The organism is Bartonella sp. HY761 (assembly GCF_026743145.1).
Lineage (GTDB): Bacteria > Pseudomonadota > Alphaproteobacteria > Rhizobiales > Rhizobiaceae > HY038.
This window is the reverse complement of record NZ_CP104887.1, coordinates 346,029-403,699: the sequence shown is the minus strand read 5'-3', so window position 1 is coordinate 403,699 and position 57,671 is coordinate 346,029. Positions and strand designations below refer to the sequence as shown.

At 41.2% G+C, this 57,671-nt stretch carries 46 protein-coding genes and 1 pseudogene (2 of these 47 cut by a window edge); 20 read left to right on the top strand and 27 right to left on the bottom strand.

Features of this window, described 5'->3' with window-relative positions; genetic code table 11:
* The 7 genes from cyoB to cysK form a co-directional block, all read right to left on the bottom strand.
* Nucleotides 1–1,300, bottom strand: the 5' portion of a protein-coding gene (gene cyoB / locus N6A79_RS01615; protein WP_268546719.1) for a cytochrome o ubiquinol oxidase subunit I. The gene continues 731 nt to the left of window position 1, outside the view; the window shows 1,300 of its 2,031 coding nt (coding positions 1–1,300); its start codon is at nucleotides 1,298–1,300; its stop codon lies off the left edge, out of view.
* Between the two features lie 73 nt (nucleotides 1,301–1,373).
* Nucleotides 1,374–2,378 (bottom strand): ubiquinol oxidase subunit II, encoded by a 1,005-nt coding sequence (gene cyoA / locus N6A79_RS01610; RefSeq protein ID WP_268546718.1) that lies wholly within the window; start codon nucleotides 2,376–2,378, stop codon nucleotides 1,374–1,376.
* 551 nt (nucleotides 2,379–2,929) lie between these two features.
* Nucleotides 2,930–3,379: a type II 3-dehydroquinate dehydratase gene (aroQ, locus tag N6A79_RS01605; RefSeq protein WP_268546716.1), complete on the bottom strand. Its 450-nt coding sequence runs from the start codon at nucleotides 3,377–3,379 to the stop codon at nucleotides 2,930–2,932.
* A 266-nt stretch (nucleotides 3,380–3,645) separates the two neighbouring features.
* Nucleotides 3,646–4,089 carry a hypothetical protein gene (locus N6A79_RS01600; protein ID WP_268546715.1) on the bottom strand — a complete coding sequence of 148 codons (444 nt, stop codon included), beginning with the start codon at nucleotides 4,087–4,089 and terminating at the stop codon, nucleotides 3,646–3,648.
* 228 nt (nucleotides 4,090–4,317) lie between these two features.
* Nucleotides 4,318–5,460: a DNA replication/repair protein RecF gene (gene recF, locus N6A79_RS01595; RefSeq protein WP_262080537.1), complete on the bottom strand. Its 1,143-nt coding sequence runs from the start codon at nucleotides 5,458–5,460 to the stop codon at nucleotides 4,318–4,320.
* Nucleotides 5,461–5,584: 124 nt separating this feature from the next.
* On the bottom strand, nucleotides 5,585–6,706 hold the full coding sequence (dnaN, locus tag N6A79_RS01590) for a DNA polymerase III subunit beta (RefSeq protein ID WP_182418600.1): 1,122 nt from the start codon (nucleotides 6,704–6,706) through the stop codon (nucleotides 5,585–5,587).
* Between the two features lie 404 nt (nucleotides 6,707–7,110).
* Complete coding sequence (cysK, locus tag N6A79_RS01585; protein WP_262079619.1) at nucleotides 7,111–8,097, bottom strand: cysteine synthase A; 987 nt, start codon at nucleotides 8,095–8,097, stop codon at nucleotides 7,111–7,113.
* A gap of 572 nt (nucleotides 8,098–8,669) precedes the next feature.
* Between cysK and ybgF the strand changes: the two genes are divergently transcribed.
* The 4 genes from ybgF to N6A79_RS01565 all read left to right on the top strand — a co-directional run bounded on the left by ybgF (nucleotide 8,670) and on the right by N6A79_RS01565 (nucleotide 13,755).
* Nucleotides 8,670–9,641, top strand: a complete 972-nt coding sequence (ybgF, locus tag N6A79_RS01580; RefSeq protein WP_262079617.1) for a tol-pal system protein YbgF — start codon at nucleotides 8,670–8,672, stop codon at nucleotides 9,639–9,641.
* Complete coding sequence (gene tilS, locus N6A79_RS01575; protein ID WP_268546713.1) at nucleotides 9,638–11,032, top strand: tRNA lysidine(34) synthetase TilS; 1,395 nt, start codon at nucleotides 9,638–9,640, stop codon at nucleotides 11,030–11,032. The genes ybgF and tilS overlap by 4 nt, the downstream gene beginning before the upstream one ends.
* Before the next feature lie 198 nt (nucleotides 11,033–11,230).
* Complete coding sequence (ftsH, locus tag N6A79_RS01570) at nucleotides 11,231–13,192, top strand: ATP-dependent zinc metalloprotease FtsH (protein ID WP_268546712.1); 1,962 nt, start codon at nucleotides 11,231–11,233, stop codon at nucleotides 13,190–13,192.
* Between the two features lie 173 nt (nucleotides 13,193–13,365).
* Nucleotides 13,366–13,755, top strand: coding sequence for a hypothetical protein (locus N6A79_RS01565; protein ID WP_268546711.1), 390 nt, complete (start codon nucleotides 13,366–13,368; stop codon nucleotides 13,753–13,755).
* Between the two features lie 187 nt (nucleotides 13,756–13,942).
* Here the strand turns inward: N6A79_RS01565 and N6A79_RS01560 are convergent, their stop codons facing one another.
* Entirely contained in the window at nucleotides 13,943–17,572 is a 3,630-nt protein-coding gene (locus N6A79_RS01560) for an acyl-[ACP]--phospholipid O-acyltransferase (protein WP_268546710.1), read from the bottom strand.
* Between the two features lie 127 nt (nucleotides 17,573–17,699).
* Nucleotides 17,700–18,584: an arginase family protein gene (locus N6A79_RS01555; protein WP_268546709.1), complete on the bottom strand. Its 885-nt coding sequence runs from the start codon at nucleotides 18,582–18,584 to the stop codon at nucleotides 17,700–17,702.
* A 198-nt stretch (nucleotides 18,585–18,782) separates the two neighbouring features.
* Here N6A79_RS01555 and N6A79_RS01550 point away from each other — a divergent pair, with 198 nt between their 5' ends.
* From N6A79_RS01550 to N6A79_RS01540, 3 genes are all read left to right on the top strand, one after another.
* A complete protein-coding gene (locus N6A79_RS01550; RefSeq protein WP_268546708.1) occupies nucleotides 18,783–19,592 on the top strand; it encodes a L,D-transpeptidase family protein in 810 nt (269 codons plus the stop codon).
* Between the two features lie 282 nt (nucleotides 19,593–19,874).
* Complete coding sequence (locus N6A79_RS01545; protein ID WP_326848745.1) at nucleotides 19,875–21,068, top strand: hypothetical protein; 1,194 nt, start codon at nucleotides 19,875–19,877, stop codon at nucleotides 21,066–21,068.
* Nucleotides 21,044–21,277 carry a sulfurtransferase TusA family protein gene (locus N6A79_RS01540; RefSeq protein WP_268546707.1) on the top strand — a complete coding sequence of 78 codons (234 nt, stop codon included), beginning with the start codon at nucleotides 21,044–21,046 and terminating at the stop codon, nucleotides 21,275–21,277. The genes N6A79_RS01545 and N6A79_RS01540 overlap by 25 nt, the downstream gene beginning before the upstream one ends.
* Before the next feature lie 169 nt (nucleotides 21,278–21,446).
* On the opposite strand, the gene N6A79_RS01535 is transcribed toward N6A79_RS01540, so the two are convergent.
* The gene (locus N6A79_RS01535) at nucleotides 21,447–22,946 is read right to left on the bottom strand and encodes a tryptophan 7-halogenase (RefSeq protein WP_268546705.1); all 1,500 of its coding nucleotides are present in this window, start codon (nucleotides 22,944–22,946) and stop codon (nucleotides 21,447–21,449) included.
* Nucleotides 22,947–23,013: 67 nt separating this feature from the next.
* Nucleotides 23,014–24,492: a tryptophan 7-halogenase gene (locus N6A79_RS01530; RefSeq protein WP_268546704.1), complete on the bottom strand. Its 1,479-nt coding sequence runs from the start codon at nucleotides 24,490–24,492 to the stop codon at nucleotides 23,014–23,016.
* A 762-nt stretch (nucleotides 24,493–25,254) separates the two neighbouring features.
* Here N6A79_RS01530 and tolQ point away from each other — a divergent pair.
* The 4 genes and pseudogenes from tolQ to N6A79_RS01510 all read left to right on the top strand — a co-directional run.
* Nucleotides 25,255–25,950, top strand: a pseudogene (gene tolQ / locus N6A79_RS01525) (protein TolQ); the annotation flags it as partial.
* Between the two features lie 194 nt (nucleotides 25,951–26,144).
* On the top strand, nucleotides 26,145–26,612 hold the full coding sequence (locus N6A79_RS01520; RefSeq protein ID WP_262079606.1) for an ExbD/TolR family protein: 468 nt from the start codon (nucleotides 26,145–26,147) through the stop codon (nucleotides 26,610–26,612).
* A 62-nt stretch (nucleotides 26,613–26,674) separates the two neighbouring features.
* Nucleotides 26,675–27,940 (top strand): hypothetical protein, encoded by a 1,266-nt coding sequence (locus tag N6A79_RS01515; protein WP_268546703.1) that lies wholly within the window; start codon nucleotides 26,675–26,677, stop codon nucleotides 27,938–27,940.
* Nucleotides 27,941–28,027: 87 nt separating this feature from the next.
* Nucleotides 28,028–28,561, top strand: a complete 534-nt coding sequence (locus N6A79_RS01510) for a hypothetical protein (protein WP_268546702.1) — start codon at nucleotides 28,028–28,030, stop codon at nucleotides 28,559–28,561.
* Between the two features lie 17 nt (nucleotides 28,562–28,578).
* On the opposite strand, the gene N6A79_RS01505 is transcribed toward N6A79_RS01510, so the two are convergent.
* The 3 genes from N6A79_RS01505 to N6A79_RS01495 form a co-directional block, all read right to left on the bottom strand.
* Nucleotides 28,579–28,824 (bottom strand): hypothetical protein, encoded by a 246-nt coding sequence (locus tag N6A79_RS01505; RefSeq protein WP_182418585.1) that lies wholly within the window; start codon nucleotides 28,822–28,824, stop codon nucleotides 28,579–28,581.
* Nucleotides 28,814–29,011, bottom strand: coding sequence for a hypothetical protein (locus N6A79_RS01500; RefSeq protein ID WP_268546701.1), 198 nt, complete (start codon nucleotides 29,009–29,011; stop codon nucleotides 28,814–28,816). Before N6A79_RS01500 ends, N6A79_RS01505 begins: the two co-directional genes overlap by 11 nt.
* Before the next feature lie 161 nt (nucleotides 29,012–29,172).
* Nucleotides 29,173–29,739: an HdeD family acid-resistance protein gene (locus N6A79_RS01495; protein WP_262079598.1), complete on the bottom strand. Its 567-nt coding sequence runs from the start codon at nucleotides 29,737–29,739 to the stop codon at nucleotides 29,173–29,175.
* An 827-nt stretch (nucleotides 29,740–30,566) separates the two neighbouring features.
* Here N6A79_RS01495 and N6A79_RS01490 point away from each other — a divergent pair.
* Both N6A79_RS01490 and N6A79_RS01485 read left to right on the top strand, forming a co-directional pair.
* Nucleotides 30,567–31,997, top strand: coding sequence for a Ppx/GppA phosphatase family protein (locus N6A79_RS01490; RefSeq protein WP_442784265.1), 1,431 nt, complete (start codon nucleotides 30,567–30,569; stop codon nucleotides 31,995–31,997).
* On the top strand, nucleotides 31,994–32,704 hold the full coding sequence (locus tag N6A79_RS01485) for an RlmE family RNA methyltransferase (RefSeq protein WP_182418583.1): 711 nt from the start codon (nucleotides 31,994–31,996) through the stop codon (nucleotides 32,702–32,704). The genes N6A79_RS01490 and N6A79_RS01485 overlap by 4 nt, the downstream gene beginning before the upstream one ends.
* 66 nt (nucleotides 32,705–32,770) lie before the next feature.
* On the opposite strand, the gene N6A79_RS01480 is transcribed toward N6A79_RS01485, so the two are convergent.
* Both N6A79_RS01480 and carB read right to left on the bottom strand, forming a co-directional pair.
* On the bottom strand, nucleotides 32,771–33,304 hold the full coding sequence (locus tag N6A79_RS01480; protein ID WP_268546699.1) for an O-acetyl-ADP-ribose deacetylase: 534 nt from the start codon (nucleotides 33,302–33,304) through the stop codon (nucleotides 32,771–32,773).
* Between the two features lie 245 nt (nucleotides 33,305–33,549).
* Entirely contained in the window at nucleotides 33,550–37,038 is a 3,489-nt protein-coding gene (carB, locus tag N6A79_RS01475) for a carbamoyl-phosphate synthase large subunit (protein WP_268546698.1), read from the bottom strand.
* A 724-nt stretch (nucleotides 37,039–37,762) separates the two neighbouring features.
* Here carB and N6A79_RS01470 point away from each other — a divergent pair.
* Nucleotides 37,763–38,821 (top strand): 2,3-butanediol dehydrogenase, encoded by a 1,059-nt coding sequence (locus N6A79_RS01470; RefSeq protein WP_268546697.1) that lies wholly within the window; start codon nucleotides 37,763–37,765, stop codon nucleotides 38,819–38,821.
* A 67-nt stretch (nucleotides 38,822–38,888) separates the two neighbouring features.
* Here the strand turns inward: N6A79_RS01470 and N6A79_RS01465 are convergent, their stop codons facing one another.
* A complete protein-coding gene (locus N6A79_RS01465; RefSeq protein ID WP_268546696.1) occupies nucleotides 38,889–39,914 on the bottom strand; it encodes a threonine aldolase family protein in 1,026 nt (341 codons plus the stop codon).
* 164 nt (nucleotides 39,915–40,078) lie between these two features.
* On the opposite strand from N6A79_RS01465, the gene N6A79_RS01460 reads away from it, so the two are divergent.
* Complete coding sequence (locus tag N6A79_RS01460) at nucleotides 40,079–40,636, top strand: hypothetical protein (protein ID WP_268546695.1); 558 nt, start codon at nucleotides 40,079–40,081, stop codon at nucleotides 40,634–40,636.
* 476 nt (nucleotides 40,637–41,112) lie between these two features.
* Here the strand turns inward: N6A79_RS01460 and N6A79_RS01455 are convergent, their stop codons facing one another.
* On the bottom strand, nucleotides 41,113–42,498 hold the full coding sequence (locus tag N6A79_RS01455) for a sensor histidine kinase (protein WP_268546694.1): 1,386 nt from the start codon (nucleotides 42,496–42,498) through the stop codon (nucleotides 41,113–41,115).
* Nucleotides 42,476–43,150: a response regulator transcription factor gene (locus N6A79_RS01450; RefSeq protein ID WP_262079582.1), complete on the bottom strand. Its 675-nt coding sequence runs from the start codon at nucleotides 43,148–43,150 to the stop codon at nucleotides 42,476–42,478. The genes N6A79_RS01455 and N6A79_RS01450 overlap by 23 nt, the downstream gene beginning before the upstream one ends.
* 107 nt (nucleotides 43,151–43,257) lie before the next feature.
* Between N6A79_RS01450 and N6A79_RS01445 the strand changes: the two genes are divergently transcribed.
* From N6A79_RS01445 to N6A79_RS01435, 3 genes are all read left to right on the top strand, one after another.
* Nucleotides 43,258–44,028, top strand: a complete 771-nt coding sequence (locus N6A79_RS01445; protein ID WP_182418575.1) for an ABC transporter ATP-binding protein — start codon at nucleotides 43,258–43,260, stop codon at nucleotides 44,026–44,028.
* A 442-nt stretch (nucleotides 44,029–44,470) separates the two neighbouring features.
* On the top strand, nucleotides 44,471–45,337 hold the full coding sequence (locus N6A79_RS01440; protein WP_268546693.1) for an ABC transporter permease: 867 nt from the start codon (nucleotides 44,471–44,473) through the stop codon (nucleotides 45,335–45,337).
* A 58-nt stretch (nucleotides 45,338–45,395) separates the two neighbouring features.
* Nucleotides 45,396–46,415, top strand: a complete 1,020-nt coding sequence (locus tag N6A79_RS01435; protein ID WP_262079579.1) for an ABC transporter substrate-binding protein — start codon at nucleotides 45,396–45,398, stop codon at nucleotides 46,413–46,415.
* Nucleotides 46,416–46,528: 113 nt separating this feature from the next.
* Here the strand turns inward: N6A79_RS01435 and glpK are convergent, their stop codons facing one another.
* The 3 genes from glpK to glpD form a co-directional block, all read right to left on the bottom strand.
* Nucleotides 46,529–48,046, bottom strand: coding sequence for a glycerol kinase GlpK (gene glpK, locus N6A79_RS01430; protein WP_182418572.1), 1,518 nt, complete (start codon nucleotides 48,044–48,046; stop codon nucleotides 46,529–46,531).
* 12 nt (nucleotides 48,047–48,058) lie between these two features.
* Nucleotides 48,059–48,826 (bottom strand): MIP/aquaporin family protein, encoded by a 768-nt coding sequence (locus N6A79_RS01425; protein WP_268546691.1) that lies wholly within the window; start codon nucleotides 48,824–48,826, stop codon nucleotides 48,059–48,061.
* A gap of 93 nt (nucleotides 48,827–48,919) precedes the next feature.
* Entirely contained in the window at nucleotides 48,920–50,422 is a 1,503-nt protein-coding gene (gene glpD, locus N6A79_RS01420) for a glycerol-3-phosphate dehydrogenase (RefSeq protein ID WP_262079574.1), read from the bottom strand.
* Nucleotides 50,423–50,960: 538 nt separating this feature from the next.
* On the opposite strand from glpD, the gene N6A79_RS01415 reads away from it, so the two are divergent.
* The gene (locus N6A79_RS01415) at nucleotides 50,961–51,986 is read left to right on the top strand and encodes a glycosyltransferase family 4 protein (RefSeq protein WP_268546689.1); all 1,026 of its coding nucleotides are present in this window, start codon (nucleotides 50,961–50,963) and stop codon (nucleotides 51,984–51,986) included.
* Nucleotides 51,987–52,366: 380 nt separating this feature from the next.
* Nucleotides 52,367–53,677, top strand: coding sequence for a UDP-glucose dehydrogenase family protein (locus N6A79_RS01410; protein ID WP_268546687.1), 1,311 nt, complete (start codon nucleotides 52,367–52,369; stop codon nucleotides 53,675–53,677).
* Between the two features lie 59 nt (nucleotides 53,678–53,736).
* On the opposite strand, the gene N6A79_RS01405 is transcribed toward N6A79_RS01410, so the two are convergent.
* The 5 genes from N6A79_RS01405 to fabI form a co-directional block, all read right to left on the bottom strand.
* Nucleotides 53,737–54,579, bottom strand: a complete 843-nt coding sequence (locus N6A79_RS01405; RefSeq protein ID WP_268546686.1) for a bifunctional allantoicase/(S)-ureidoglycine aminohydrolase — start codon at nucleotides 54,577–54,579, stop codon at nucleotides 53,737–53,739.
* Between the two features lie 306 nt (nucleotides 54,580–54,885).
* Complete coding sequence (gene lysA, locus N6A79_RS01400) at nucleotides 54,886–56,157, bottom strand: diaminopimelate decarboxylase (RefSeq protein ID WP_262079567.1); 1,272 nt, start codon at nucleotides 56,155–56,157, stop codon at nucleotides 54,886–54,888.
* Between the two features lie 13 nt (nucleotides 56,158–56,170).
* Nucleotides 56,171–56,353 carry an LPS translocon maturation chaperone LptM gene (gene lptM / locus N6A79_RS01395; RefSeq protein WP_268546685.1) on the bottom strand — a complete coding sequence of 61 codons (183 nt, stop codon included), beginning with the start codon at nucleotides 56,351–56,353 and terminating at the stop codon, nucleotides 56,171–56,173.
* 235 nt (nucleotides 56,354–56,588) lie between these two features.
* Nucleotides 56,589–57,170, bottom strand: a complete 582-nt coding sequence (locus tag N6A79_RS01390; RefSeq protein WP_268546684.1) for a histidine phosphatase family protein — start codon at nucleotides 57,168–57,170, stop codon at nucleotides 56,589–56,591.
* A gap of 79 nt (nucleotides 57,171–57,249) precedes the next feature.
* Nucleotides 57,250–57,671 carry the end of an enoyl-ACP reductase FabI gene (gene fabI, locus N6A79_RS01385; RefSeq protein ID WP_182418563.1) on the bottom strand. Its footprint extends 466 nt past the window's final position, so 422 of the gene's 888 nt are visible here — the last part of the coding sequence; the start codon falls outside the window, past its right edge; its stop codon occupies nucleotides 57,250–57,252.

Below are 57,671 nucleotides of genomic sequence, written 5' to 3'. Positions count from 1 at the left end.
TTGTGTGATGGAAGTGGGCAACAAGGAACAAGCTGTTATGGAACTGCCAATCAGCAGGAACCATTGCCAAGAGAACACCAGTCAAACCACCGCCAACAAAGGTAAACATCATGCCCATGCACCAAAGCATTGGTGGCTCGAAGCGAATGCGACCCTTATACATGGTGAACAGCCAGTTGAAGATTTTAACACCAGTTGGCACAGCAATAATCATGGTAGCAATACCAAAGAAGCTGTTAACGGCAACGCCGCCACCCATAGTGAAGAAGTGGTGAGCCCAAACGAGGAAGGAGAGAAGAAGGATAACCAACACTGCCCAAACCATAGAGGTATAACCAAAAAGGCGCTTACTTGAGAAAACCGGAACGATTTCTGAAAGTATACCAAAAGCAGGCACAACAAGCACGTAAACTTCAGGGTGACCGAAGATCCATACATAGTTGATCCAAACCATTGGATTGCCGCCACCATAATTGGTAAAGAATGGGAAACCCAAATAGCGTTCAAGCGCAAGAAGCACATAAGCAACAGTAAGCACTGGATAGATCAAAAGGATCAAGATATTAGATACAAGAGCGGTCCAGATAAAAACTGGCATCTTCATCATAGTCATGCCAGGAGCACGCATTTTGATGATAGTTGCAACAAAGTTTACCGCACCCGTGGTCGTCGCTATACCCGATAGCTGCAAGGACCATAGGTAATAGTCAACCCCAGTATCGGGACTTCCCTCAAGACCTGAAAGCGGTGGATAGGCAAGCCAACCAACGCGGCCAAAGTTACCAAGTGCAAGTGACACATTGATAAGAATGGCACCAGCAAAAGTGATCCAAAAACCAAGATTGTTAAGGAACGGAAACGCTACGTCGCGTGCACCAATTTGCAAAGGTATAACATAATTGAAAATACCAAAAAGCAAAGGGGTTGCCATGAAGAAAATCATGATAACGCCGTGCGCAGTAAAGATCTGGTCAAAGTGATCAGCTGGGAGATACCCACCTGACTGTCCAACTGCAAAAGCCTGATGCGTACGCATCATAACTGCATCGGCAAAGCCGCGCACAAGCATAACAATTGCAAGGACGATATACATAATTCCGATACGCTTATGATCAACTGTTGTTATCCAGTTGCGCCATAAGATACCCCACCAACCGAGTAATGTAATTGCTGCAAGCACGGCGGCACCGAGCACAACAATTGCAATAACAGTGTAAAGCACAATAGGTTCATGCGTTATCGCATGGAATGCTTCCGCTGAGGGGTCAGTCAGTCTTCCGAAAAGAAATGATGATGACATTTTTTAACCCAAATTCTAGATTTCAAAATGGATGGGCAGCAGCACTATGATCGCGCGCGTCCATCTATGGAGATTAATGTGCTGGAGCTTCAGCAGGTTCTTTTGACAAAGCATCACGCGCTTGTACGACAAGTTCAGGTTCAACAACAGAGCAGAGTTCACCCCAGAGCGATTGGGCTGCAGCCTTTGCCATCAATTGTTCGTTACAAGCTGAACCATCAACACAACGGTTTACGATGCGATAATAAAAATCCGTTGGTACTGATGAGAAATATTCAGGCTCATGGAAGTTACGGTTATTTTTATTTTTCTTAAGCTCTGCATAACGCTCAGCATTAAGAGCTTGGTTGCTTGCACGTGCCTTAGCGATCCAATCATCAAATTTTTGCTGAGAAACTGAATGCCACTCAAAACGCATATTGGCAAAACCATCGCCACTATAATTGGCTGACATACCTTTATAAACATTTTCATGTTCGGTATAAAGGTGAAGTTTAGCGTTCATCTGCGGCATTGCATAAAGAACAGTACCAAGTGATGGGACCCAAAATGCATTAACCGATTGTTCTGATGAAAGCTGTAAGAAAACTTGTTTCTTTACAGGCGCATAAATTTCGTTGATAGAAGCAACGCCATATTGCGGATAAATAAAGAGCCACTTCCAATCCATGGCAACCGCGTCAATCTGCAAAGCATCTTCAACCTTGCCTGCAACTTTTTCATCAAGCGGATGAGATGGCTCAAATTTATTGGTATAAGCAACCAACAAGATAGCAAGAAGTGCAACAACCACAATCGGAATGCCCCACATCCACATTTCAATTTTTGTTGAATGGCCCCAATCAGGAAGATATTCAGCCTTGGTATTGGTTGAGCGATATTTATACGCAAAAATGACCACAGCGGCCATAACTGGTATAACGATACAAAGCATAACACCTGTTGCAATCAAAATAACATCGCGCAGGTTTTGTGCCACATACCCTTCGGGATTTAATACCACAATATCGCAACCAGACAGCAATAACATCGATGCAAACACACCGACTATGCCCAGTATTTTTGTTAAGTTTTTCATTCTTACCTGCCTCTCCATATGCAGTGCATATTCTGTGCGAGGGTCCCAGTTAATGTTGTTTTCAAGGCCAATCAACGGATCAAAAGCCATCATTGGTTATTTCTATTCCCATTAATTTTATCATTTTGAATAAATTAAAAATCAATGCGAATCTGCCACAACTATAATTGTGGCGCATTCTAGGCAACTAATAGCGCGTGATAACAATTTAGAAAAGTTCTTTATGCGCCTTGCGGCAATATTGCGCACCTTATGGGCATATTCTACAGAAAATTTGTCTTTTTCATAAAATTCTTGGTCTAATCAAGGGGATAATGCACTTATTGCCTGTAGCACGGCAAGCATTTTAAACTTTTAATAGCGCAGAATTCTCAAAAGAAATGGAAAATCATAAGAGGGGGCGTTAAAAAATAAAATTGCTGCGTCAAATAGAAATGGGCTAACCTAACAATTGACGACTAAGTGAAGTTGATAGCCGAATTTTTGATAAATTTAAAGGCGCAAAAGCAGGGTAAAATAAGATCCTATAGCTGCAACTAATAACTTCAATATTATTTGGTTGTTTTTAATTTACCTACAACAAAGTCAATAGCAAAATGATAGCCAAGAGTGCCGCAGCCAGCAATAACACAATCAGCCCTTAATGACACAAAAGAATGATGACGGAAAGCTTCCCGTTGATGAACATTACTAATATGCACCTCAGCAACCAAACCATCAAAGCTTTTTAAGGCATCAAGAATGGCAACCGATGTATGGGTATAGGCAGCTGGATTAATAACAATGGCAGCGGCCTCTGCGCGCGCTTCTTGTATCCAATCAACCAATTGCCCTTCATGATTGCTTTGTAAAAAACGAATATCAAAACCAGCCAATTTTGCTGCTTTTTCACATAGTTTCTCAACATCTTTTATGGTTTCTGCACCATAAATTTCCGGTTCACGCTTGCCGAGCATATTAAGATTTGGACCATTAAGGATATAAATCAACTTTGCGGACATGACATGCCTTTCATTGGTGATTGCTAAAGCAACTGACCTTCAATAAATGTCAATAACTCCCGATGGCATTGACCATGTACGAAAATTAAATTCACTAAAAATCTACATTATTGGCTTCACAAGAAAACCGCAATTATTTTTTTAACAATTTAAATTATATCCTCATGCAACCCATAACAGCATTAGTAAGACAATTACCAACCAATGCTTAAGACAGCCTATCTATACCTATCTAAAGCTCTGCAACTTTGGTATTTCTTTGGTATTTAACGCTGAACAACAGAACCACTACGATTGACGGGACGATTATCATCCTTAGGCTTTAAATCCTGCTCCGCGTCGGCATTTTCTGTAACAGCCTCAGAATAATCCATTGGAATAGCCTCATCATGAAGTGAAGCATCTATGCTTTGCATAAATTCTTCAGTGAGATCATAACCGCCACTTGTATTTACACCTAAACATTGAAAACTATAAAGAATCCCCCAAGGAAAACCCCACCAACCCAAAAACAGGGTCAGTAATGTATAAGGCAAAGCTTTTTTAGCTGCCGATTCATCACTACGCACAAAGAAAATGTCAGTCGGATTTTTAAATGACATAATAATAATAGAAACACACCAAATATACTGAACAAAGCGACCGCCTTTGGCCACTTCTTCACGTATTTCTTCAACACTCATATTTTCAATGCCAACGATATTAGCCATCTTAAGCAGCCCCTTATAACTTAAAATAATTATTAAAATTCTTGGAATTCAAAATTTTTGATTAAGCATGCTCTTAATACATTTCATAAGATATTTAAATATAGCATCATAAAATATATTCATTTTTAACAATAAAATAAGCTCAATTTATAATTATTATTATTTTAAATTAGGACTTACATATTGCAAATGACATAAAAAGTTTCTTTTATTAATTAACAAGTAGAATTAGGCATTATGATAAGCTTCAACATGATTTTCTTTGACTGACAAGAATTGCGCCCTGCCCTCTAACCCCACAAACAGCGCGTGATCCGTTCCGGTCATAAAGGCTTGGGCTTGCAATTGATCGAGAATTTCAAAAAGTGCAATCCGCCGCAAAGGATCAAGATGGGCGGCAATCTCATCAAGAAGTAGAATTGGTGTCATGCCTGAAACCTCACCAATGAGACGTGCATGGGATAAAATAAGCCCCGTCAACAATGCCTTTTGCTCGCCGGTTGAACAAAGCGCCGCCGGCATGGATTTAATGAGATGGCTGACCTCTAAATCACTGCGATGAGGGCCTTCCAAAGTACGCCCTGCCCGTGCATCAAGCGGGCGATTTTGTTCTAAAAGCGCGCGGTAATCTTCCTCGACATCAACCGCGGCAGCTTCATCAAGCTTAGCCTCCAAAAGACCAGTCGCACTTAAAACCGACATGGGAAATAAGCTGTTTAACAGCATTTTTTCAATCATTGCCCCCATAAGGCGCACCATTTCCTTGCGCGCTGCAGCAATTGCCACCCCAAGTTCGGCCATTTGCGCTTCCAATGCACTCATCCAATAGGCATCATCAACATTGTCACTTAATAATTTATTGCGTGAGCGCATGGCTTTTTCAAAATTGATAACTCGCCGCCCATGCAGGGGATCAAGCCCCATAACTAGCCGATCAAGAAAACGCCGCCTGTCCGATAAAGTACCAGTAAAAAGCCCATCCATTGCTGGAATTAGCCAACTAATGCGGCTATATTCTAGCAAATTATCGGCCGAAGCATTTGCGCCATTGATGCGCACTTTACGTGTGCTTTCATTATCATTAATACCGGTACCAATTTGCGCTTCGCCATAAATATCACATTCAAGGCGAGCAAAAATTGTAAAACCGTTTTGTTTTGAGGCTAAATTTTTATCATAAGCGCCATGGATAAGCTCATTATAACCGGCACGGCGCAAACCCTTGCCTGGTGATAACAGCGATATGGCCTCCAATATATTGGTTTTGCCGGCGCCATTATGGCCAGTTAACACAACATGTTGGCCAGAAAAAGCCAAATTAAGGCTTTCATAATTGCGAAAGGCCGCGAGACTAAGCCCGCGAACCCGCATTTTTTCACCATAGGATTGAATATCAGACAAATCTATTATTTGACCTTATCTCAAAAATATCTAAATCTGCCCAATAGATCTAAACTCGCAGAATCTACATTCGCAAATTCTAAACTCTCAATTTCTAAACTCTCATGGGCATCAAGACATAAAGCGCATCAGCATCATTGCTGTCACGGATCAAAGTTGGCGAACCTGAATCAGCTAATAAGAATATTGCTTCATCGCCTGCCAATTGCCCGGTAATATCCATTAAATAACGAGAATTAAAGCCAATTTCCAAAGGATCAGCTTCATAATCTGCACTTAACTCATCTTCAGCACTACCAGAATCTGGATTATTAACCGTGAGCTTTAATTGTCCATCGCCAATTGTAAGTTTAACAGCGCGGCCGCGATCGCTTGAAATAGTTGATACGCGATCAACTGCTGCTGCAAAGGCGGCACGATCAATAATCAATTTTTTATCATTGCCTTGTGGAATAACCCGGCCATATTCAGGAAATGTACCATCAATGAGTTTTGATGTTAAAACTACAGAACCTGCCGAAAAACGAATTTTAGCGTCCGATAATTCGATTTTTACCAAAGCTTCATTGTCATCACCAACCAGCTTTTGCAATTCGGCAACGGTTTTACGCGGAATGATAACGCCGGGCATGCCTTCGGTGCCATGAGGTGCATTAAGCTCTGCTTGCGCCAAACGGTGACCATCAGTTGCAACGGCACGCAGCTTTAATACGCCATCACTTTCCACCACATGGAAATAGATACCATTCAAATAATAGCGAGTTTCTTCGGTTGAAATTGCAAATTGCGTTGAATTAACAAGGCGTTTTAAATCTTCAGCCTTGATTTCAAAAGAATGGCTAAATTGGCCAGTGCTCAATTCAGGAAAATCGGTTTTTGGCAAGCATTGCAAACGAAAGCTAGCACGACCTGCAGCAACGGCAACCGCATTGCCTTCACCATTCATCGACAAACTTACTTCGCCACCATCTGGAAGTTTGCGAACAATGTCATAAAGAAGATGGGCTGGAACGGTTGTAGCGCCCGCTTGCTCAATAGTTGATGTGGTTGTTTCGGTTATTTCAATATCAAGATCGGTTGCTTTAAGCAACATCTGACCATTATCAGCCTCAATCAATACGTTAGACAGGATAGGGATGGTATTGCGCCGCTCCACGACCCGATGAACACGACCCAATGATTTGAGAAGATTGGCACGATCAACTGTAATGCGCATATCTATAACTCACTTCCTAAACTGCGGATATTTAACCGCTAAACCAAACTTTATAGACAAATCACTTCGCATCAAAATCAGCGCAATGATTCTGTCGTTAATCTCTTATAAACCACATCGCTTAATTGACAAAATAGCATCTTGCAACTTGTGTGGATAAATTTGGCAAAAGCCATAAATCACAGCGTCATAAAATAGTGAAAAACGCTTGTAAATATTATTGTAAAGATTTTTATAAACCCTCATCGAGCTATCACCCACATATTATATGAGGTTTATTCAATAAAATAATTGGGGCGGATAATTATTATTTAAAGCAAAAAAGCACCCATTGAACCTTGTCAATTGGTGCTTTTTATATTCAAAATTCACAATTAGACTATGTCAATTATGAGACATAGATCCTATTCAAGCCCTTCAAAAAGCGCAGTCGATAAATAGCGCTCTGCAAAGGAAGGAATAATAACCACAATGTTCTTGCCATTATTTTCTGGACGCTTACCAACTTCAATTGCCGCTGTTAAAGCAGCACCAGCCGATATACCAACTGGAACACCTTCAATACGCGCAAGCGCGCGAGAATTTTCAAAGGCATCATCATTGGCAATGGTGATGATTTCATCATAAACCTTTGTATCTAATGTGTCTGGCACAAAGCCAGCGCCAATACCTTGCAACTTATGTGGGCCGGGATTGCCACCTGATAAAACGGGAGAATCTTTTGGTTCTACTGCGATAATCTTAACATCGGGATTACGCTCTTTTAATACTTGCCCCACACCAGTGATTGTACCACCAGTACCAATGCCGGAAATAAAGAAATCGACATGACCATCGGTATCATTCCAGATTTCTTCGGCGGTTGTTTCGCGGTGGATTTGAGGATTGGCTTGATTTTCAAATTGCTGGGGAATAATCGCATCGGGAATTTCTTGCGCTAATTCTTGTGCTTTCGCAATAGCGCCTTTCATACCCTTTGCGCCCTCTGTCAAAACCAGTTCAGCACCAAGATATTTAAGCAATTTACGTCGCTCAACCGACATGGTTTCCGGCATAGTTAAAATAATACGATAGCCTTTTGATGCCGCAACAAAGGCCAAAGCAATACCAGTATTACCCGAAGTTGGCTCAATAAATACCGTTTTACCAGGCACGGCTTTGCCCGCCCTTTCCAATGCATCAATCATTGCATAACCAATGCGATCCTTGACGCTTGCAAGAGGATTAAAAAATTCAAGCTTTAAAAGTAAATTCGCACCAACACCCTTAGCTTTGGCAAATTTATCAACCCGAACAAGCGGTGTATCGCCAATTGTTTCCAAAATGGAATTATAAACCTTGCCACGCCCCTTAGTGGATTTGGCTGTTGTGTTTTTTTCTATGCCACTCATTTAAAGCTCCATCATTTAAAGCTAAAAGGCAATAGCCGCCTATTTTAAAGCGATATGCCATTAAAAAAATTCTTAAATAAAGATAGTCCTTTTCAAACCAACAAAAGAGAACTGATGAATTAATTTTTCATAAAATAATGCATTTATTTTCTAAAATATCTTTTAATATTAGATAATTATTTCTAATTATCCAAAACGCCGAACATATATGCTTCAATCCGGATTTTACTGCCCTAAAATTTATTGAGCAAATATTGCAACTGAAATGCAAAAAAATATTTTGAACCATTATAAATTTTGACGCAAAAAATCACGAAACAATCACATTTCATCACCATCTTGAACAAAATTTCACCAAAGTCAAAAGGCAGATTAAAGCCAACACAGCAAACGAATTGAAAAGCTACTTGGACGACCTTATATAGTTTTGGCATTTATAGCCTAAATTCATTAAGGCAAATCAAAAGTGAAGCTGTCTGCCTAATAGATTAAAACTGGATATATCATTATAGCTGCTGCACAGCGGCAATAAACAAACGCTTAAAACAAAGTTATGGAAATTGAGGTAATTTATGGAACGCTCAACAAAAAGGTTTTTGTCAACGGCCCTATTTGTCCCCGTCCTTTCTTTGACTGCAATGCAAGTACCAATGGCACAGGCGCAACAAAACCCCAATTTTTTAGAACGGGTTCTTGGCGGCAATAAAAGCCAAAATGTTGCACAAGCCTCACCACAAATTGATACGCGCACCATTCAGCTAGAGCAAGCTTTGCGTGATTTGACCACTAAAGTTGAAAACTTGAATATACAGGTTTTAGAAATGCAAAACCGTATTGATATCCTAGAAGGCAAAAAGCCAAGCAATGCAGCAATTGCCGAACGTCAGCAGCGTCAAACATCACTTAGCTCTCAGCCTGCTATAGCTAATAATTCATCACGCGCAATAGCAAATACAAGCTCTAATAGTAGCGTGGAAAATAGCAAAAATGTTGGGTCAAGTACCCAAGCTAAACCAAATACCAATGGTGGCACAGAAAATTTAGGCTCCATTCATTTTGACCGCGACGGCAATATTATTGAAAGCACGAGCGATAAAAATTCGCAGGCAAGTGTTCCAACAGGTGGTAACCAGACTAGCTCTGTGCCACAAACTTCAAGCTCAAAAGAGCTTTATCAGGTTGGATACCAATCAATTCTTGCCGGCGATTATCGCGCCGCAGAACCGATATTTCGCGCCTTTCAAGAGCGCTACCCAAGCGACCCATTAATTGCCGATGCTTCCTTTTGGCTTGGAGAATCGCTTTATGGTCAAGGGCGCTATCGTGAAGCGGCCGCAGCCTATATGGATGTTGAGAGGAATTATAACTCGACACCGCGCGCGCCTGAAAATATGCTTAAACTTGGTATGACAATGGCAGAACTTAATGACGATGAAACTGCTTGTGCGGTCTTTGCAAAAGTGCCACAAGAATATAAACAAGCAGAACCTGCAGTGTTAAAGCGGGTAGTCGATGAACAAAAGCGCCTTAATTGTAACCCGTGATAGCAAATTTAAAACCAAATTTTTTAATTGAAGATTTTGAGCAAAGCCAAAATATCATCGCCGCCGTGTCTGGGGGCAGTGATTCTTTGGCTTTGCTATTCTTATTGCGTGAGTTTTTACAAAAACATGATCAAGATAATCGCCTTGTTGCTGTTACAATTGATCATGGTCTTCGACCAGAATCCCTAGTTGAAGCCCAAGGCGTTGCAGAAATTTGTCGTCAACATAATATCCGGCACACCATCTATGTCTGGCAAGGTGACAAGCCCAAGGTGGGCATTTCAGACAAGGCAAGAACTGCCCGCTATAATCTTTTATGCGAGGCTGCCGCCCATTATAACAGCAATATTATTGTAACTGGTCATACATTTGACGATCAAATTGAAACCTTCCGCATGCGGCAAATGCGCCTTGATAAAGGGCGCGGTCTCGCTGGCATGGCAAAAGAGGCACTATTACAACAAGAGTTCAGATTATTGCGCCCATTACTCGATTGCAAAAGAGCCGATTTGCGTAACTATTTGCTAACAAAAAATATTAACTGGGTGGATGATCCGAGCAATGACAATTTGCATTATGAACGGGTACGCATTCGCAAAAATCCTACCCCAGCGATTGAGAATGAGATTTGCGCCCAACTTGAAACGGCACGATTGCAACGGGAAAAAAATGCACAGCATATTGCCAAACTCATTATAGAAACCAATGCCCATTGGCGCGATGAACAACTTATAATTAAAATTGCTAATGATTCGCTGCGACAACAGCCTATATTTATTCATTTTATTGAAATTTTAGCAGGACTTATTGGCGGCAAGGCATATGTTAAACCGGCGCCTCATGCACTTATTGAATTTCTTGCATATGGGGCTGAGGCAAAAAAAGCAACTCATAGTGCCACTATAATTGAAAATCATCCCTATGAATTAAGGCTTTGGCGTGAACTGCGCAACTTAGTGCCTATCACTGTGAAAGCTCAGGAAACCGCAATCTGGGATGGGCGGTTTGCCTTTACGAATAAAAATCAAGAAGAATTTATTGTACGCGCGCCAAAACTGTCAGAGATACATTCTAGGTTAAACAATATCGGCAATCGCAATTCCACTAAGATTAAACCTCATATACCATCCTTATTAACTTCGCCTTTAATTGACAAAAAATCAGGCAGCGAACTGCCCTTTATCGACCAGTTAGATTGTTGCAGCCCCAATTATCAAATTACTCCGGTCTTAATGCCGTTTCATTGGCTTGCATCTAGCCATGATTTCGCCATGTTGTCGCCATTATATCGACTTTTTAAGCAAAGAATGGCGATAAAAATAAAAATAGATGACGTTGCTAACAAAAACCTTGCAGAAATACCGTCTTACACCTTGGCAAGTGAAGAATGAAAACATATGTTACAAAAAACTTCTTCTGGGAATATGCCAGGGAAGTATTTATAGCAACTTTTAGTTGTTTATGAATGAATTTGACAATCGACATGTCGCGCAAGATGTTGTGTTGGGGTTTTGTCGGTGAAAACTATGACAAGAATACAAAAGAATTGACAAAATTATAAGTGCCTTTGGCTTAGATATGGATTTGATATGAACCCGAATTACCGTTCCGTTGTCCTGTGGGGTATTATCGCAGTTGTTATTATTGCACTATTTTCAATGTTTCAGGGAACTGGACAACGAGGAATAAGTGGCGAGATTGATTATTCAACATTTTTAGAGCGTGTTAATAATAAGCAAATTAAAGAAGTTACTATTGACGGCCAAAATATCGTTGCGACTGCTACTGATGGCACGCTTATTAAAACTGTTGGTCCTAAGGAACCAGATTACAAAGCCTTTCAAGATAATAATATTGGCATCAAGGTTAAACCTGAAAGTACCGGTTCAAGCCCACTGGTAAGCATTCTTGGCACCATCATACCCATTGTTATTCTTATTGCTATTTGGGTATTTTTCATGCGCCAAATGCAAGGCGGTTCACGCGGGGCTATGGGCTTTGGTAAATCTAAGGCCAAGCTATTAACCGAAGCGCATGGCAGAGTTACCTTTGATGACGTTGCAGGTGTTGAAGAGGCCAAGAATGACTTGGAAGAAGTGGTTGAATTTTTACGCGACCCACAAAAATTCCAACGCCTTGGCGCACGTATTCCACGCGGCGTTTTACTTGTTGGTCCTCCAGGAACGGGTAAAACCTTGCTTGCCCGCGCAGTTGCCGGCGAAGCAAATGTACCGTTCTTCACCATCTCTGGTTCTGATTTTGTTGAAATGTTTGTTGGTGTTGGTGCAAGCCGCGTCCGCGATATGTTCGAGCAAGGCAAGAAGAATGCGCCTTGTATTATCTTTATCGACGAAATTGATGCCGTAGGTCGTCATCGCGGCGCCGGCATTGGCGGCGGTAATGATGAGCGTGAGCAAACATTAAACCAGTTATTGGTTGAAATGGATGGCTTTGAAGCCAATGAAAATGTCATCATCATTGCTGCAACCAACCGCCCTGATGTGCTTGATCCTGCGCTTCTTCGTCCAGGTCGTTTTGATCGTCAGGTTGTTGTGCCAAATCCCGATGTTGCTGGCCGTGAACAAATTTTGCAAGTGCATGTGCGCAATGTACCGCTTGCTCCCAATGTTGATTTAAAAGTTATTGCCCGTGGTACACCCGGTTTTTCGGGTGCGGATTTGATGAATCTTGTCAATGAAGCAGCCCTTATGGCCGCAAGACGCAATAAACGCCTTGTTACCATGCAAGAATTTGAAGATGCCAAGGATAAAGTATTAATGGGGGCAGAGCGTCGCTCTACCGCGATGACACAAGACGAAAAAATATTAACCGCCTATCACGAAGCAGGCCATGCGGTTGTTGCTTTAAATGTTGCTAAAGCCGATCCTCTCCATAAAGCAACTATCATTCCGCGTGGTCGCGCCCTTGGTATGGTGATGCAATTGCCAGAAGGTGATCGTTATTCCATGAGCTATCAATGGATGGTATCGCGCATTGCCATTACAATGGGTGGCCGTATTGCTGAAGAATTGAAATTTGGCAAGGAAAATATCACCTCTGGTGCATCATCCGACATTGAACAAGCCACCAAATTGGCTCGTGCGATGGTCACCAAATGGGGCTTTTCTGATCAGCTTGGTAAAGTTGCTTATGGTAGCAATCAAGAAGAAGGTTATGGCCCGCCACGACAAGAAGCTATGTCCGAGCATACAGCGCAAATTATTGATACTGAAGTGCGCCGAATCGTTGATGAAGCTTATGAAGAAGCAAAACGAATCCTACTCGAAAAGAAAGATGAATGGGTGCGCCTTGCTGAAGGTTTACTTGAATATGAAACCTTAACAGGCGAAGAAATTATCGAAGTTATGGCAGGCAAAGAGCCATCACGAAATCTTGGTAATGAAACAAGCCGTAGTTCCGGCGTGCCAAAGGCAGGCCGCAGTGTTAAGCTTGATATCGAAAAGCCAATTGAAAGCGAAGATATGAAATCATCCGAGCCTGCTGATGATAGCAAAGCTGAAAATGATGAAACGCCTCAGAATAAATCATAAACTTTGCGCATTATAAGTAAAAGTGTTTACGGGTATGGTGAAAATCATACCCGTTTTTTTTGCCAATAATTTTCATTTGGTATTTTTTAAGCAGTATTTTTACCCGTTATTTTAAATTGCAGTTTTATTATTACAAATTATCCATGTATGATTTAATCGATTAAGAGCTAAAAATGCCTGTTTTAAAAACAACAATGCTTATCCAAAAAGGTCACTTGCTCAAGCAAGCGCTTTCGATTGAAAGTGTGATGCAACTTTTTCCAATTGATGAAACAATAGTAAAAAAAGATACGGCGTTGCTTGTTCTATGGGATGGAATGTTCAAATTAGAATTTGGCTACCACAAAAATGCATTAAGTTACTTTTCGGTGGAACCTTATGCAAATAGCTCGTTAAAAGATGTCTTTGATGATGACCTATATTTATTTGGCAAAAGCCAAGCATGTATAGAGGATTATTTACCATTTACCAAAATCAATGAAGAGCGATGGAATTATAAGGATTTATCCTTCTATTTTGATGAGGATAAAAAACTCACCGCAATCTTTCAAAATTTTAAATAAGCACACAAACTAAGAAATTAACACCATATGCTGATAGGCATACCCCTTAAATGAGTAAAAGATTCATAGCGGTTACATCACGGCTATTTTAAACGGCGCTAAAAATGCATGAAATAAAAATGGCCAGCACCACAATCCGATGCCGGCCATTTTTCAAACTTTATACCAATCAAATGTGATTGTTGTATTAAGCTTCTTCAACTTGTTTTTTTAAGGCTGGATAATCAATCTTACCAGTGCCCAGCAAGGGTAATTTTCCATAAATAATTCGCGATGGCACAAAGAGTTCAGGAATGCCTTCAGCGCGTGCAAGTTTTAATAAATCTGGTCGATTTACTTGTTCTTCTTCACTAATAAGCACAATACGCTCGCCTTTTTTAGGATCGCTTAGAGTTACAACGCCCAACATAACGCCTGGGAAAGCACGCGAGGCCATTGCTTCAACCGCCGATAGGGAAACCATTTCGCCGCCTACCTTTGCAAAGCGTTTCGCGCGGCCAAGAATGGTAACAAAACCTTCATCATCAATATTAACGATATCACCAGTATCATGCCAACCATCAACAGGTGGCTCAATAATACCGGGCTTTTCCACCCGTAAATAGCCAGCCATGACATTTGGGCCATAAACAAATAATCGACCACCATTATCAACACCTTCAACCGCTTCAAGGCGCGGAGTGATTGCTGGCAATAATTTACCAACCGTACCTGGCTTATTATACATGGGGGTGTTGAGTGCTAAAACAGGTGAGGTTTCAGTAACGCCATAACCTTCAAGCACACGAATGCCAAATTTATTCATCATCATTTCGCGGGTTGTTGATTTTACTGGCTCTGCACCTGCAAAACAATAACGGATTGAGCGGAAATCATAAGGATGGGCATTGCGGCCATAACCATTCAAGAATGTATCGGTACCAAAGATAATGGTAGCATTAGATGAATAAATCGCTTCTGGAATGATGCGATAATGCAAGGGTGATGGGTAAAAGTAAACTGGCACGCCCGATGTTAATGGCAAGACAGTACCCGCCGTTAAACCAAAAGAATGGAACATTGGCAAAACATTGAAAAGACGATCAGCACTGTTAAAATCGACCCTTGCTGCAGCTTGTGCAACATTCGATAACATATTGCCATGAGATAATACCACACCTTTTGGTGTACCCTCAGAACCTGATGTATAAAGGATAGCTGCAGGATCGTGATGCTGGCGGTTTTTAACCAAGGGACGTGTTTTCATAACCATAGCAGTTATTTTTGCTAAATAGTTGATTTCTTTCGCCATATCTTCCAAAAACACAAAGCGGATATTGGCGGCTTTTAAGCTTTCAGCAAGTTCTTCTAGGCGTGCTTGGCGTAAGAATACCCGCGATGTGACGATTGTTTTAATTTCAGCGGCCGTTGTTGCATAGGTTAAAGTTGAAAGACCGGCTGAAAAATTCATCATTGCTGGCACTTTACCGGCAGATTGCAAGGCAAAAAAGGTAATCGCTGCAGCATTGGAGTTTGGCATCATTAAACCAACATTGCTGTCTTTTGCCAAATGCTTGGCAAGGGGTTTGGCAAGGGCACGGATAGCGGTAAGCATACGGCCATAACTCATCAAACCACGCATTGGATCTTCAATCGCATCATGGCTCATACCATAATCTTTACCAGCTTTTACCAAAGCATCCAAAACTGTGCCATTATGACCTGAGGTTGCAAAAACAAGATCGGACATGATGCGGTATAATTCATTACCGGCAGCATGACGGCGAGCGCGAGATTTCAGCTTAGGATCAAGTTCCAATTCAACCGGTGCAGTAATAGTCACGCGCACTTTAGGGAAAAATTGGCGGCGCACAGCAATACCAGAAAGGCGTGAGAAGAATGTGCGCTCCAATCCATCAATTTTAATCGGCACAACCTTGGCATTGGTGCGGTCTGCAACCATTGCCGCGCCATCATAAACCTTCATCAAACTACCGGTAACCGTAATCCGGCCTTCAGGGAAAATAACCAGTGGCGAGCCATTTTTAACCGCACGAATAAGGCTACGTGCTGCCAAGGGGCGGGTTGGATCCATTGGAAATGCGTTCATATATTTTAAGAAAGGGCGGATCCACCAACGGCGTGCGATAACCGAATTAATAGCGAAAGCTGGAGCGCGCATAGTATTATCGGTAATAGCAAGTGCCAATAAACCATCTAAAAATGATACGTGGTTAAGGGCAAGAATAGGTGTTTCACCGGCATTTTTGAGGTTTTCAAGCCCCTTAACTTCGAGACGGAAAAAAGCACGGAATAAAATAGTGATAAAATCACGAAATGGATTGGTTGGTAAATAACGTAACATAAAAAATGAAGCGATAAACGAGGCAATTGATAAGCCTATCAATACGCTATGCAAGGATGCACCGGAAAATAATTGCACTGAAAAGACTTTGCCGCTTTGTACAAAAGCGATGACCAGCGCACCAATGACCATGATACCAGAATTTAAAACATTGTTAGCCGCAATGACACGGGCACGACTTTGTGGTGCGCTCCATGCTTGAAGGGCAGCAAACCCCGGTACGACAAGGAATGCGCCACCAATAGCGGTAAAAGCCAGATCAATCATTAACCGAATTGTACCAGGAACCATTAAAAATTCACCATAAGTGTGGACGATTTGATCCGTTCCCATGGATTTAACATTAAAACCAGCATCAAGAAGAGCAATAGCACAAACAATACTGCCAAACACCGATTGCAAAAGAACAATGCGACCAGCGGACGCCCAAACAGCCATAGCCGAACCAATAGCAATGGATATGGCGAAAACCGCAAGAAAGAAGGAGCTGCTATGGGCAAATTGACCAAGCTGCTTACCAAATGCTGGAATCATAGGCACCAAAACAGCACCAACCAACCAGAACCAAGAAATCATCAAGGATACGATGAATAATTTACGTTCACGGCTAATTTCATGTAATAGGCGGCCGGTGGTGCGAATGATATTTTTGTCAATTTTAAGATCTGCTTTTGCCGCACCATGGTAAGGCATAAAACAGCAGCATACCCAACCCAAGAGTGCAAAAGCTACTATTAAAATAGCGGTTAGGTATGATGGACCATGATGACCTGCAAAACTATAATCGGCAAGTAACGAGCCTAAAAGAATTGCAATAAAAGTTGCAGCCTCCACCCAACCATTCGCTTTGGGTAAGTCAGTACGGGCAATTTGCTCTGGTAAAACTGCATATTTAATCGGACCAAATAAAGCAGATCCAACGCCAAACATAAATAAGGCAACCATTAAAATTGGGATGGAGCCTAAGATGAGTCCCAATGCTGCGCCAACGGCAACAAATATTTCAATTAATTTATAAAACCGCGCAAGACGCGCTTTATCAAAGCGATCGGCTAATTCGCCGCCCGTTGCTGAAAACAATAAAAAAGGCAACATGAAAATAGCTGCCCCTAAAGTGTTAAGCGACTCGCTTGAAGCCTGGCTAACAGTTGCAGTAACAACCAAGGCTAAAGTGAATTTTAAAAAATTATCATTAAAGGCTGAGAAAAATTGCGCCCCAAATAAAGGGCCAAACCGGCGGGATGTTAACAAATTGGCGATTGGTGGATTATCAGAAAATTCACCTTCTATTTGGCTAAAGGATTGACGAGCAACCTTGTAGGTATCGCCATTTTGGTTGCCTTCCGCTTGTCCCTGCACCATGACCGCCTCAACGCTTTCTACTTTTAGTGTTGTTTCAGCCGTGCCCTCTTGCGAACTACCCTGTTGGTTAGCTGCAGCACTTAAGCCTTCTTTATCGCTTGCGCTTGTCATGTTAAACTCCCGTCTTAAAATGAACTTAGCCCACTATAGCTTGCCTTATTTTGTTTAGCAAGAAAAAAATGAACAACGTTCAAAAATATTTTTATTATATATTTTATTATAATGTAGGGTTACCGTCTTAACCACCATCGCGTAAAATGGGTAGTTTTTCCAAAGCACCTTTAAGGGCAATAGCATCCCATGGCAAATATTCAGTAATACCAAGTCCAACAACATCCACCTTTGCAGCGACATCACTTAACAACCGCACTATATCCGCCAAATGCATTTCACCTTGTGTTATACCATCAAAATCATTGCTTGCAGCATTTGGATTACCAAAATACAAGGAAGAAAATTTTTTGACATTCAAAACATCAAGATCAAAATGAACGGCTAAATATTTAGCGTTAATCGAGCCTAGCCAATCAATCACACTGTCACTTGATGTCTTCAAAGCACTGGCACTCGCTATTTTCAAATTATGTTGTTGAATAAAATCCGTTTCAAATGGCAGGGTTTTACCAAGACCTGCAAACATGACATTTTCTGGCTTTATTGGTTGCTTGACACGTTTGACAAAATCTTCATCACCCCTACCCAAAAGATTGCCAAGAACCATAGCATGGGCATTGTGAAAAACCTCTGGCGTCATAACATCAGGGTGGGCATCAAGCCAAAGAACCGCAAGATCACCATTATAAATTTCATTTAAATAAGCAAAGGGAACCAAATCAACCAAACAATCTCCACCAAAAACAACTATTTTTTTCGGTTGATGCTGGTCTATTTTTTTGCGCGCTTCATCGGCTTGTTTTAATAAAACTTCGCGCCCGATAATTCCATTTTCAAGCTGTAATGGCGATTGTTCATTGTCACTAGCGACATTAACTCGCTCAACCGCAAAACTTGGCTGTGGCGCTAAAAAATTTAGCAAAGTACTTCCCATCTGATAGGCCGGATTATTACCGCCCTGCCACTGAGGAAATACCAATCTCAACACAGTTTGTTCTTGCTTGCTCATACTACCCCCCAAAAAACGCTGCCATTTTGCTATCAATCGGCCCTGCAAAAATTAACAAATTATTTACCACCAATACAAAAAACTGTCATTCGCCATTAATAAAACGCCATTTCATCTCAAATTGGTCTTTAATAAAAAGCAATATGCTACAGCTCATAACTTGATCATCATAAAGCCATTAATAGAAAGGACAATGCAATGATTGATTGGCGCTATAAACTTGCCGCAATTCATTTGCGCCATAAATTGGCATCAATAATTGCCGTTGCCATTCTTTTAATCGCATTTAATATAGTATTTGCTTATCAAGCAGTAAATGCAAGTCCAATAGCCAAGGAAAGTAAGCCTTTGCCTGACTATTTGTCCGCGCGTATGGCAAGCCTTGATCTTAAAATTGATAGCCCAATCTATATTCGGGTTTTCAAACAGGAAAATACCTTAGAAGTGTGGAAGCAAAGTGCTGAAGGTACCTATAAACCACTTGCCTTTTATACAATTTGCAAACAGTCGGGAAAACTTGGCCAAAAGCGCCAAGAGGGTGATTATCAAGTGCCCGAAGGCTTTTATAGTTTAACCAGAGAGCAGCTCCACCCAAAGTCTAATTATCATCTGGCTTTTAATGTTGGTTACCCTAATTTGCGCGATCGTAATAATAATTATACTGGCAGCCTTATCATGGTGCATGGCAACTGCTTATCGGTTGGTTGCCTAGCAATGGGTGATGACAGGATTGAAGAAATTTACGCTTTGCTACGTGAAGCATTTAAGGGTGGCGCTAAATCCATACCAATGCATATTTTTCCATTTAAAATGAGTGACGACAATTTAGCCCAATTTGATGACCACCCTGAAATGGCCTTTTGGCAACAATTAAAACCAGCCTATGACCTTTTTCAAAACGAGTATATTCCGGCGCGGACTGTTACCTGCGGCAAGAATTATGTTGTAACACCGGCAGAAAATAAAAATGCAGCAAGAACGGTCTGTGCACAAGTGAAGAACTTATAGTTATTTTAAAAACTATTGCGGTTAATTATTAACCAAGCATTTATCTTAACTTACTATTATGCTAGAAAATAAAGCATAATTTGGCTAAAATAAACAAAACCGCAATACATGCTTATTGCTATGCTTGATAAAGCACAAATGGCTTCATCAAAATAGCGCTGATAAAAATGATAGCTTATGAAAGCTGTTGAATATTGGATTTTGTTTAACCAAGGTGATTTTTTAAAGCTTTCACCTATTTGCAGCGTATATGATACGCTTTGACGGATGCAGGAGTTATCCATGAAAATAAAAACTGCTATTTTTGCGGCGCTTATGGTTTCAAGCATGGCACTTGTCGGCTGTCAACAAGGCGGTAGTGGTAGTGGCGGAGGTAGTCTATCTATGTCAGGCCGCGCGGAGCGCGAATTACCTGCCAAAATCCAACAAAAAATGGCAGCAATGGGCATGCCAAAAACATCGCCTATTATCATTCGCGTTTTCAAGGAAGAAAGCGCTTTAGAAGTTTGGAAACAAAAATCAAACGGACAATATGGCTTAATTGCAACTTATGAAATTTGCCAATGGTCAGGTAAATTAGGGCCTAAATTCATTGAAGGAGACCGCCAAGCCCCTGAAGGTTTCTATACAGTTCGCCCAACCCAAATGAATCCAAACTCTAATTATTATCTTGCTTTTAACATTGGTTTTCCTAATGCCTATGATGCTGTCAATGGTCGTACAGGGCGCCATTTAATGGTACATGGCGCTTGTTCGTCATCTGGTTGCTATTCAATGACCGATGAAAGCATTGCTGAAATTTATGCTTTTGGGCGCGATTCCTTTAGGGGCGGCCAGCATGAATTCCAAGTACAAGCATTTCCATTTCGCATGACCGCTGCCAATATGGCGCGTTATCGCAATGACGCCAATTATTCCTTTTGGCGCATGCTAAAGGAAGGTTATGACATTTTTGAAGCGACCAAAAAGCCACCGCAAGTTGATGTTTGTGAGAAGCGTTATGTCTTTAATCGCAGAAGCACAAGCGGTCAGCCCTTGTCGCCAGCTGGTGCATGCCCTGCCCCAACACAGAGTTTGCCTGTCGCCTATGCCGCCTACCAAGCTGAATACAATTCGGCATTTTCAGAGGCAATAAACAAGAAATCAAAAAAACCTGCTTCACCATCCATTGCCGGTCTTGAAGAAGCACGTCTTGTTGCTGATTGGAGCGCACGGCGCGCAAGGGGTGAAAAGGTAAGTCGTACCCCACCATCTTTGAGTTCTGCATCTACTGAACGTAGTGGCGCGCCAGATATTGCTCCAGCCTCAGCAAATACGACATTGCCAACTAATGCAAGTGCACCTGCTGCAAAGCCAACAACTGAACAGACGCAACAAAGTAGTGCCGTTCAAAATTCATCAGATCAGCAAACGGCTGCCTTAGTACCTGTACAAGAAAATAAGAAAAAGTCATGGCTGGGTTTCTTAAGCCGATAATCTATGATCTGCGTGGCCTTAAATGCCCGATGCCCATTTTAAAAACCGCGCGGCGGTTAAAAAATTTAGCATCGGGTGACAGGCTAACAATTTTGAGCGATGATCCATTGGCTGAACAAGACTTCAAAGACCTTTGCTGCAAATATCATTTAAAGTTTGATTATCATCACCGAACAGGTCACATCGCTTTTACAATTATTGTCACTTAAATTTTTTAGATCATTAAAAGGCTTATTCAACCTACTATAAAATTTATAGTAGACCCATAAACGCGCGCTATAAATATTCGGATAACCGCAGCAATGATAAAAATAAGGCTGTGATGCGCTAAATTCCTCATCACAGCCTTTTGATTAGATTGATTTTTTGTGGATTGGATTATTGCGATAATAATTGCTTTTGCCGCATGAGATATTGCTGTACTTCGTCAAAAATAGGCTTTGGCAGGGTTGCAAGTTCATCATAGGCAGCTTGCTGCGGGATAACACCAAGTGCCGCACCAACCATAATCCAACTGGTTGTATTGAACATTGGTTGCCAAGCGAAATCGGCATAGGCTTCAAGATCAACAAATCGCGGCATACGTGTTTTCAAGACTTCGCAAAGATCCTGATATTCTGTTGAACGCTTTGCATTTTTAGCGTCCTGCCAAAAGGGCGTATCTTCCCGGCTGGTATCATAATGAAGGCGAAGGAAATCTTTCATTTCACCCCAACCTGCTTGATTATCTTGATTGAAGGTATCTATGGTGTTTTCACCAATAATACCGTGGCCATCATTTACAATATTTTCAAATCGTTCAAGAACTTTCAGCATGTGGCCGATGGATGTCGCCTCTAGGGGTTCAATAAATCCAGATGACAAGCCAACAGCCAAGACATTTTTACACCAGACATTTTCATAATGCCCCGGATCAAATTGCATTACCGCCTGCGGTTCAATTGCATGTCCAATATAGGCTTCAACTTCTTTAATTGCGGCAAGTTCATCACTGTGTTTGCTAGAGAACACATAGCCAGCACCGATTTTATCGTTAAGCGGAATTTGCCACATCCAACCAGCTTGCATAGCAATAGAACGTGTATAAAGCGCAGGATTTGCATTAGGCTGCTTGATGGTAAAAGGCAGAATACGATCCAGAATCAGTTCTTTGCTGAAAGACTGCCATTTTTGCTTATAGGTTTCACCAATACCGATACGGCGCAAACCTGAAGCATCAATAACAAAGTCAACATCCAAATTACCTTCGGGCGTTTTTAGAGCCGTTGTCTTACCATCCTTATCAAGAATAAGTTTTTCAACTTTTAAATTCTTGTGTTTAATACCTCTTGCTTTAGCAACGGTTTTTAAAAAATCAGCCATCTTGTTTTCATCAAAGTGGAAAGATGGCCATAATCCAGTCCGATTAGAGGCAAGCGCAATATGAGCTTGCGCTTGCGTTGCATTATTATTAATCAACGAGAAACCAGCAAAATAACTGAACATATCAAGACCGGCGGCAATACGTCCTGCAAGCAGTGGATAGGTTCGATTAGTTTTCCCCTCCAACTCTTCACTGCCACCGTTAAGACTATGGAATAAATGAAAATAGATATCATTGAAGCTACCGTTACGCCAACCCTCGAAGGAAGAACCAAACTTTACGGTAGCCTTGGTCGCATTTATAAATTCCTCAATATTAATGCCGTTTTTTTGCAGTCCAAAAACCAGATTTGAAAAACCGCCCTTAATAGCATTCTTATTGTCATCTGCGCCTTCTTCCAATAATAGTACTTCGACTTCAGGAGCCGCGATGCGGCGAAAAGTAAGCGCGGAAAACCAACCTGCGATTCCACCGCCAATAATAACAATACGTTTAGCATTTCTAAGATTAATCATGATTGACCCTTAACAATAAGTCAGTGCGCATTGGCGCAGTATAATTTGCATGCATTGAAAAACAGCTCTAGCCTTGCAGATATCGTTCAACCTGCTCAAAAATTTCCCTTGGCATAACGTCCAATTCACTTAGCGCCGTTTGTGGTGTAATAATTCCCATAGCGCTCGCAACAGTGATCCAGTCTAGGGGTGCAAACAAAGGCGGCCAACCAAAGCCACAATAGTTTTCCAAATCTACAGCGCGCGGGAAACGCTCAGCAAATACCTTGCGCAATTCTTGATAGGTTTTGGAGCGGGTAAGTTTTTTAACATCGCGCCAGAAAGAACTATCCTTGCGCTGTGTTTCATAATGCAATCGGGTAAAATCAACAATTTCATTAAAAGTTTTTGCGTGATCCTTATTAATGGCTTTAATGGTTGTTTCACCAATAATACCATGCCCTTCAATCACCGCTTGCTCAACCTTATAAATAAGTGAGAAAAACTGTGCAAGATTTGCTGAAACCAATGGCTCAATAAAGCCGACGGCAGGACCTACAGCAAGAGTATTTTTATGCCAATTGCTTTCAAAATATCCTTGATCAAGATCCACAGGATTTGCAAAAGTAATCTTTTGCTCAAGTAGATCTGCCGCTTCTTTCAATGCGGCTTCATCACTCGTATATTTAGAAGCAAGGAAGTAACTAGCACTAATATGATTTTTTAGTGGCACTAGCTGTAACCAACCGCATTTCATTGCAATGGAACGGGTGAAAAGCCGTGGATTTACTAAGGCTGCCTCCACATTAAAATGTAAAACACGATCAACGGCAAATTGTTCTTTAAGTGAGTGCCATTTGCTTTGATAAGCTTTGCCAAGACTTAAACGCTTTGTATCTGCCGCATCAACAACAAAATCAACCTTAATATCACCAAGGTCGGTATTAAGAGCAGTTGTATTACCCTCATCATCTAAAACAAGTTTGTGTACTTTCATAACCTGATGTTTAACACCGCGACCAATCGCAACATTTTTTAAATAGGTGAGGCATTTTTGCACATCAAAATGGTAAGATGGTATTAAACCGCTTTTGCGAGCGCCTAAAATTAGATTAGCTTGAACTTGCGGAACATTTTGGGTAAGCATGGAAAAACCAGAATAAAAGCCCACCAAATCCATGTTTTTTGCAATCCGTCCTGCCAAAAATGGGTAGGTACGATTAGCAATAACATCAAGCTCTTCTACGCCTTGATTAAATCCATGAAACAGATGAAAAAAAACATCATTGTCACCGCTATGGCGCCAATTTTCAAACGATGAACCAAGTTTAATGGTCAAATCTGTAGCCAAGGCAAATTCATCAATATTGATTTGATTGGCTTGTAAAGCCGCACTTAGAACCGGTAAGCTACCTGCGCCTAAGCCCTGACTGATTTTTTGCTCGTCATCATAAACAATAACCTCTACCTCTGTGCTTGATATCCGCCGAAAGGTAAGGGCTGCAAACCAAGCTTCCATTGTGCCACCAATGATTGCAATACGCTTGGCGTTTCTGAGGTTTATCATCTGTATTTTCCTCGATTTTTAGCCGATTTCTATCTGCTCAAATTTTTCTATTTTTTAAACGTTTCATCATTTTTGATTTTTTAAAGATGTCGGTTTAAATATATTAAATATACTTAAATTAAAACCACTTAAATTACAAATAGAAGCGATATTTTCCACTAAATGCTAATATTATATCTTCTCATTTTGCGCGTTAATGAGATATTTATATGGAACAGCTCACGACAACATCAAGAATTAGGCTAAAAAATTAAAAATGCGCCATTAATATTGCAATTTCGTGTCTCCCCAACCATGATCATCGCAATATATTTAAAACTTGAAAAACCTACCTCCCTTACCATATGAAAAACAATACATTTATAGCAAAGCATTATTTTTGAAAGATCACATTGGATTGGCAATGCCCATAATTTTCCAATTTTACAACTTTAAAAGCAAACGACGCTGACAAAGCCGCTAAAATACCTAATTGATGGCCAGTTTCAGCCTTTGTTTCACCAAATTTAGCAGCCAAAAATAAAAGATAAAAAAGATTGCTTGCAATTAAATATGCGTAAATCTTTCAAGCTTATACATCAACATATGATTAGTATAACTGGTGAGGCTTTTAGCCATATAACCTTTAGCAAATCATCAACAAAAATGCGGTGCAGATTGACGTTTTTACTAAATCAAAAAGTAAAATATCGCATCAAAACTATGAGCGAAAACGAAGGAAGCCCTTATGTGTAAGGGTAGACATTTTAAGGATAGATAATTATGGACGCGATAGCTCCTGTTGCGGATGTTACACTTTTAGGCCTTTTCATGCAGGCCAATTGGATTGTCAAGCTAGTTATGCTCGGTTTGATGATCGCTTCAATCTGGAGTTGGGCAGTTATTTTTGATAAAATGATTGCTTTTGCCAATGCGCGCCGTGCCATAAAGCGCTTTGAACAAGTGTTTTGGTCTGGCCAATCTTTGGAAGATCTTTATCGCAACCTTGATGAGCGCCGTGTAACCGGCATGGGCACAGTCTTTATGGCCGCAATGCGTGAATGGAAAAAATCCTTTGAAAAAGGCGCCCGCTCTCCCTTTGGCTTGCAAATGCGTATTGATAAAGCAATGGATGTGGCGCTTGCTCGTGAAACGGACCGATTGGAATCGCGCCTTGGGCTTTTGGCAACCATTGGTTCTGCTTCACCCTTTATCGGTCTTTTTGGTACTGTTATTGGTATTATGACCTCCTTTCAGGCCATTGCCCAATCACAAAATACTAGTCTTGCTATTGTGGCTCCCGGTATTGCTGAAGCGCTGCTTGCAACCGCCATTGGCTTGCTTGCCGCTATTCCTGCGGTTATTGCCTATAATAAATTAAGCGCTGATGCTGCACGCATTGGTGGGCAACTTGAAGGTTTTGCAGACGAGTTTTCTGGCATTCTTTCACGCCAGATTGATGAAAGATCTAATCCGCAGCGCCCTGTACAGCAAACCAATCAATTTGCCCAACAGCAAGCAGCAGCCCCACGTGCTACCCCCGTAGAAGAACGCAATAATAGCGATCGCCTTGCACCCGATCCAGTATCGCCTAATCGCGATTCTTTTGATCGTACAAGCCAAGATCGCGGTTCTTTTGATCGGCGCAATAATGATGGAGGCATGTTTTAATCATGGCGATGTCGGTTGGTGGATCAGGAAGTGGCCATGGACGGCGCGGACGGCGTAGAGGCGGCAAACGTGCTTTAATGAGTGAGATTAACGTGACGCCGATGGTGGATGTTATGTTGGTTCTATTGATTATTTTCATGGTTTCTGCACCTCTTTTAATTAATGGCGTACCTATGGATTTGCCAAAATCGGGTGCTGGGCCTATTTCGGCGCAAAAGGAACCTTTAACCGTGTCGGTTACCGCCGATGGGCGTTATGCGATAAAAAAAGAGTTTTATCCGCGTGATGAAATCGTTCCTCATCTTAAAGCTGTAGGTGCTTTAAGTTCAGAAGGGCTTGGACAGCGTGTTGTTGTCCAAGGGGAACGCAGTGCCAATTATGAAACAGTTCTTGATCTTATTGATCTTATCCAAAAAGCTGGCTTTAGTAATATTGCCCTTGCTAGCTCACCTTCAAATAATGGTCGATGATGGTAGCAGTCCATTATAGCCAAGAATTACCAATTACAACCAAGAGTCATAAGTAGAAAAATATGAAGTCAGGTTTTTTATCATCGGTTGGGTTGCACGCACTCGCACTTGCTATCGCATTTATTAGTTTTAATGCGGTACCAAAGCCGCTTGAAAATACATTGACGGAAGCATTGCCGATTACGCTGGTGCCAATTAGCGATAAAGCATCAATACGCGAGGGTGATAAAACTTCGCCTCTATCCGAAAAACCTGCTCCTAAGCCAACCACAAAACCTGCAGTTAAGCCGGCTGCAGAAAATGTCGGCGATGGCGAGGTTGATGTTGCTACACCGTTAAAACCAAAAGAAAAGCCGCGCGATGTCAATGCAAACCAGCCAACCGCAGGTAAGCCTGACGCTAAACCTGATATTGTACCGCCGCAGGATAAACCAATTGAAACAAAGCCTGATAGTGGTGCAATGGATGCAACACAGGTAACGGCAAAGGCTGAGCCACCAACACCACAAATTGTTGAAAACCAAAACAAACCAAATACTGTCAAGCCAGAGCCCGCAAAGCCTATAGAACCAAAGCCGGTTGAGCCGAAGCCTGAGCCCGTAAAACCAGAGCCACAGGAGATTCCAACACAAGCCGCAACGCAAGATGAGCTTCAACCAAAACCTATGGAGCCAAAGCCGCAAGAACCAAAGCCCGTTGAGCCACAACCAACAGTTTCAAAACCAGTAGAAGCTGTAAAACCACAAGAAACAACGCAAGTCGAACCGGTACCGCAATTGCCAACCACAAATGCACCGATCCCCGGTGCACGCCCGCAAGCAACAGCCAAAACCACCGAACGTACGCCGACGGATACACCAAAGCCTTCAGCAAGCTCCGCCGCTGGTGAAGATGTTGCAGATATAATCAATAATAATCCACAAACTGCAATGGTTGATAGAACGCGAACCCAAGGTGGCGGTGCTAAGCGCAGTGAGGATGAGGCGTCCTTTGGTGGCTCGCAAAATATTGGTGATCCGCGAACACTAGCGCAGACTGTTGGTTCTATAATCCAAGGCTGTATGTCCAATGTATGGCAACCGCCTATCAGTGCCGCCGGTGGTAGTCAAGAATTAATGGTAAAAGCTGTTTTTGAATTGGGACCTAATGGTGATATTATAGGTGAGCCACAATTGACACCTATTGGCGGCGATCCAAATGCCCAAAGAATTATGGCAACGACGGGATTAGCTGCTTTGAAAAGATGCTCACCATTTAAAGGGCTACCTGCCGAATCCTATGCACAATGGCGTCTAATTACTCTTAATCTTTATCCATCGAAACAATAAATTTGATGGCTTTCTAAAACAAAAAAATTCAAGTACCATTTGTTTTGTGATGTTGGAAAAAATATGATCGAGATTGGAGGTTGAGTTTTGGTTTTTAAGAAACATTTTCCCTATGTGCTTTTTACGCTCATAATTTTTCAACCTGCTGCATATGCTGAAAAATCAGCGTCAACCCCATCATATCTGGTTGCAGATTCTTTGCCTTTGAAAGACAATATTTCAAAGCGTCCAATTTATCCAGAACCGCCAAATACAATGCAAGATGTGATTAAACAAGGCTTTGGTGAGCAAATTAGTAGCAATAACAAAGCCAATCTTGCTCAAACCGTTGGATCAATTATTCAAGGCTGTATGTCCCATATATGGAGCCTACCAGTAGGCTTTGGCAGTGATGGTATTGAGCGTTTAAGTGTTCAAGTAGAAATGGAGCTTGATCGCGATGGTGCGATTATGGGTGAAGCAAAAATAACACCAATTGGCGGCGATGAAAAACAACAAAAAATTATGGCGACAACTGCAAAAGCCGCTTTAAATCGCTGTTCACCTTTTAAAGGATTACCAGTTGAACATTATGATAGCTGGCGCAAGATTTTATTAAACTTAATTGCACCTAAAAGGTAAAATAAAAATTCTAATAATCAAACAACTATAAATGAAGTTAGCAATATTGCTAATTCGCCGAACGGTTCAATATTATTAGCCTCTAACACCGCAAGCGTTAACCACACCAATACGGCGATAAGAACCAATGCCAATGTAAGCAGTAAAAAAAAGCGTCTTTTCACCTGCTTGATTGGCAATTGCCCGATATCTTTATAGCTTTGGCCAGCATTTTCTGAATGTTGCTGTCCAGTGCTTTTTTGGTTTTTATGATCAATCGTCATTCGATGAATTCAAATTCTCCGGCATTGTTCCTGTTTGAGCAATATCGGTAACATAGCCCAGTTCTTTTAGTGTCTTAGCTAGGAGTTGGCTTGCTGCCATTTCGATTGAGCAACCCTTACATTCCTTATCATTAAATGCTCTTAAGCCATTTGCACTCATATCATCAAGTTCAATTGTAATTTTCATAAAGCCTTCCCCATATTTATTGCAATTACCTATATTTATTGTAGTTCTAAGGTAATGCAGTTTGGCTATAATGTGAAGATGATTAAAATAAAAAAGCAGAGCTGAATGGATTTAAAATCCTGCTTCAAGCCCTGCTTTAAACCTGTCTTTTTAAAAAGCTTTTATTTCTGAATAGCTTTTAAACCAAGCGCAAATGCAATACAGCCCCATCCTTGGAAAATAAGATCAATGGCAATGAAAATACCAATAATATAAAATGAATTGGCAGGCCAACCAATAAGAATCATAAGGCCCAAAAGCGCAGAAAGCACACCGGCTAGAATAATCCAACCAGATCCAGTGATGCCATTATTTTGGAAACCAATCACAATACGCAAAGCCCCGGATAAGATAAGGAAGAAGCCAAGCACAAAGGTCAAGACAACAACAGCTTCAAGAGGATTATAAAAACAAACAAACCCAGCAAGCAAATAAATGATACCGGCAATCAACCACAACAGGAACTGCCCCCAACCCTTAACACTAAAAGCTTGGAAAATTTGGGCGACACCGCCAAATATCATTAAAGCACCAATATAAAAGGCTGCAACAACAGATGCTGCCAAGGTATAAACACCTGCAATGAAACCTATCACTAAAAGCGCAATACCAAGCGCTAAAAACCAGCCCCATTTAATACCAATATTAGGAAGGGGAGGCATGTTATTTCTTGAATTAAATGAAGACATGGATTTTTCCTTCTTATTAGCATGTAATAATAACTAATCATCACAGGCATTTTAAATTTTCTTTTTCAGTTAAATAAATTTTTTAATTTTGTTCTAGGTTAGTTATAAATATTGCTCCCACAATTCTATTTATATTCAATATATAGTAATAAAACTGCTGAAACAAAAGCCTCTCACTTATCACAATTTCGCTATCAAACTAAATCAAGCGGTAACCTGATAATGGTCTTATCATTTATTGGTGATTTTGCTGAAATTTGCTATTTAGACAGCTATTGTTGCATCAAAATCAAAAAACGCACAGTTTAGCATCAAAAAAATCAAGATTATGTCATTTACCTATTGGTAAATTGTCAAAGCACTGTTACATTAATGGCAACGTAAAATATTAAGTGCTCCTCTCAAGCTCAATTTTATCCATTTAAAATTGTGCCTTATATTAAGCAATTGTTATTCAAGGCTTTAATCTAGCCCGATTGAGAATGCTTAAATGATTGTGTAGCGCTCACAAGGAATAGATGATGACTCCGCTACATGAAGGCTATAAAAAGCCGGTACGGGGGGCTGGTGACGATATGGAAGCTGATAAAAAAGCTATCGTCAATACTTTAAATGATGATAGCTCGCGTTTAACTACGCAGCAATCATCTCATGATGGTGTACGCCCTTTTAAGACAAAAAAGCGGGCAAGAAGGCGACAAAAATCGCGTAATGCCAACTTAAATGGCCAAAACCTACAAGGTAATGGTGTCACGGCTGCTAGCAGTAAAGTGGCAGATACCAATAGTCCTATAACGGATAATACCAATAGGCCCTTTGCGACCAAAATGGCGCAAGAAGGTAAAACGACTGTTACGCCCAATAAAAAGCGCCGGCGTAGACGTTCGACTATTGCGCGCGCTAATCAATCTCTACAGCCACCTATCACGCATGCGGATAGTCAGGATCGACAGGCTGATAAGCCTTGCGCCAAAACTAAAAATAAAAGCAATAGTGCTGTTTTGCCCTTTAGCGCTAAAACGATCGAAAACAATGAAAAAGATCCAACACCTGAACGCCGCTATCGTAAGTTTCATTTAAAGCGCCATGGTGGCAGGCAAAGCAATAACACAAAAAACAATCGTAGCTTTGAAAAGCAAGTTGGGCTTGCAGGTGCTGACAATCAAACTTTCACCAAACTCAAAGAGGGCTTACCTAACCATACTCATTATGACAAACCAACGCGCAATAATGGTCTTTATGCGGCGCTTGATCTTGGCACCAATAATTGCCGCCTGCTGATTGCCTCGCCAACGCGCCCAGGCTATTTTCGAGTTATTGATGCATTTTCGCGTATTGTACGCCTTGGTGAGGGTCTAAGCCGCCACAATAATCTAAGCGAAACGGCAATGAACCGTGCCATTGAAGCTTTAAAAATTTGTGCCAATAAATTATCACAATGCAATATTAGCCATCAACGGCTTATTGCAACCGAAGCTTGTCGCTCTGCGCAAAATGGTGAAGAATTTATTGCCCGCGTTAAAAGTGAGACAGGACTTGCGCTTGAAATTGTCAACCGTGAAACTGAGGCACGGCTTGCCGTATCAGGCTGTGGCACTTTGGTGGAACCTGAAACAGAAGCCATCGTACTCTTTGACATTGGTGGTGGCTCGTCTGAAATTGCGTTGATTGATGTCTCGCATCGCCGCTCACCGCGCCTTGCCGATCATATTATTGCTTGGACATCCCTGCCGGTTGGTGTTGTTACTCTTGCCGAGCTTTTTGGTGGTGAAACGGTAACCGCCGATGATTTTAATGCCATGAAAAAGCATGTCACTGATTTGCTTGCCAATTTCAATGAGCGCGAAAAGCTTGGTGCATTGGTCAATAGTCAAGGCTTCCATTTACTCGGCACCTCTGGCACTGTTACCACGCTTGCTGGCATACATCTTAAACTTGAGCGCTATGATCGCCGCCGTATTGACGGCATGTGGATGCAAAGCAATGAGGTTGATAGAATGACTGAAAAGCTTCTATCATGGAATATGAGCGAACGGGTTGCCAATCCTTGCATTGGTGCAGATCGCGCCGATCTTGTTTTGGCAGGCTGCGCCATTCTTGAAGCCATCCGCGATATTTGGCCAAGTGGCCGCCTTCGCGTTGCCGATCGCGGTTTACGCGAGGGTATTTTAACCGAACTTATGTCGCATAGCGGCGCATGGCGCAAAAGCCGATTTGCGCGCCGACAAAACCATTATGATAAGGTAAATAACAAATGAAAAAGAGCAAACCAACAACAACCGGTGGTAGAGGTGGTGCCGGTAGTCGGCAATTATTTAATCGGGTTAAAAAGAAAGCCGGCACGATCAAGGAATCATCACGCCGTTGGCTTGAACGCCATCTTAATGATCCTTACGTGCATCAATCCAAAATTGATGGCTATCGCTCACGCGCGGCTTATAAGCTGATCGAAATTAACGACCGTTATAAACTACTCAAAAAAGGCCAGAAAGTTATTGATCTTGGCGCAGCACCAGGTGGTTGGTGTCAAGTTGCAGCCGATCTTGTGGGCTCCACCGAAGAAGCGCCTAGTGTTGTTGGTATCGATTATCTGCATGTTGATCCATTAAGCGGGGTTATTTTGCTGGAAATGGATTTTCTTGATGATGATGCACCGCAAAAACTACTTGATGCGCTTGGCAGCAAACCAGACCTTGTCATATCAGATATGGCAGCGCCAACCACTGGGCATCGCCGCACCGACCATTTGCGGACAACCCATCTTTGTGAAGTTGCGGCTGATTTTGCTATTTCAGTGCTAAGGCCGGGCGGCCACTTTCTAACCAAAACCTTCCAAGGTGGCACTGAAAATGAGTTGCTTACCATGTTGAAGAAAAACTTTAAATCTGTCCACCATGTTAAGCCACCAGCATCACGTGCCGAGTCGGTGGAGCTTTATTTGCTCGCTCGTGACTTTAAAGGCTGATTTTTTAAATTACATCTATTTAATTAAAAAAGAGATCGCCTTTTAAAGCGATCTTTTTATTGCAGGTTAGTTTTTCGAATAATCTTCCAAAGCTTGTTCATATAATTGTGCCACTTCATTTGAAAAACAACAAAAAATAACCTTTTGTGGTGTTTCATGATCTTGCATCAAATTGCCTATTATCTCAATAGCAATTTTAGCAGCAGCCAAGACTGGGAAGCGATAGATTCCGGTTGAAATTGCCGGAAACGCAATTGTTTGGCATTGGTGTTTTTCGGCAAGCAAAAATGAATTTTGATAACAATCCCTCAGCAATTTTGGCTCATCATGATTACCATCTTGCCAAACCGGCCCAACCGTATGGATCACAAATTGTGCAGGCAATTTATAGGCTTTAGTTATTTTTGCTTGCCCCGTTTTACAGCCATTTAACATACGACATTCAAGCGCAAGCTCAGGCCCGGCAGCGCGATGAATTGCGCCATCAACGCCACCACCGCCCAATAATGAGCTATTGGCAGCATTTACAATCGCATCAACTTTCAATGTCGTAATATTGGCAACACAAATTTCAATCCGCTTTTTTAAATCTGCCACCATTTTCATTCCCCCATTGCATTTTCTGTTTAACGCAAAGCTGCCGCATCAATTTGACTTTAAAGATGCTTTAATTGCAACAACCAATTATTATGTCAAAAAGTCATTGCTTAAAAACTCTTGCCCATAACATACACGCCAGAAATAAAAAGACCAAAATAAAAAACCAAGCATTTGCAATGAACAAATGCTTGGCTCTTTTAGTCTCAAGTCAAAGCTAGGAAGCTACCCCCTAGCTAAAATTAAGCTTATGCAATAAAATATTCTTGCAATGCGCGCACTTCAAGTGAGCCAGCATTTAAGGCTTCAATTGCTTCAGCCACTGATTCAGCACCAGATATGGTGGTGTAATAAGGTACTTTTTGCAACAACGCAGCAAGACGAAGCGATTTGGAATCGGATACCGCACTTGGGCTATCGGTAGTATTAAAGATAATATGCACCTGACGGTTGCGAATGGCATCTTCAATATGCGGATGGCCTTCTAAAACCTTATTGATTTTAGTAGCTTCCACGCCATTTTCGCTCAAGAATTTTTGCGTACCGCTTGAAGCAAGAATAGAAAAACCAAGGGCTGCCAATTGTTTGACTGGTTTTAGTACCCGCGCCTTATCGCTATCACGCACAGAAACAAACAAAGTACCAGAGCGAGGAAGATCCACACCAGCACCTAGCTGTGCTTTGGCAAAAGCCATAGCAAAATCATAATCAAGCCCCATAACCTCACCAGTTGAGCGCATTTCTGGCCCAAGCAAAGTGTCAACACCAGGGAAACGCGCAAATGGAAATACTGCTTCTTTAACTGCAATATGTTGGCGCTTTGGTTCAATCGGCTTGCCACCATATTGATTATAAGCACCATCCAATTGTTCACCTGCCATAATGCGGGCAGCGATTTTTGCAACAGGACGGCCAATAGCTTTTGCAACGAATGGCACGGTGCGTGATGCACGAGGATTAACCTCAAGCACATAAATGACGCCATCTTTAATCGCATATTGCACATTCATCAGACCACCAACATGCAATGCCTTAGCAAGTGCTGCCGTTTGGCGTTCTAATTCTACAACAATTTCAGCAGACAAAGTGTGGACTGGAAGTGAACAAGCTGAATCGCCCGAGTGGATACCAGCTTCTTCGATGTGCTCCATAATACCAACAACTGTCGTATTGGTGCCATCACATAGGCAATCAACATCAACCTCAATAGCATTGGTCAAATAGGTGTCGAAAAGCAATGGGTTTTTGCCAAGCAAAGTATTGATTTGCCCAGTTTTATCATTTGGATAACGCGCTTTAATATCTTCTGGTACCAATTCTGGAACTGTATCAAGAAGATAGTTTTGCAAATTGCGCTCATCATTAATGATTTGCATAGCACGGCCGCCCAAGACATATGATGGACGCACAACCAATGGGAAACCAAGTTCTGTTGCAATGAGTCGCGCTTGCTCAACCGAATAAGCAATACCGTTTTTAGGTTGGGTTAAATCAAGCTTTACCAAAAGCTTTTGGAAGCGATCACGATCTTCGGCTAAGTCAATTGCATCGGGTGATGTGCCAAGGATTGGAATACCAGCCTTTTCAAGCGCTGCTGCCAATTTCAGTGGCGTTTGACCACCAAACTGAACGATAACACCGACAAGCTCGCCTTTTTCTTTTTCTGCTTCGAGGATAGATAGCACATCTTCAGCGGTTAATGGCTCAAAGTAAAGGCGGTCTGATGTATCATAATCGGTTGAAACAGTTTCAGGGTTACAATTGATCATAATCGCTTCATAGCCAGCATCACGAAGCGCAAAGGCAGCATGGCAGCAGCAATAATCGAACTCGATACCTTGCCCAATACGGTTTGGCCCACCACCAAGAATAACCACCTTTTTACGGCTTGATACTTGCGCTTCTGAACGAATGCTGCCGGCAAATGGCACTTCATAAGTTGAATACATATAGGCGGTTGGCGAAGCAAATTCTGCCGCGCAGGTATCAATACGCTTAAATACTGGCTTAACATCCAAATTTTTACGCAAATTGGCAACGAAATCAGCATTTTTGCCAATAAGTGTACCAAGGCGTGCATCTGAAAAGCCCATGGATTTAAGCATACGCAAATTTTCTTGATCTTCTGGCAATCCATTAACGCGAATACGCTCTTCCATTTGAACAATGGCGTAAATTTGCTCCAAGAACCAAGGATCAATACGACTAATTTGGTGAATTTCTGCCAAAGTTAAACCCATACGCATGGCTTGGGCAACATAGCGCAAACGATCTGGCGTTGGCGTACCAATAGCGGCACGAATGGCATTTTTCTCATCGCCTTCTTCATGCTCTGGTACTAAAATTTCATCAAGCCCAGTAAGGCCTGTTTCTAAACCACGTAAAGCTTTTTGCAAAGACTCGTTGAAAGTACGACCAATGGCCATAACTTCACCCACCGATTTCATAGCGGTGGTTAAGACATTTGATGAGCCATGAAATTTTTCAAAAGCAAAACGCGGAATTTTAGTAACCACATAATCAATGGATGGTTCAAATGATGCAGGCGTTGCACCGCCCGTAATATCATTTTCAAGCTCGTCCAAAGTATAACCAATGGCAAGCTTAGCTGCAATTTTTGCAATGGGAAAACCAGTTGCTTTAGAAGCAAGCGCCGAAGAGCGCGATACGCGCGGATTCATTTCAATAACAATCAAGCGGCCAGTTGCTGGATCAACAGCAAACTGCACGTTGGAACCACCGGTTTCAACACCAATTTCGCGCAAGACCGCGATAGAGGCATTACGCATGATTTGATATTCTTTGTCGGTCAAAGTTAATGCTGGTGCAACAGTAATTGAGTCGCCAGTATGCACGCCCATTGGATCGATATTTTCAATTGAGCAGATAATGATGCAATTATCCTTGCGGTCACGCACCACTTCCATTTCATATTCTTTCCAACCAAGAACGCTTTCTTCAATCAAAACTTCCGTAGTTGGCGAGGCATCAAGCCCACCTTCAACAATTTCGTAAAACTGAGTACGGTTATAAGCAATACCACCGCCTGTGCCACCAAGGGTAAAGGATGGGCGAATAATTGCTGGCAAACCCACATGATCCAAAGCTTGACCAGCTTTACCCATACCATGGGCGATATAGCGCTGTTTGCGCGCAGCCGAACCTAGCTGCCATTTTGTCTCTAATTCATCTAAAGCCTTATCAAGCGCATCGCCCGATAATTCACTGCGTAAACGCGCGCGCTCAGCCTCATGGATAGCGCGATCTTCTTCTTTGATTTCCGTTGCATTGGCAAGCATTGAGCGCGGTGTTTCAAGACCAATTTTCTTCATCGCTTCACGAAACAGCGCACGATCTTCCGCCTTATCAATGGCTTCAGCATTAGCACCAATCATTTCAACATTATAGCGATCAAGAACCCCCATACGCTTGAGTGAAAGCGCTGTATTTAATGCAGTTTGCCCACCCATGGTTGGTAAAAGCGCATCTGGCCGCTCTTTAGCGATGATTTTGGCAACCACTTCTGGTGTGATTGGCTCAATATAAGTTGCATCGGCAAGATCTGGATCGGTCATGATTGTCGCAGGATTGGAATTTACCAAAATAACACGGTAACCTTCTTCCTTCAAAGCCTTACATGCCTGCGTACCAGAATAGTCAAATTCACAAGCCTGTCCAATAATAATGGGACCCGCACCAATAATAAGAATGGATTTGATATCAGAACGTTTTGGCATGGCGCTTTTTCCTGTGGCAAACGCCCGAGCGGCTTTAATACCGTCGGGTTGATAAATTTCTAACATATAAGGCTAAGTGTGTTTTATATGCCAATTGCTCATGAAAAGTAACCCCCAAAATGCAATCTTGCTTTTTTTCCCCGCATAAATCACATCAATGTAAAATGCTAAATTATTGAGTATATTTCCAATTTGCGAAAATTACGGCTCTAACACGGCCATATGCATGTTGCATATGGCCTTTCCCCACCCGCATAAAACACAAAATATGTTACTTTTATAAAGCAACCATCCAAATGCCAATGGTGGCAACAAAAAGCATAATAGATACAAATGAAATCATATCATAGATAAGGTCTGACATTCGATTCTCCATATATTCATTATTTGTATTATCTATGTTCTCTTTTTGTTCTTAAGTCAATTCAAATTCATGATTCAAGCAAAGATTCTTTATAAATGCTGGCTTTTCCGCATATGAACAAAGATGGGCAGAGCCAAAAGCTACGATGCTTCAAGCTTTGAGCAAGTGACTTTCACGACTTTTATCCCTTTTATCATGGGTATTTTATTGCCGTCACTTCCAATAGAAATATGTTGGAAGATTATGCTGGACATTCATAAAATTGGTATTAGAATCAATTTAAATTCCCATACGCACCCATTGGTTTCATCATATGAGCCATTTGAGTAGGTTGTTGTTTGACCTTGAAAGGAAAACAAAATGAAAGCTGCACGTTGGTATAAAGCAGGGGATATTAGAGTTGAAGAGGTGAGTGAGCCGCAGGTGAGTGCTGGTAAAGTCAAAATTAATGTGGCTTGGACTGGCATTTGTGGCAGTGACTTACATGAATATATTGCTGGACCAATTTTTATTCCGGTTGATAAACCCCATGCAATTAGTGGTGAACAAGCTCCTATTATTATGGGGCACGAATTTTCCGGTGTCGTTAGCGAGATTGGCGAAGGTGTTACCCGCGTTAAAGTGGGAGACCGTGTTGTAGTTGAGCCTATCTTATCGTGTGGCAATTGTGATGCTTGCCGGCATGGCAAATATAATCTTTGTGATGAATTGGGCTTTCACGGACTTTCCGGTGGTGGCGGCGGTTTTGCGAGCTACACAGTTGTAGCCGAGCATATGGTGCATAAAATGCCTGATAGTCTATCATTGGAGCAAGGCGCGTTGGTAGAACCCGCTGCGGTTGCCCTTCACGCGGTGCGTATCAGCAAATTGCGAGCTGGCGATAAGGCCGTTGTTTTTGGTGCAGGGCCAATTGGTCTTTTGGTGGTTGAAGCCTTACGTGCTGCAGGCGCTGCGCAAATTTATGTTGTAGAATTATCCGAGCAACGCAGCAAAAAAGCTTTGGAGCTTGGTGCGAGCCATGCAATTAATCCAGCGACTGAAAATGTAACCGAGCGTATCCGCGAATTATCGGGCGGAGGCGTTGAAGTTGCCTTTGAAGTAACCGGCGTGTCAAGCGTTTTGCAACAAAATATCGATTGTGTGCGCTATGAGGGTGAGGTTATCGTTGTTTCCATTTGGGAAAAAGATGCTGCGATTCAGCCCAATACACTTGTACTGAAAGAACGTACCATGAAAGGCACTATTGCTTATCGCGATGTTTTTCCAGCTACCATGGAACTGATGACGCAAGGCTATTTTGCCGCCGACAAGTTGATTACCAAAAAAATCCAGATTGATGATATTGTGACGGAAGGTTTTGAAACCTTGGTCAAGGAAAAAACTCAGATTAAAATTTTGGTTGAAGCACCAAGAGCATAATAAAAACAAGTAGTTTATTGAAGCGGAGGCTGTCTTTACGACAGCGTCCGCTTTTTAGCCAAGATACTTAGATAATAGCGAGTAATTGATCAATATCGGCTTCGCTTGTTGCCCAACTAGTGGCAAAGCGCACGACAGTATGATTATCATCATAAGTTTCCCAAAAACTAAAGATCACTTTTTGAGCTAACTCCGCCATTTTTTCATTTTCAAGAATAATGAATTGCTGATTGGTAGGCGATTGATAGAAAAAACGATAATTTTTGTCAGCAAAACCTTTTTTGAGTTTTTCCGCCATATCGATCGCATGCTTGGCAATATTTAAATAAAGATTATCGCTAAACAATGTATCAAACTGGATACCAAGAATACGACCCTTGGCAAGCAATGCTCCTTGTTGCTTAATAAAGGTGAAGAAGTGGCTGACCAAACCTTTTTGCGGAATAATAATGGCTTCACCAAATAATGCACCTACCTTAGTGCCACCAATATAAAAGACATCACAAGTTTCAGCAATTACTTCTAAGGTAACATCGGTATTTCTTGCAGCTAGCCCATAGCCTAAGCGTGCGCCATCAAGAAAAAGCGGAATATTATGCTTTTTGCAGATATCATGCAGATCTTGCAACTCTTGGGCGCTATAAAGAGCGCCATATTCGGTCGGATGAGAAATATAAACCATACCAGGTTGTACCATATGGGCATTATTGCCATCCTTATTGAAAATATCGATAAAATCACTGACGGATTTTGCACTGATTTTACCATTTTCATGGGGCAAAGTTAAAATCTTATGGCCGCCAGCTTCAATAGCACCAGCTTCATGGGTCGCAATATGGCCAGTTTCAGCAGCAATAACCCCTTCATAATAATGCAAAAAACCCTTAATCACCGTTGCATTGGTTTGAGTGCCACCAACAAGAAAATAAACTTCTGCATCAGGCTTTTTACAAATGTCTCTAATTTTTTGCTTTGCCTTTTCACTATAGGGATCAAGGCCATAACCGGGCGTTTTTTCCATATTAGTTTTCATGAGGTTTTCTAAAATAAGCGGATGAGCGCCTTCTAAATAATCAGAGCTAAAATTGAGCATTATTTTACCTATAAATTTGGTTAAGAGCAAAGTGAAAAGATCCCAACAGCCAAGCAACCATCTATGGACAAATTCATCAATATAGATTGACACTATAATATTCTTGGTCACTATTATAATAACAGAAATAAAAAATAAAACCCCTTGTCAAAATGGTGCTCAGCATGACTATTTTATTAAAACAAGTTGTAAAAGATATTGAGCTATTTTTCGACGCTTATAAAGTTGGTAATTATAATTTTTCGCCCAAAGGTGGTATTTATTTTCCCAATAAAAGACCAAGCCAAATTGCAGCTTTTGGCGATGCAGTAAGCGAGGAACTTAATGAAAAAACCAAACAAAAACTTGCCTTTATTAAAAATTATCTTGGCAATATACGCATGGATTACCCATTAGCCGATTATGATTTTTATCCCATCAAGGAGCAATATCGTAATATGGTTTACAATTACGAAGATATTTGTGCCCCCCTTTTAGAGCGTTGCCTTATTGAAGTAGACAAGTGCATTTATAAAAGTAGTGATTTTTCTATTCTTGCTGAAAAAGATATTTTTTTTGCGCAAGTTTTATCCACCTACAAACAACTAACCCAAGACGTAATTGAGGAACTATCGACACGATATGCCATTCGCATCAATGGAGATTTTGTTATGCCAAAACGTGTTAAATTACCAAAACCATTTGAAACAGTGCTGAACTTTGCGCGTGAAAAAACACATTAAACATCATATGAATGGTATTGAGACCAATTAACCTTTCTAAACATATGATGTCTTAATGTTTGTATTGGTTGGTTCACGACATTTAGCTTAAATAATTTAAGGTTACAAAATCACGCCTAAAATTGCTTGGCGTCTTGTGATAAGGCTTATTTTGTCCATTTTCCACTCCAATTTTCTGGGCGCCAATTTGGATCATCAAGCCATATTTTTATTGGAATTGGCTTATCAATATCGCCATTAATCGCTAAACGGCAGCTTTTTTGAATTTTAGAAGTTCATAAAATAAATCACTTACTTTACAATATAAGATGGTTCCATTTATGAAATATTTTCAAGAAAATTGCTCTTAACATCATCGATATCAGGTTATAATTCCACATTAACTATATGCAGGTATGCTATTATTGTCCATTCACTATAAATGACATCACTCTTCATTTAAATCTATCAATTTAATCGAAGGGAATTACAGATTATTACATTTCATTAGCTAGTTTTAACCCATTAATCGCAACATGAAACATGCCATCATTGGAAGAAAACTGCAATCGCCCATGATGCGCTTCAACAACATCGCGTACGATCGTCAATCCAAGACCAGTATTACCAAAATGATCGCCCCCCTTTTGAAAAGGTAAGCATAAGCGTTCATAATCGCCTTCAAAAATACCGTGTCCATCGTCAGAAACACGTATCCATGCCCCCTCCTCATCACTACCAATTGTCAGAATTAAGCGAGTATGTGCCCCGTGCTTTAGCGCATTATCAATTAGATTGGATATAGCCTCGCAAAGTGTGATTGGGTCACATAGAATTTTTAACTGCTTAAAACCATGATGATAAACAGCCGTTGCAACCTCACGTTCTAATGTAAGGGGAACTGTTTGCACCAAAGTTGTTTTGCAAAGCGCAACAAGATCGCACTCGCTAAAACTTTGATTTTGCGAGCGATGGGTGACCATTGCTCGTCCCAACATTTGGTGACATAGCCTTGAAAGAGCTTTTATTTTAACCCGCATTTCCCTTAAATCTGTTTGAAGTTCTGGCGAAGTATTTTTTCGCAACAGCATTTCTGCATGAGCATCCAAACTGGTTAATGGGGTTTTTATCTGATGGGCAGCATCGGCAATAAAGCGCTGCATTCGCACCATGCGCTTGGAAAGCCGTTGAAAAAAATCGTTTAAAGCTTGCGTAAAAGGCTTAACCTCTATCGGCAGATCAAATTTAATGGCGCTCATATCTTCAGGTAGACGATTTTGTATTTCATTGCCGATTTTTGTCAAAGGTGACAATGCATAACTAATAGCTAAATAGCTCATGCAAATGATCAAAAAGCTCATAATAAAAATAATGATAAAGGCTTTGGTCGCCATGGATGATGCAAGCTCATCTCTTTCATGGGTGGTTTGGCCAACGGTAATTTCAGCCCATTGTGGTATGCCATCAATTGTCAGGCGCTTGCCAATAGACGCGATGCGTATCGCCATATTATCGAATTGGCCATCTTTTAACACCACGGATTTTTGGATATCATCAAGCGTACCAGCGCGCGGTAAATCAGCACTGCCTGCAACGGTTATACCACGTGCATCGACAACCTTATAAAACACCAAATCATTGCGCGACAAAGATCCAAGCGCTGCGGCAGGCGGATCAAGCGTTATTACTTTACCTTGAGTATAAATATTTTCGGCAATTTGAATTGCTGCATTGGTTAAAATACGGTCAAAAGCTTGTTTTGATGTAACAAAAGCAAACTGCCAAGTAAAAAAGCAAATACAAGCGGTTACAACTATGACAATGCATATTAAAACACCTAAAAATCGTAACTTTAGCGAATTAAAGTGCTTGAATATGCGCAAGTTGATACCCCAATCCCCGTGTGGTTTTTATTTCTATACAACTATCGGCCAATTTTAACCGCAAACGCCGGATAAACTGTTCAATTGCGTTTATTTGTGGTGTGCGGTCAAAACCAAACATTTGCTCCAAAAGTTCCTCTTTAGAAATAAAGCGACCATTTCTAATTGCCAATATTTCTAATATAGTCAGTTCACGGCTCGTGAGTTCTAAAGGAATATCATCAATCGTTGCAATGCGCCCAACTGTATCAATTGCTAAGGCTCCAAAGCGAACAAGATTTTGGCTTTGTCCTTTAGCACGGCGCAATAATGCCCGCGCCCGCGCCTCTAACTCAAGATAATCAAATGGCTTTACCAAATAATCATCAGCACCAAGATCCAAAGCACTTACCCTATCACCAATGGCGGAGCGAGCCGTTAGCATTAAAACAGGCGTCGAATTACCTTGGCTGCGTAAACGTTTCAATAATTCAAAACCATTCAACTCTGGAAGATTAACATCAAGAATAACAAGATCATAAGTTTGAACACAAAGATAATCCCATGCAATATTGCCATTGTATGCAAGATCAACGGCATGGCCGCTCAATTGAAAATGCTTTTGAACAGCAATGGCAATATCGCTAACATCCTCGACAACCAAAAGTCGCACGCTTGAACCTCAATGTCAGGTTAGAGTCAGTATTCTAATTTATGCTCTTTAATTCGATAACATGGCCTTGCAATAGTGGTCAACGCTTATCGGAGGAGGAGAATTCAATGTCAAATAACGCGCAAGCGCTGCAACCGCTATTGTCGGTTGATGGCGTAACTTTACAATATAAGACGCCTGACACACTGGTTACAGCGACTTGGAAAGTAAGCTTTGATATTTTTAATGCAGATAGATTTATTCTATTAGGACCATCAGGTTGTGGCAAATCAACATTGTTAAAAGCTGTTGGCGGCTATATTAAACCAACAGAGGGGAAAATTAAGCTCAACAACCAATTAATAACCGGCCCCGGTCCTGAAAGAATGATGGTTTTTCAAGAATTTGACCAATTATTGCCTTGGAAAACAGTACGAGAAAACGTTAAATTTGCACTCACGGCAAGTGGCAAATTGAATGACAAAGAAGCTGACGAACGCGCCACTTCTTACATTGAAAAAGTTGGTCTTTATAAATTCATCGACTCCTATCCTCATACATTGTCAGGCGGCATGAAACAACGCGTTGCTATTGCACGCGGCATGGCAATGGAACCGGCAATTTTGCTGATGGATGAACCATTTGCGGCCCTTGACGCATTAACACGGCGTAAAATGCAAGATGAATTACTGCGCCTTTGGGAGGACACAAAATTTACTGTGCTCTTTGTTACCCATTCAATCGAGGAAGCAATCCGCATTGGCACACGTATCCTACTTCTTTCCGCTCATCCTGGCCAAGTAAAAGCTGAGTTAAATAGTATTCCGGCAGAATTATTAGGAACAGATGAACAAGGAAAACTTGAAGCGCGTATCAATGATATGCTTTTTGTGCATTAGGGTCAGGACCTATTAATTTGAACGAAATGGTATGAGGAAATTTTTGTGAGAACAAGGAGAAGAGCCGCAGGAAATATAAATATTTTCAAGGGGCTTCGACAAAGTTATCGCGAAAATTTACCATATCCTGAAAGGACACAAAAACAGCTGTAATCTACTGCGTCGTAAAGCTTAACTGGGTATACCACCCACTTTTCGCTTTCCTCCTTGTATATTTTTGCTGTTTATTGTGCCATTTCATTTAAATTAACAGGTCCTGACCCTAGCTAAAATATTGAAGTTAACCGCACGATCAAATAGGTTTCATTTGGTACTAGAGGACGTCTATTTATTGTTGAGGCAATATCGTGCTCTAATTATTTTGTCGCATTGTCCAACGCAAAAGTTGACCCGACTTTCACGGGAAACACTCTAGCATTTGCATTGCTTTGGGAGGAAATTTATGTCTAATTCCATCTTAATACGCCCTGAACGAATAGAAACGGAATTACCGGTAGGTATTCCCGAAGTTGAAAAACAATTATCATTATTTGAAAAACTTTATAAAATAAGTGCGGTTAGAAAAGCCTTTATTTTGGTCATTTTAGCCGCTATTTGGCAAGCCTATGGCACATGGCTGAATAATCCACTTTTATTCCCGACCTTTATTGATACGGTACATGCTTTCATTGAAAATATTATGAACGGCATAATACCAGCACGCACCTGGTCATCTTTGCAAACATTAGTGATTGGCTACGGTATAGGTATTATATTAGCCGCTTTATTAACCACATTAGCAATTGGCTCGCGTATCGGCTCGGACCTATTGGAAACACTGACTTCAATGTTTAACCCACTTCCAGCCATTGCGCTTTTACCCCTCGCGCTTATCTGGTTTGGTCTTGGTACAGGCAGTATTGTTTTTGTCTTGGTTCATTCAGTTTTATGGGCAATTGCCCTAAATACCCATGCTGGCTTTCGCTCTGTTTCCACAACACTCAAGATGGTTGGCATGAATTATGGGCTTAAAGGTTTAAAATTGGTGCGTTTAATCCTTATACCTGCGGCATTTCCATCTATCTTAACTGGCTTAAAAGTAGGTTGGGCCTTTGCTTGGCGCACATTAATTGCAGCCGAATTGGTGTTTGGTGCTTCTTCGGGATCTGGCGGATTGGGGTGGTTTATTTACGAAAACCGCAACCAACTTGAAACAGCAAACGTTTTTGCCGGTCTTTTTACGGTGATTATCATTGGCCTCATTGTTGAAAATATCATTTTCGCATGGATTGAACGTAAAACTATTCGCCGCTGGGGTATGCAACATTAAGTTTGGCTTTGATTAAGCTTTAATCTAATTTTCGATAATTTAAAAATGGGAGGAAACCATGAATAAAAATATAAAATTATTGGCAAAATCGCTTTTATTTATTCTAATAATTGCATTCAGCCTTACCAAGGCACAAGCAGAAGTAAACGAAGTGCGAGTTTCGCGTGGCTATGGAATTTTATATCTGCCACTGATTGTAATGCAAGACCAAAAAATATTTGAAAAAAAGGCTAAGGAAGAAGGTCTTGGTGATTTAAACGTTAAATGGGTTATTCTTGATGGCGGCAATGTCATTAATGACGCTATGATGGCAGGATCTATTGACATTGCAGGCACAGGCGCGCCGGGTTTTATTACCCTTTGGTCAAAAGCTCGTGGTATCCCTAATGTTGAGGTAATCGGCTTAAGTGCTTTGAGTGCGACCTCGCTTTGGTTAAATACCAATCGTGATCATATCAAAACCTTAAGCGATTTTAAATCAGGCGATAAAATTGCCATTCCAGGCATAAAGACATCGCTTGCAGCAGTAGTGTTACAGATGATTGCAGCAAAAGAATTTGGCCATGATAATTATGCAAAACTTGATCCATTAACCGTTGCACTTCCCCACCCTGAGGCTGTGGCTGCATTAATCGCTGGGAAGACAGAAATTGTTGCCCATTTCACCTCACCACCATTCCAACAAGTTGAAATCAAATCAGACCATATTCATCGGGTGGTTAACTCAGTTGATTATGTAGGCAACCTCACTCTCGACGTAACCTATGCACCTAAACGCTTTGTTGATGCAAATCCGCAAACAACCAAAGCCTTTATCGACGCATTAGACGAAACCAATAAATTTATTGCAGAAAATAAAGAGCTTGCTGCGGAAATTTTTGTCAATAGTTCAAAAGTAAAAATTGATAAGGATGAAATACTCGCAATTATTAATGATCCGGATACCAAATTTTCGACAACACCAGTTAATGTTATGAACTTTGCTGAGTTTTTAGGCCTTTCAGGTACAATAAAGACAAAACCAAATGACTGGAAAGATCTATTTGTTCCCTATTTACATGAACGCGATGGCAGCTAAATAAAAAAGCCCCAAGCTAATTCTTCAAATTTTAGCTTGGGGCTTTTGGCTATTTAATGAAGCTAGACCATCAATCAAAGTAACTTTAATAACTTTGCTTGATGGTTTTTATTTTATTCATCCTCTGCGTCTTCGATATCCCAATCGCGGACGCGCTGAACGGCTTTTTTCCAACCCTTATAGCGTTTTTGCTGTTTTGCCACATCGTCCGATGGACTAAATAATTTTTCAACGCTGGACACTTGCCGCACTTCATCAAGGCTCTTCCAAAAGCCAACCGCAAGACCAGCAAGATAGGCAGCACCAAAGGCTGTCACTTCAAGAATGACTGGGCGCTCTACTGGTTTTTGCAAAATGTCAGCTTGAAATTGCATCAAGAAATTATTGGCAACCGCACCACCATCAACGCGCAAGGCTTTCATATCCGTGTCTGCATCATCAAGCATTGCGTCAAGCACATCCTTAGTTTGATAAGCAATAGCTTCCAATGTTGCACGAGTAATATGGTTGCGATTAACACCGCGTGTAATACCCATAATGGCACCGCGTGCAAATGGATCCCAATAAGGAGCGCCAAGACCTGTAAAGGCTGGCACCACATAAACACCATTGGCAGTACCAACTTTATCAGCGAAATATTCAGAATCTTCCGCGTCAGTAAAGAACTTCAATTCATCGCGCAGCCATTGGATCGCCGCACCAGCCACGAAAATAGAGCCTTCAAGCGCATAGGCAGGGCCGCCGTTTTCATCACATGCGATGGTAGTAATCAAGCCCTTATGCGATGTGACGGCCTTTTTGCCAGTATTCATCAACATAAAGCAACCTGTACCATAAGTATTTTTGGCTTCCCCCTCATTGACGCAGATATGGCCAAAAAGCGCCGCCTGCTGATCACCAGCCGCACCAGCAATAGGAATACGTGTACCACCACGACCACCAAGATTGGTTTGTCCATAAATTTCTGATGAGCGCTTCACCTCAGGCAGCATAGAGCGTGGAATATTGAGTGCTTTTAGCATCTCATCATCCCAATCTAGCGTATGGATATTAAAGATCATCGTGCGTGACGCATTGGTATATTCTGTCACATGCACGCGGCCTTGCGTCATATTCCAAATAAGCCATGTATCAACGGTCCCAAAAAGCAGTTCACCACGGTCTGCCTTTTCGCGTGCGCCTTCAACATTTTCCAAAATCCATGCAATTTTGGTGCCTGAAAAATAAGGATCAATGACAAGACCTGTATTATTGCGGACATGATCTTCAAGACCCGCTTTTTTAAGTCTTGCGCAGATTTCAGTGGTGCGACGACATTGCCAAACAATGGCATTATAAACTGGCTTTCCAGTTGCTTTTTCCCAAACAATAGTCGTTTCACGTTGATTGGTAATACCAATACCAGCAATTTCATCGGTGCTAATGCCAGCTTTTGCTAAAGCTTCCGTTAGGGTTGAGCTTTGAGTTGCCCAAATTTCACGCGGGTCATGTTCAACCCAACCTGGATGGGGATATATTTGGGTAAATTCACGCTGAGCAACGCTGACAACTTCAGCCTGTTTATTTAAAACCAAGGTTCTAGAACTGGTTGTGCCTTGATCCAAAGCAACGATATATTTTTTCTCCGCCATGATATGCTCCCGTTAATTGCTGTTGGCAGCCTTCATTTGTTTCAATGCTTTGCCAATAAAACGTTTATAAAGAAATGAACCCGCAAGCCCACCTAATATTGGGGCAGTAAGGGGAATGAGGAAATAAGGGATTGAGCGTCCACCTGTCATGATATCTGGGCCCCAGCCAGCTAAAAAAGCAAATAGTCTTGGGCCAAAATCGCGCGCAGCATTCATCGAAAAACCAGTTAATGGGCCAAAAGAGCCACCAATAATTGCAACAACAACACCAATTAAAAATGGTGCCATGGCACCGCGCGGCGCGCCATTATCATTATCGGTAAGCGCCAAAATAGCCATCAATAAAAGTGCGGTTATAAAGAACTCGGTCATAAAGGCTTGCAAAATGGTTATTTTCGCATTGGGAAAGGTAGTAAATACTCCCGCATTGCTCATATCTTTAACGGCAAACAAATTATGATAAAGCAAATAAACGACCGCCGCCCCCATAAAGGCACCCGCCAACTGTGATAATATAAAGGGAATAATCTTAGATTTGGGAAAACCACCAAAAACTGCCAAAGCAATAGTAACCGATGGGCTAAGATGAGCGCCTGACACGCCGCCAGTGACATAAACAGCAATAGCGACACCAAGTCCCCATATGATACTAATTTCCCACTGGCCGTAACTAGCCCCAGCAAGTACCAACCCTGCAACAGAACCAATACCTATAGCAATGAATAAAAAAGTTCCGATAAATTCAGCGATACATTCATTTCTTAGCTGCGAATATTTCATAACTTTCTCCCTACTCCCCAAGAAAAATTCTCAAGCCAAGAATTTACCTTTTAAACCAGTTTTGCTGCGAAATTTAAATATTATCAGAAAAGCTTAAGCCCCTTTACTAGCGCTAATATTCCTTTGTTCCAGATAAGTTTTCAAAGGTTCGATTTCATTGTCTTTAAACCAAAGTCCAAGTTTTGAACGCCGCCATAAAATATCTTGCCAATCAATTGCCCATTCTTCTTTGATTAACCAATCAACCTCCGCCTCATATAAGCCATGACCAAAATGACGACCTAAAGGCTTATCGCCCTGCTCAAATATAACAAGCGCATCGGTACCATAGCTTCGCGCCAAACGACGAATAGTAAAATCATCTAGATCCGGCAAAACTTTCTTTATACCATCTTGAATAAGATCTAACCGTCCATGAGGAAAATTACCCCCCGGCAAAGGTATTGCCCCCGTCCATGCCGCTTTGCGTGTTCCAAGATATTTTTCTACATATTCCATGACATCTTCTGATAATTTACGATAGGTTGTTATCTTCCCGCCATAAGAAGATAAAAGTGGCGCATCGGCATTTTCATCAGCAAGTTTCAACACAAAATCACGAGTGGTTTTCTGCGCGCTAGCAGCACCGTTATCATAAAGCGAGCGCACCCCTGAATAGCTCCAAACGATCATATCTCTGGTAATTTTTTGCGCAAAATACTCACTTGATGCGTTGCAAAGATATTCAATTTCCTCATCAGATATTTTTACATCCTTTGGATCATCATGATAGTCGCGATCTGTTGTGCCAATCAGGGTGAAATCTTCTTGATAGGGAATTGCGAAAATGATGCGCCCATCTGGATTTTGAAAAATATAGGCGCGATCGTGATTGTATAATTTCGGCACAACGATATGCGAACCTTGAACAAGCCTTATTTGTGGGTGACCACTTATTTCGGCAACATCTTTCAATATATGATCAATCCACGGACCTGCCATATTGGCCAAGAATGAAGCGGTTATCGTTTTTTCTTCACCGGTTAGAGTATTTTTTAATTCAATATGCCATTTTTTATCAATAATTTTGGCTGATAAAACCTTTGTGCGTACCATAATATCCGCACCAAGCTCTTTGGCGTGGCGAGCATTTAAAACCACAAGGCGAGCATCATCAACCTGCTCGTCAGAATATTCAAATCCCTGCTTATAACCTGCTTTTAGTGGATCTTCTGTTTCTTTTGCAAAATCAACCACAGTAGTTTTTTTGAGTTCTTTGCTGCCGCCCAAATGATCATAGATAAAAAGACCAAAGCGCAGCATCCATTTTGGCCGCAAGCCCTTATGATAAGGTAAAATAAAGCGCAATGGTCGCACAATATGCGGTGCAATGTGCCAAATAACTTCGCGTTCCATCAAAGCTTCACGAACAAGACGAAAAGCATATTGTTCAAGATAGCGCAGCCCACCATGAATAAGCTTGGTTGATGCTGATGACGTGCCCGAGGCAATGTCATTCATTTCAGCAAGCCCAACCTTAAACCCGCGACCGGCAGCATCGCGAGCAACACCGCAGCCATTTACGCCGCCGCCAATGATAAAAACATCATAATGCATAATTCGACACTCCCGATAGGCTTCATGGATTTATTGTTATATTACATTATAAAAAGTATTTATCACCAACTAAATTAAAAATTATCAAAATTTTATTTACGGCTGTAATTATGAGCTGATAAATCTTTTTTTTGGCATGCCTATATTTAATTGATCTTTAAATAACTTAGGGTCAATACCTAAACCGAAATTGGGTTTAATAATACTTTAATGGACAAGAATATATACGCTTCCCATTCAAAGCACATAATAAAAACCTTAAACCAAATGTCATAAAAACATCATGAAACTGTAAGGCTTATGTCAAGTAAATCTGGCATTTTAAGTATTATACAATGAGCTTATTTGATTTTTAAAAAAATCAAATCTACCCTTTTGATGCATAGGTAATATCAATGGTGACAGTAAAAAGATTTACTTGGTAAATATGGTTCTAACTATGCAAACCCATATTTAATATGTTTTTAACATATTAATTTTCTTTATTTTTAAATGCGTAAAATTAGCGAAATGCTAATTTTCTAAATAAGGCGGTAACATGAAATTAGCATTGGTTACAGATGCATGGTTGCCACAGGTAAATGGCGTTGTTCGCACTCTTGAAAATGTTATTTCTGGTCTTTCTCAAAAAGGAATAGTAACCGAAATAATCGCTCCTTCTGACTATTATTCTATGTCCTGTCCAACCTATTCTGAAATACGTTTAGCGCTGCCCTCACCTATTGGTTTATCTCGCCGTTTAAAGGCCATGGATGCCGATGCCATCCATATTGCTACTGAAGGGCCATTGGGTTTACTTGCTCGTTTCATTTGCCTTTGGAATGGGTGGAAATTTACCACGAGTTTTCATACTCGCTTTCCAGAATATGTGGCTGAAAGATTTCCTGTCCCCTTATCACTTACCTATGCTATGATGCGGCGCTTCCATAACAAGGCCGCCCTAACACTGGTACCCACCCGTTCCATTTATGATATTTTGGCTAAGCGCGGTTTTAGCAATCTTAAAATATGGTCTCGCGGTGTTGATCGCGCGCTATATCACCCAATGCCGGAAATAGACCTTGGCTTACCAAAACCTATTTTTTTAAATGTTGGTCGAGTTTCAGTTGAAAAAAATTTGGAGGCTTTTTTGTCGCTTGATTTACCCGGCACAAAATTAATTGTTGGTGATGGCCCAGCGCTCTCAAACCTTAGAGCTAGATATCAAGATGCGGTCTTTGTTGGTAAGAAGCATGGCAAAGATCTTGCTCGTTATTATGCTGGTTCTGATGTTTTTGTTTTTCCATCGCGCACCGATACATTTGGTCTTGTATTGCTAGAAGCCATTGCAAGCGGCCTACCCGTTGCCGCCTTTCCAGTTTCTGGCGCCCTTGACGTGGTAAAAGGCACAAAAGCTGGTATATTATCTGAAAATTTGCAACAAGCTGCCTTGCAAGCACTTAATATGGGTAAAATGGATCCTGAACGCGCCTTAGGTAACTTCACTTGGGAGCATTGCGTTGATATTTTTGCTGAAAGCCTTGTACCTTGCTTTCAAACCAATAATTTCATCCCCCAACAATAAAGTGTTATTTCATTCGCATTGAAATACCATCAAAAAACCTTCACGAAAATATATCATTGCTTTTGGCAGTAGTATAAAAAATCTATTCGATCTTACACAGCTATTTGCGCAATCATTATCGGCTATTTTATAAGCTTATCAGGCAGTAGCACACAAAACTGCAAAGCAAGCGATTACAATACCATTGATTATTCTTCCACCCCGAAATTTTAAATATTTTGCAAATGGTTTAAAAGGCTTTTTAACCAACACTTGATTATAATAACCAAAGATTTGTTGATGTGAGATTTTTGACATTGTATAAGAATGGCATCAACACAAAATAACATGCATTTTGTTTTTGCATGATACCAAAACAAAGAAGATTATAAGGTAATTTTATGAAAATTGTTATGATAGGCACAGGTTATGTCGGACTTGTTTCTGGTGTTTGTTTTGCCGAATTTGGCTTTAATGTTACCTGCATCGATAAGAATGAAGCGATTATAGCGCGACTTAAAAAGGGTGAAATTCCAATTTTTGAACCCGGCCTTAAAGAAATTCTTGAACGGAATGTCAGTGCTGGACGCTTAACATTCTCAACCGATTTAGCCCATCATGTAAAAGATGCCGATGTTGTTTTCATTGCAGTTGGTACACCATCACGGCGTGGCGATGGTGAGGCTGATTTACAATATATTGAAGCCGCCTCAGACGAAATTGCTCAATACATGAAAAAAGGCGCTGTTATTGTTATCAAGTCAACCGTTGTTGTTGGTACCAATCGTATTATTTATGAACGCATGAAAAAGCAGCGTCCCAATATTGAATTTTCAATGGTATCCAATCCTGAATTTTTGCGCGAAGGCTCTGCTATTGAAGACTTTTTACACCCTGACCGTGTCGTGGTTGGTGTTCTTGATGAAAATGGACGTGAAGCTATGCGCCGTATTTACCGCCCATTATCTTTACGTGAAACACCGGTAGTATTCACATCTCTTGAAAATGCCGAGCTTATAAAATATGCAGCCAATGCGTTTTTAGCGATGAAAGTAACCTTTGCCAACCAACTTGCTGATCTATGTGAAAAGACAGGTGGCAATATTCAAGATGTGGCTAGTGCCATGGGTATGGATAAACGCATCGGTTCCAAATTCTTACATGCAGGCCCAGGTTTTGGCGGCTCATGTTTTCCTAAAGATACTCGTGCCTTTGCCGCAACTGGTAAACGTTATAATGCACCGCAAAAACTTATTGAAACGGTCATTGACATAAATGAACAACGAAAAGCCCAAATGGCTGAGCGTATCATTGACATAGCCCAAAAAAACAACGTAACTAAAATTGCTATTTTGGGCGTGGCCTTTAAACCAAACACGGATGATATACGTGAAGCCCCTGCCCTTGATATTATTCCGCTATTACAAAAGGCAGGTCTTTTGATTAAAGCCCACGACCCTGAAGCTATGGATCAGGCAAAAGATAAGCTTGCAAATGTTGAATGGTGCCAATCGCCTTATGAAGCAGCGAAGGATTGCGGCATTGCCGTTATTTTGACCGAATGGAACGAATATCGCGCTTTAGACCTTAAGCAAATATTACAGCTAATGACTGGTAATGTTTTAATTGATATGCGCAATATTTATAAAAGCGAAGACATTCAAGATATTGAAATTGAATATGTGTCTATCGGCCGTCCTCTTATTCATTAAGTGAATGAAAAACACGCTTGCAAGTGGATAAATTCACCCACTTGCAAAGGGTTTAATATTTATATACGCGAAAAAGCCGATGCACCAAGATGAGGATGGCGATTAACATCTTTATAAAGCAAATAGCGAAATGGCTGTGGGCCGCCAGCATAGCAAGCTTGCGGGCAAAAAGCACGTAGCCACATATAATCGCCAGCTTCTACCTCCACCCAATCTTCATTTAATCTATAAACGCCTTTACCCTGCAACACATAAAGCCCGTGTTCCATAATATGGGTTTCCAAGAAAGGTATCACTGCGCCCGGCTGTAAGGTTACAATGGTAATATGCATGTCATGGCGCATATCATTCACATCAACAAAGCGGGTCGTTGCCCAAGTACCATTGGCATTAGGCATAGCATCGGGAGTTATATTCTGTTCATTAATAATTAAAATCGGCGGTTTTTCAATTCCTTCAACTGCAATATAAAATTTGCGTATCCAATTAAAACGCGCCGCTTGGCCGTTCTCATTTTTTAGCTGCCATTTTGTACCTGCCGGAATATAAGCAAAACTACCTTCACGCATTTTATATTCTTGACCATCAGCGATAATGGTAAAAGCGCCCTCAAGGCAAAATAAGGCGCTTTGCGCATGGTTATCAAGCTCTGGCCGCTCACTACCACCATTTGGTCCAACTTCCATTATATAATGGGAAAACGTCTCTGAAAAGCCACTCATTGGCCGCGAAATAATCCAGCAGCGGGTATTTTCCCAAAATGGTAACAAGCTGATGACAGTATCGCACATCACACCTTTTGGTATAAAGGCATAGGCGTCTTTAAAAACTGCGCGTCCGGTTAATAATTGGCTTTGTGGTGCAACACCGCCATGAGGCGCCGCATAAGTTGTCTTAGTCATGACTATCTCCTCCCATAATAATACTATCAAGGCTTTTGTGATGATCAAGCTGATTAATGAATCAAAATTTGCGAAAACTAGTTTGAAAAACGAATAGAAAAGCCTCAAAACATGAATATCTTTGAGGCTCTACGACACAATCATCGCAAATTAATACTATCTTGACCGAAGACAAACCCCATTTCAACGCGTGAAATTGAATAGGTTTTACTATAGCACATATATTTCACCCACCACGCTGTAAAATTTCAGTGCCAAATGGTGGGCTTCATATGAATAAGAAGTTGGATGGTCAAAAGACGATTTTTAAATATTTAAATAATCAGGCACGTTATCAAGCGCTAGCAATTCTTCATAAGTAGGACGACGACGAATAATCGCAAATTCATTGTCATTCACCAAAACTTCTGGCACCAAGAGTCTAGTATTATATGTGCTAGACATCGCCGCGCCATAAGCGCCAGCACCTGCAACCGCCAAAAGATCATGAGGGCCTAATTTTGGTACAATACGATCAAGCCCTAAATAATCACCGGTTTCACAAACGGGTCCTACAATATCAGCACGAATAAATTCATCGCTTGGCTTTGGTTGATTAACTGGCATAATCATATGCCATGCATCATAAAGTGTTGGACGAATAAGATCATTCATTGCGCCGTCAACAATGAGAAAATTGCGACCATCGCCTTCTTTTAAATAAATAACCGAAGTTACTAACATACCAGCATTGCCGGCAATATGGCGACCGGGTTCGCAAATAATTTTAACGCCAAGTGGCGCAATATGTTTTTTTACAATAGTCGCATAATCATCGGTTGATGGTGGTGGATCATTATCAAAACGATAAGAAATGCCAAGACCACCGCCAACATCAACATGATGTAAATCATGACCATCATTTTTTAACTGGCGAACAAGATCGGCAGTAATTGCAAAGGCACTATCAAAAGGTTCAAGATCACAAATCTGGCTGCCAATATGCACATCAACACCGCGAATGACTAAGCCCTGCAGGCTTGATGCCATATTATAAGTTTCACGCGCATTTTTTAGCGGAATACCAAATTTATTTTCTGATTTACCAGTCGAAATTTTCTTATGGGTTTTTGCATCAACATCGGGATTGATACGAATTGAAACAGGAGCAACCTTACCCATGGCAGTCGCGCGCTGCGATAGCTGTATAAGCTCTGGTTCAGACTCGACATTAAAACAATAAATGCCTTGCGATAGCGCATAATCCATTTCTTCAATGGTTTTACCAACGCCAGAATAAACAATTTTTTGCGGGATAATACCAGCCGCCAATGCTCGGCGTAACTCGCCTTGGGAAACAACATCAGCCCCTGCCCCTTCATTGGCAAGCAATTTTAAAATTGCTTGATTGGAGTTGGCTTTTAAAGCAAAGGCTATTAACGCATTGCAGCCAGCAAAACTCTTTACATAATCGCGATAATTTTTACGCAGACTATTAGCCGAATAGCAATAAAATGGCGTGCCAACCTTGGCAGCAATCGTTTCCAGTGGCAAATCTTCAGCATGAAGCTTACCGTCTTTATATTTGAAATAATCCACGCTTAAAATCCGACTACTTAATCAAACCATCAAGAATAAAAGGCTTATCTTCCCTTGGCTTTTGTACTTTTTCACCATTAGCATTTTCAATTATTAAAGATGGCGGTGGTTCCAGCGGCCCTTTACGACCACAACCTGCTAAAGCCAACCCACAAAAGGCGGTTACGAGTGATAAGGCGAGAAGGCGTTTCGTCATCCCAAAAATTCCAATCAAATAAGCAATTATTGATAAATATTACCAACCAAAGGAACAACTATCTTTATTAAAATAAGATAGTATTTATCCATGAAAAAATTCTTATCCTGCACATTTAGCTTTTAGTGCATTGTTTTGCAAGACGATGCGCAGTTTACCAGCGTAATCTTTGCGATAAAATGCAAAAGGTTTTTAAAAACCTTAACCCATATAAACTTGTCTTGATATTCGAGCATTATACCCAATCAAGTTTACCATCTTCAAAGCGTAAAATATGGTCTTGCGGTACAGAATCATTGGACGCCTCTTTTTCACTTAAACCGCCATAAATATTAAATAGCGAGCGAATACAGCCACCATGGGTTACCACAACGCTTTTATCACGCACATTGGACATAAATTGTTCAATACGGTTGCGCAGCATAGCATAGCTTTCTGCGTGTTGACCGGGGGGTAAAAAATTCCACTTATCTTTGGCTCGGGCAGCTAAAAGTTCTGAATGTTCAACCCCAATTTCGCTTTCCGTAAAACCTTGCCAGTCACCAAAATTAAGTTCCATCAATAGATCATCAAGGCGGTAGGCTTTAGGATCAATCCCCATCGCGCCGCGGATAAGCTCCATAGTCTCACGTGTGCGACCAAGCGGACTTGCAACAAAATCAAATCCTTCACCATCGCCAATAAGATTATAGAGTTTTTTGCCATTGCCCTTGGCTTGCGCGCGACCTATATCGTTGATCGGCTGATCTACTTGCCCTTGAATACGGCCAGACACATTCCAGTCAGTTTGTCCGTGTCGTGAAAAATAGATAAGCATGGCTAGAAGTCTCCTCTTTATAGCTCTGCATGCGACTTTATAGATTAAGGCGCATGCAGTATAGAGGAAATTTAAAATTTTAGTCTTTGATGACTGAAATATCTGGTGCGTCAACGGCTTTCATACCAATGACGTGATATCCAGAATCTGCGTGGTGAACTTCACCGGTTACCGAACGCGACAGGTCGGAAATGAAATAGACACCAACATCGCCCACTTCTTCAATAGTGACTGTACGGCGCAATGGTGAATTATACTCGTTCCATTTCAAGATATAGCGGAAATCACCAATACCTGATGCAGCAAGGGTTTTGATAGGACCTGCAGAAATCGCATTTACGCGAATATTTTTAGGACCAAGATCAACAGCCAAATATTTCACACTTGCTTCAAGTGCAGCTTTTGCAACGCCCATAACATTATAGTTAGGCATAACTTTTTCAGCACCATAATAGGTAAGCGTTATAATTGAACCACCATCATTCATCAATTTTTCAGCAC

Excerpts from the sequence above, each read along its gene's own strand:
- cyoA (WP_268546718.1), bottom strand. The coding sequence starts at position 2,378 with ATGAAAAACTTAACAAAAATACTGGGCATAGTCGGTGTGTTTGCATCG.
- aroQ (WP_268546716.1), bottom strand. The coding sequence starts at position 3,379 with ATGTCCGCAAAGTTGATTTATATCCTTAATGGTCCAAATCTTAATATG.
- N6A79_RS01600 (WP_268546715.1), bottom strand. The coding sequence starts at position 4,089 with ATGGCTAATATCGTTGGCATTGAAAATATGAGTGTTGAAGAAATACGT.
- recF (WP_262080537.1), bottom strand. The coding sequence starts at position 5,460 with ATGCGGGTTCGCGGGCTTAGTCTCGCGGCCTTTCGCAATTATGAAAGC.
- dnaN (WP_182418600.1), bottom strand. The coding sequence starts at position 6,706 with ATGCGCATTACAGTTGATCGTGCCAATCTTCTCAAATCATTGGGTCGT.
- cysK (WP_262079619.1), bottom strand. The coding sequence starts at position 8,097 with ATGAGTGGCATAGAAAAAAACACAACAGCCAAATCCACTAAGGGGCGT.
- ybgF (WP_262079617.1), top strand. The coding sequence starts at position 8,670 with ATGGAACGCTCAACAAAAAGGTTTTTGTCAACGGCCCTATTTGTCCCC.
- ftsH (WP_268546712.1), top strand. The coding sequence starts at position 11,231 with ATGAACCCGAATTACCGTTCCGTTGTCCTGTGGGGTATTATCGCAGTT.
- N6A79_RS01565 (WP_268546711.1), top strand. The coding sequence starts at position 13,366 with ATGCCTGTTTTAAAAACAACAATGCTTATCCAAAAAGGTCACTTGCTC.
- N6A79_RS01560 (WP_268546710.1), bottom strand. The coding sequence starts at position 17,572 with ATGACAAGCGCAAGCGATAAAGAAGGCTTAAGTGCTGCAGCTAACCAA.
- N6A79_RS01555 (WP_268546709.1), bottom strand. The coding sequence starts at position 18,584 with ATGAGCAAGCAAGAACAAACTGTGTTGAGATTGGTATTTCCTCAGTGG.
- N6A79_RS01550 (WP_268546708.1), top strand. The coding sequence starts at position 18,783 with ATGATTGATTGGCGCTATAAACTTGCCGCAATTCATTTGCGCCATAAA.
- N6A79_RS01545 (WP_326848745.1), top strand. The coding sequence starts at position 19,875 with ATGAAAATAAAAACTGCTATTTTTGCGGCGCTTATGGTTTCAAGCATG.
- N6A79_RS01540 (WP_268546707.1), top strand. The coding sequence starts at position 21,044 with ATGGCTGGGTTTCTTAAGCCGATAATCTATGATCTGCGTGGCCTTAAA.
- N6A79_RS01535 (WP_268546705.1), bottom strand. The coding sequence starts at position 22,946 with ATGATTAATCTTAGAAATGCTAAACGTATTGTTATTATTGGCGGTGGA.
- N6A79_RS01530 (WP_268546704.1), bottom strand. The coding sequence starts at position 24,492 with ATGATAAACCTCAGAAACGCCAAGCGTATTGCAATCATTGGTGGCACA.
- N6A79_RS01520 (WP_262079606.1), top strand. The coding sequence starts at position 26,145 with ATGGCGATGTCGGTTGGTGGATCAGGAAGTGGCCATGGACGGCGCGGA.
- N6A79_RS01515 (WP_268546703.1), top strand. The coding sequence starts at position 26,675 with ATGAAGTCAGGTTTTTTATCATCGGTTGGGTTGCACGCACTCGCACTT.
- N6A79_RS01505 (WP_182418585.1), bottom strand. The coding sequence starts at position 28,824 with ATGACGATTGATCATAAAAACCAAAAAAGCACTGGACAGCAACATTCA.
- N6A79_RS01500 (WP_268546701.1), bottom strand. The coding sequence starts at position 29,011 with ATGAAAATTACAATTGAACTTGATGATATGAGTGCAAATGGCTTAAGA.
- N6A79_RS01495 (WP_262079598.1), bottom strand. The coding sequence starts at position 29,739 with ATGTCTTCATTTAATTCAAGAAATAACATGCCTCCCCTTCCTAATATT.
- N6A79_RS01490 (WP_442784265.1), top strand. The coding sequence starts at position 30,567 with ATGGCGCAAGAAGGTAAAACGACTGTTACGCCCAATAAAAAGCGCCGG.
- N6A79_RS01485 (WP_182418583.1), top strand. The coding sequence starts at position 31,994 with ATGAAAAAGAGCAAACCAACAACAACCGGTGGTAGAGGTGGTGCCGGT.
- N6A79_RS01480 (WP_268546699.1), bottom strand. The coding sequence starts at position 33,304 with ATGGTGGCAGATTTAAAAAAGCGGATTGAAATTTGTGTTGCCAATATT.
- carB (WP_268546698.1), bottom strand. The coding sequence starts at position 37,038 with ATGCCAAAACGTTCTGATATCAAATCCATTCTTATTATTGGTGCGGGT.
- N6A79_RS01470 (WP_268546697.1), top strand. The coding sequence starts at position 37,763 with ATGAAAGCTGCACGTTGGTATAAAGCAGGGGATATTAGAGTTGAAGAG.
- N6A79_RS01465 (WP_268546696.1), bottom strand. The coding sequence starts at position 39,914 with ATGCTCAATTTTAGCTCTGATTATTTAGAAGGCGCTCATCCGCTTATT.
- N6A79_RS01460 (WP_268546695.1), top strand. The coding sequence starts at position 40,079 with ATGACTATTTTATTAAAACAAGTTGTAAAAGATATTGAGCTATTTTTC.
- N6A79_RS01445 (WP_182418575.1), top strand. The coding sequence starts at position 43,258 with ATGTCAAATAACGCGCAAGCGCTGCAACCGCTATTGTCGGTTGATGGC.
- N6A79_RS01440 (WP_268546693.1), top strand. The coding sequence starts at position 44,471 with ATGTCTAATTCCATCTTAATACGCCCTGAACGAATAGAAACGGAATTA.
- N6A79_RS01435 (WP_262079579.1), top strand. The coding sequence starts at position 45,396 with ATGAATAAAAATATAAAATTATTGGCAAAATCGCTTTTATTTATTCTA.
- glpK (WP_182418572.1), bottom strand. The coding sequence starts at position 48,046 with ATGGCGGAGAAAAAATATATCGTTGCTTTGGATCAAGGCACAACCAGT.
- N6A79_RS01425 (WP_268546691.1), bottom strand. The coding sequence starts at position 48,826 with ATGAAATATTCGCAGCTAAGAAATGAATGTATCGCTGAATTTATCGGA.
- glpD (WP_262079574.1), bottom strand. The coding sequence starts at position 50,422 with ATGCATTATGATGTTTTTATCATTGGCGGCGGCGTAAATGGCTGCGGT.
- N6A79_RS01415 (WP_268546689.1), top strand. The coding sequence starts at position 50,961 with ATGAAATTAGCATTGGTTACAGATGCATGGTTGCCACAGGTAAATGGC.
- N6A79_RS01410 (WP_268546687.1), top strand. The coding sequence starts at position 52,367 with ATGAAAATTGTTATGATAGGCACAGGTTATGTCGGACTTGTTTCTGGT.
- N6A79_RS01405 (WP_268546686.1), bottom strand. The coding sequence starts at position 54,579 with ATGACTAAGACAACTTATGCGGCGCCTCATGGCGGTGTTGCACCACAA.
- lptM (WP_268546685.1), bottom strand. The coding sequence starts at position 56,353 with ATGACGAAACGCCTTCTCGCCTTATCACTCGTAACCGCCTTTTGTGGG.
- N6A79_RS01390 (WP_268546684.1), bottom strand. The coding sequence starts at position 57,170 with ATGCTTATCTATTTTTCACGACACGGACAAACTGACTGGAATGTGTCT.